The 55,786-nt window shown below is 68.3% G+C and carries 55 protein-coding genes and 2 tRNA genes (2 of these 57 only partly in view); 32 read left to right on the forward strand and 25 right to left on the reverse strand.

Features of this window, described 5'->3' with window-relative positions:
- The 3 genes from ACZZZN_RS02730 to groL all read left to right on the forward strand — a co-directional run.
- Positions 1 to 11 carry the 3' portion of a DUF3263 domain-containing protein gene (locus tag ACZZZN_RS02730; protein ID WP_463503697.1) on the forward strand. 247 nt of this gene lie to the left of the window's left edge, so only the last 11 of its 258 coding nucleotides appear in the window; the start codon falls outside the window, past its left edge; the stop codon is at positions 9 to 11.
- 78 nt (positions 12 to 89) lie between these two features.
- A complete protein-coding gene (locus ACZZZN_RS02735; protein ID WP_463503698.1) occupies positions 90 to 668 on the forward strand; it encodes a LytR C-terminal domain-containing protein in 579 nt (192 codons plus the stop codon).
- Positions 669 to 777: 109 nt separating this feature from the next.
- Complete coding sequence (gene groL, locus ACZZZN_RS02740) at positions 778 to 2,397, forward strand: chaperonin GroEL (RefSeq protein ID WP_201471430.1); 1,620 nt, start codon at positions 778 to 780, stop codon at positions 2,395 to 2,397.
- Between the two features lie 74 nt (positions 2,398 to 2,471).
- Here the strand turns inward: groL and ACZZZN_RS02745 are convergent, their stop codons facing one another.
- The 6 genes from ACZZZN_RS02745 to ACZZZN_RS02770 form a co-directional block, all read right to left on the reverse strand.
- Positions 2,472 to 2,759: a WXG100 family type VII secretion target gene (locus tag ACZZZN_RS02745; RefSeq protein ID WP_463503699.1), complete on the reverse strand. Its 288-nt coding sequence runs from the start codon at positions 2,757 to 2,759 to the stop codon at positions 2,472 to 2,474.
- 124 nt (positions 2,760 to 2,883) lie between these two features.
- On the reverse strand, positions 2,884 to 4,581 hold the full coding sequence (locus ACZZZN_RS02750; protein ID WP_463503700.1) for a sensor histidine kinase: 1,698 nt from the start codon (positions 4,579 to 4,581) through the stop codon (positions 2,884 to 2,886).
- 55 nt (positions 4,582 to 4,636) lie between these two features.
- Positions 4,637 to 5,323, reverse strand: coding sequence for a response regulator transcription factor (locus ACZZZN_RS02755; RefSeq protein WP_463503701.1), 687 nt, complete (start codon positions 5,321 to 5,323; stop codon positions 4,637 to 4,639).
- A gap of 101 nt (positions 5,324 to 5,424) precedes the next feature.
- Positions 5,425 to 7,065 (reverse strand): DNA repair helicase XPB, encoded by a 1,641-nt coding sequence (locus tag ACZZZN_RS02760; RefSeq protein WP_463503702.1) that lies wholly within the window; start codon positions 7,063 to 7,065, stop codon positions 5,425 to 5,427.
- Positions 7,066 to 7,087: 22 nt separating this feature from the next.
- Positions 7,088 to 8,806 carry a helicase-associated domain-containing protein gene (locus ACZZZN_RS02765; protein ID WP_463503703.1) on the reverse strand — a complete coding sequence of 573 codons (1,719 nt, stop codon included), beginning with the start codon at positions 8,804 to 8,806 and terminating at the stop codon, positions 7,088 to 7,090.
- 10 nt (positions 8,807 to 8,816) lie between these two features.
- Positions 8,817 to 9,089, reverse strand: a complete 273-nt coding sequence (locus ACZZZN_RS02770) for a multidrug ABC transporter ATPase (protein WP_463503704.1) — start codon at positions 9,087 to 9,089, stop codon at positions 8,817 to 8,819.
- Positions 9,090 to 9,222: 133 nt separating this feature from the next.
- Here ACZZZN_RS02770 and ACZZZN_RS02775 point away from each other — a divergent pair, with 133 nt between their 5' ends.
- Complete coding sequence (locus ACZZZN_RS02775) at positions 9,223 to 9,603, forward strand: cold-shock protein (protein WP_463503705.1); 381 nt, start codon at positions 9,223 to 9,225, stop codon at positions 9,601 to 9,603.
- Entirely contained in the window at positions 9,587 to 10,294 is a 708-nt protein-coding gene (locus tag ACZZZN_RS02780; protein ID WP_463503706.1) for a DUF3027 domain-containing protein, read from the forward strand. The genes ACZZZN_RS02775 and ACZZZN_RS02780 overlap by 17 nt, the downstream gene beginning before the upstream one ends.
- A gap of 81 nt (positions 10,295 to 10,375) precedes the next feature.
- Here ACZZZN_RS02780 and serC read toward each other — a convergent pair whose 3' ends face one another.
- Positions 10,376 to 11,488, reverse strand: coding sequence for a phosphoserine transaminase (gene serC / locus ACZZZN_RS02785; protein WP_463503707.1), 1,113 nt, complete (start codon positions 11,486 to 11,488; stop codon positions 10,376 to 10,378).
- A 99-nt stretch (positions 11,489 to 11,587) separates the two neighbouring features.
- On the opposite strand from serC, the gene ACZZZN_RS02790 reads away from it, so the two are divergent.
- The 4 genes from ACZZZN_RS02790 to ACZZZN_RS02805 all read left to right on the forward strand — a co-directional run bounded on the left by ACZZZN_RS02790 (position 11,588) and on the right by ACZZZN_RS02805 (position 14,313).
- Positions 11,588 to 12,289, forward strand: a complete 702-nt coding sequence (locus tag ACZZZN_RS02790; RefSeq protein WP_463503708.1) for a metal-dependent transcriptional regulator — start codon at positions 11,588 to 11,590, stop codon at positions 12,287 to 12,289.
- Positions 12,290 to 12,690: 401 nt separating this feature from the next.
- Complete coding sequence (locus tag ACZZZN_RS02795) at positions 12,691 to 13,374, forward strand: M23 family metallopeptidase (RefSeq protein ID WP_463503709.1); 684 nt, start codon at positions 12,691 to 12,693, stop codon at positions 13,372 to 13,374.
- A gap of 332 nt (positions 13,375 to 13,706) precedes the next feature.
- Complete coding sequence (locus ACZZZN_RS02800; RefSeq protein WP_463506534.1) at positions 13,707 to 14,204, forward strand: HNH endonuclease; 498 nt, start codon at positions 13,707 to 13,709, stop codon at positions 14,202 to 14,204.
- Positions 14,205 to 14,239: 35 nt separating this feature from the next.
- A tRNA-Arg gene (locus ACZZZN_RS02805) sits at positions 14,240 to 14,313 on the forward strand.
- Between the two features lie 5 nt (positions 14,314 to 14,318).
- Here the strand turns inward: ACZZZN_RS02805 and ACZZZN_RS02810 are convergent.
- Genes ACZZZN_RS02810 through idi form a run of 8 tightly spaced genes read right to left on the reverse strand, consistent with a single transcriptional unit; the run spans position 14,319 to position 22,241 of the window.
- A complete protein-coding gene (locus tag ACZZZN_RS02810) occupies positions 14,319 to 16,523 on the reverse strand; it encodes an MMPL family transporter (protein ID WP_463503710.1) in 2,205 nt (734 codons plus the stop codon).
- A gap of 58 nt (positions 16,524 to 16,581) precedes the next feature.
- Positions 16,582 to 17,466, reverse strand: a complete 885-nt coding sequence (locus ACZZZN_RS02815; RefSeq protein WP_463503711.1) for a prenyltransferase — start codon at positions 17,464 to 17,466, stop codon at positions 16,582 to 16,584.
- A complete protein-coding gene (locus tag ACZZZN_RS02820; RefSeq protein ID WP_463503712.1) occupies positions 17,463 to 17,801 on the reverse strand; it encodes a lycopene cyclase domain-containing protein in 339 nt (112 codons plus the stop codon). The genes ACZZZN_RS02815 and ACZZZN_RS02820 overlap by 4 nt, the downstream gene beginning before the upstream one ends.
- Positions 17,798 to 18,142 carry a lycopene cyclase domain-containing protein gene (locus ACZZZN_RS02825; protein ID WP_463506535.1) on the reverse strand — a complete coding sequence of 115 codons (345 nt, stop codon included), beginning with the start codon at positions 18,140 to 18,142 and terminating at the stop codon, positions 17,798 to 17,800. Before ACZZZN_RS02825 ends, ACZZZN_RS02820 begins: the two co-directional genes overlap by 4 nt.
- Entirely contained in the window at positions 18,142 to 19,740 is a 1,599-nt protein-coding gene (gene crtI, locus ACZZZN_RS02830) for a phytoene desaturase family protein (protein WP_463503713.1), read from the reverse strand. The genes ACZZZN_RS02825 and crtI overlap by 1 nt, the downstream gene beginning before the upstream one ends.
- Positions 19,737 to 20,642: a phytoene/squalene synthase family protein gene (locus ACZZZN_RS02835; protein WP_463503714.1), complete on the reverse strand. Its 906-nt coding sequence runs from the start codon at positions 20,640 to 20,642 to the stop codon at positions 19,737 to 19,739. Before ACZZZN_RS02835 ends, crtI begins: the two co-directional genes overlap by 4 nt.
- Positions 20,639 to 21,718: a polyprenyl synthetase family protein gene (locus ACZZZN_RS02840; RefSeq protein ID WP_463503715.1), complete on the reverse strand. Its 1,080-nt coding sequence runs from the start codon at positions 21,716 to 21,718 to the stop codon at positions 20,639 to 20,641. The genes ACZZZN_RS02835 and ACZZZN_RS02840 overlap by 4 nt, the downstream gene beginning before the upstream one ends.
- A gap of 1 nt (position 21,719) precedes the next feature.
- A complete protein-coding gene (gene idi / locus ACZZZN_RS02845; protein WP_463503716.1) occupies positions 21,720 to 22,241 on the reverse strand; it encodes an isopentenyl-diphosphate Delta-isomerase in 522 nt (173 codons plus the stop codon).
- Positions 22,242 to 22,386: 145 nt separating this feature from the next.
- On the opposite strand from idi, the gene ACZZZN_RS02850 reads away from it, so the two are divergent.
- A complete protein-coding gene (locus ACZZZN_RS02850) occupies positions 22,387 to 22,962 on the forward strand; it encodes a MarR family winged helix-turn-helix transcriptional regulator (protein ID WP_463506536.1) in 576 nt (191 codons plus the stop codon).
- A gap of 80 nt (positions 22,963 to 23,042) precedes the next feature.
- Here ACZZZN_RS02850 and ACZZZN_RS02855 read toward each other — a convergent pair whose 3' ends face one another.
- Together ACZZZN_RS02855 and ACZZZN_RS02860 are read right to left on the reverse strand one after the other, a co-directional pair.
- The gene (locus ACZZZN_RS02855; RefSeq protein ID WP_463503717.1) at positions 23,043 to 23,390 is read right to left on the reverse strand and encodes a histone-like nucleoid-structuring protein Lsr2; all 348 of its coding nucleotides are present in this window, start codon (positions 23,388 to 23,390) and stop codon (positions 23,043 to 23,045) included.
- Positions 23,391 to 23,485: 95 nt separating this feature from the next.
- Positions 23,486 to 24,346, reverse strand: a complete 861-nt coding sequence (locus ACZZZN_RS02860) for a LuxR C-terminal-related transcriptional regulator (RefSeq protein ID WP_463503718.1) — start codon at positions 24,344 to 24,346, stop codon at positions 23,486 to 23,488.
- A gap of 111 nt (positions 24,347 to 24,457) precedes the next feature.
- Here ACZZZN_RS02860 and ACZZZN_RS02865 point away from each other — a divergent pair, with 111 nt between their 5' ends.
- Together ACZZZN_RS02865 and ACZZZN_RS02870 are read left to right on the forward strand one after the other, a co-directional pair.
- Positions 24,458 to 24,805, forward strand: a complete 348-nt coding sequence (locus ACZZZN_RS02865; protein WP_463503719.1) for a DUF485 domain-containing protein — start codon at positions 24,458 to 24,460, stop codon at positions 24,803 to 24,805.
- On the forward strand, positions 24,802 to 26,439 hold the full coding sequence (locus ACZZZN_RS02870; protein WP_463503720.1) for a solute symporter family protein: 1,638 nt from the start codon (positions 24,802 to 24,804) through the stop codon (positions 26,437 to 26,439). The genes ACZZZN_RS02865 and ACZZZN_RS02870 overlap by 4 nt, the downstream gene beginning before the upstream one ends.
- A gap of 108 nt (positions 26,440 to 26,547) precedes the next feature.
- On the opposite strand, the gene ACZZZN_RS02875 is transcribed toward ACZZZN_RS02870, so the two are convergent.
- Positions 26,548 to 27,063 (reverse strand): methylated-DNA--[protein]-cysteine S-methyltransferase, encoded by a 516-nt coding sequence (locus ACZZZN_RS02875; protein ID WP_463503721.1) that lies wholly within the window; start codon positions 27,061 to 27,063, stop codon positions 26,548 to 26,550.
- A gap of 187 nt (positions 27,064 to 27,250) precedes the next feature.
- On the opposite strand from ACZZZN_RS02875, the gene ACZZZN_RS02880 reads away from it, so the two are divergent.
- Entirely contained in the window at positions 27,251 to 30,967 is a 3,717-nt protein-coding gene (locus ACZZZN_RS02880) for an AAA family ATPase (RefSeq protein ID WP_463503722.1), read from the forward strand.
- Complete coding sequence (locus tag ACZZZN_RS02885; protein ID WP_463503723.1) at positions 30,960 to 31,163, forward strand: hypothetical protein; 204 nt, start codon at positions 30,960 to 30,962, stop codon at positions 31,161 to 31,163. Before ACZZZN_RS02880 ends, ACZZZN_RS02885 begins: the two co-directional genes overlap by 8 nt.
- Before the next feature lie 118 nt (positions 31,164 to 31,281).
- Here the strand turns inward: ACZZZN_RS02885 and mscL are convergent, their stop codons facing one another.
- Genes mscL through ACZZZN_RS02900 form a run of 3 tightly spaced genes read right to left on the reverse strand, consistent with a single transcriptional unit; the run spans position 31,282 to position 32,622 of the window.
- On the reverse strand, positions 31,282 to 31,710 hold the full coding sequence (gene mscL, locus ACZZZN_RS02890; RefSeq protein ID WP_463503724.1) for a large conductance mechanosensitive channel protein MscL: 429 nt from the start codon (positions 31,708 to 31,710) through the stop codon (positions 31,282 to 31,284).
- Positions 31,711 to 31,736: 26 nt separating this feature from the next.
- A complete protein-coding gene (locus tag ACZZZN_RS02895; protein ID WP_463503725.1) occupies positions 31,737 to 32,009 on the reverse strand; it encodes an FmdB family zinc ribbon protein in 273 nt (90 codons plus the stop codon).
- A gap of 16 nt (positions 32,010 to 32,025) precedes the next feature.
- Positions 32,026 to 32,622, reverse strand: coding sequence for a 5-formyltetrahydrofolate cyclo-ligase (locus ACZZZN_RS02900; protein ID WP_463503726.1), 597 nt, complete (start codon positions 32,620 to 32,622; stop codon positions 32,026 to 32,028).
- Positions 32,623 to 32,662: 40 nt separating this feature from the next.
- Here ACZZZN_RS02900 and galU point away from each other — a divergent pair, with 40 nt between their 5' ends.
- The 4 genes from galU (at position 32,663) to ACZZZN_RS02920 (ending at position 35,258) form a co-directional block, all read left to right on the forward strand.
- Entirely contained in the window at positions 32,663 to 33,550 is an 888-nt protein-coding gene (galU, locus tag ACZZZN_RS02905) for a UTP--glucose-1-phosphate uridylyltransferase GalU (protein WP_463503727.1), read from the forward strand.
- 45 nt (positions 33,551 to 33,595) lie between these two features.
- The gene (locus ACZZZN_RS02910; RefSeq protein ID WP_463503728.1) at positions 33,596 to 34,207 is read left to right on the forward strand and encodes a GNAT family N-acetyltransferase; all 612 of its coding nucleotides are present in this window, start codon (positions 33,596 to 33,598) and stop codon (positions 34,205 to 34,207) included.
- Between the two features lie 80 nt (positions 34,208 to 34,287).
- On the forward strand, positions 34,288 to 35,133 hold the full coding sequence (locus tag ACZZZN_RS02915) for a hypothetical protein (RefSeq protein WP_463503729.1): 846 nt from the start codon (positions 34,288 to 34,290) through the stop codon (positions 35,131 to 35,133).
- A 52-nt stretch (positions 35,134 to 35,185) separates the two neighbouring features.
- A tRNA-Ala gene (locus ACZZZN_RS02920) sits at positions 35,186 to 35,258 on the forward strand.
- A 58-nt stretch (positions 35,259 to 35,316) separates the two neighbouring features.
- On the opposite strand, the gene ACZZZN_RS02925 is transcribed toward ACZZZN_RS02920, so the two are convergent.
- Together ACZZZN_RS02925 and ACZZZN_RS02930 are read right to left on the reverse strand one after the other, a co-directional pair.
- On the reverse strand, positions 35,317 to 36,540 hold the full coding sequence (locus ACZZZN_RS02925; RefSeq protein WP_463503730.1) for an OmpA family protein: 1,224 nt from the start codon (positions 36,538 to 36,540) through the stop codon (positions 35,317 to 35,319).
- 21 nt (positions 36,541 to 36,561) lie between these two features.
- Positions 36,562 to 37,356 carry an IclR family transcriptional regulator gene (locus ACZZZN_RS02930; protein WP_463503731.1) on the reverse strand — a complete coding sequence of 265 codons (795 nt, stop codon included), beginning with the start codon at positions 37,354 to 37,356 and terminating at the stop codon, positions 36,562 to 36,564.
- 58 nt (positions 37,357 to 37,414) lie between these two features.
- Between ACZZZN_RS02930 and hutH the strand changes: the two genes are divergently transcribed.
- From hutH to ACZZZN_RS02970, 8 genes are all read left to right on the forward strand, one after another.
- Positions 37,415 to 38,956, forward strand: a complete 1,542-nt coding sequence (hutH, locus tag ACZZZN_RS02935) for a histidine ammonia-lyase (protein WP_463503732.1) — start codon at positions 37,415 to 37,417, stop codon at positions 38,954 to 38,956.
- Entirely contained in the window at positions 38,949 to 40,649 is a 1,701-nt protein-coding gene (gene hutU, locus ACZZZN_RS02940; protein WP_463503733.1) for a urocanate hydratase, read from the forward strand. Before hutH ends, hutU begins: the two co-directional genes overlap by 8 nt.
- On the forward strand, positions 40,646 to 41,866 hold the full coding sequence (hutI, locus tag ACZZZN_RS02945; RefSeq protein WP_463503734.1) for an imidazolonepropionase: 1,221 nt from the start codon (positions 40,646 to 40,648) through the stop codon (positions 41,864 to 41,866). Before hutU ends, hutI begins: the two co-directional genes overlap by 4 nt.
- Complete coding sequence (locus ACZZZN_RS02950) at positions 41,847 to 42,779, forward strand: arginase family protein (RefSeq protein ID WP_463503735.1); 933 nt, start codon at positions 41,847 to 41,849, stop codon at positions 42,777 to 42,779. The genes hutI and ACZZZN_RS02950 overlap by 20 nt, the downstream gene beginning before the upstream one ends.
- Positions 42,780 to 43,035: 256 nt before the next feature.
- Positions 43,036 to 44,955, forward strand: a complete 1,920-nt coding sequence (locus tag ACZZZN_RS02955; protein WP_463503736.1) for a heavy metal translocating P-type ATPase — start codon at positions 43,036 to 43,038, stop codon at positions 44,953 to 44,955.
- A 70-nt stretch (positions 44,956 to 45,025) separates the two neighbouring features.
- A complete protein-coding gene (locus tag ACZZZN_RS02960; protein WP_463503737.1) occupies positions 45,026 to 46,081 on the forward strand; it encodes a Gfo/Idh/MocA family protein in 1,056 nt (351 codons plus the stop codon).
- Between the two features lie 7 nt (positions 46,082 to 46,088).
- Positions 46,089 to 47,144, forward strand: a complete 1,056-nt coding sequence (locus tag ACZZZN_RS02965; protein WP_463503738.1) for a hypothetical protein — start codon at positions 46,089 to 46,091, stop codon at positions 47,142 to 47,144.
- Positions 47,145 to 47,190: 46 nt separating this feature from the next.
- Positions 47,191 to 47,580, forward strand: coding sequence for a hypothetical protein (locus ACZZZN_RS02970; protein WP_463503739.1), 390 nt, complete (start codon positions 47,191 to 47,193; stop codon positions 47,578 to 47,580).
- Positions 47,581 to 47,633: 53 nt separating this feature from the next.
- On the opposite strand, the gene ACZZZN_RS02975 is transcribed toward ACZZZN_RS02970, so the two are convergent.
- The gene (locus ACZZZN_RS02975; protein ID WP_463503740.1) at positions 47,634 to 48,911 is read right to left on the reverse strand and encodes a DUF445 domain-containing protein; all 1,278 of its coding nucleotides are present in this window, start codon (positions 48,909 to 48,911) and stop codon (positions 47,634 to 47,636) included.
- Between the two features lie 76 nt (positions 48,912 to 48,987).
- On the opposite strand from ACZZZN_RS02975, the gene ACZZZN_RS02980 reads away from it, so the two are divergent.
- Positions 48,988 to 49,260 (forward strand): metal-sensitive transcriptional regulator, encoded by a 273-nt coding sequence (locus ACZZZN_RS02980; protein WP_194763659.1) that lies wholly within the window; start codon positions 48,988 to 48,990, stop codon positions 49,258 to 49,260.
- Positions 49,261 to 49,281: 21 nt separating this feature from the next.
- On the opposite strand, the gene ACZZZN_RS02985 is transcribed toward ACZZZN_RS02980, so the two are convergent.
- Positions 49,282 to 50,829 carry an amino acid permease gene (locus tag ACZZZN_RS02985; RefSeq protein WP_463503741.1) on the reverse strand — a complete coding sequence of 516 codons (1,548 nt, stop codon included), beginning with the start codon at positions 50,827 to 50,829 and terminating at the stop codon, positions 49,282 to 49,284.
- Positions 50,830 to 50,985: 156 nt separating this feature from the next.
- Between ACZZZN_RS02985 and ACZZZN_RS02990 the strand changes: the two genes are divergently transcribed.
- The 5 genes in view from ACZZZN_RS02990 to ACZZZN_RS03010 are tightly spaced (at most 40 nt apart) and all read left to right on the forward strand, a layout consistent with a single transcriptional unit that may run on beyond the window.
- Positions 50,986 to 52,341, forward strand: coding sequence for a glutamine synthetase family protein (locus ACZZZN_RS02990; protein WP_463503742.1), 1,356 nt, complete (start codon positions 50,986 to 50,988; stop codon positions 52,339 to 52,341).
- Positions 52,322 to 53,074: a gamma-glutamyl-gamma-aminobutyrate hydrolase family protein gene (locus ACZZZN_RS02995; RefSeq protein ID WP_463503743.1), complete on the forward strand. Its 753-nt coding sequence runs from the start codon at positions 52,322 to 52,324 to the stop codon at positions 53,072 to 53,074. The genes ACZZZN_RS02990 and ACZZZN_RS02995 overlap by 20 nt, the downstream gene beginning before the upstream one ends.
- Complete coding sequence (locus ACZZZN_RS03000; protein ID WP_463503744.1) at positions 53,071 to 54,432, forward strand: aldehyde dehydrogenase family protein; 1,362 nt, start codon at positions 53,071 to 53,073, stop codon at positions 54,430 to 54,432. The genes ACZZZN_RS02995 and ACZZZN_RS03000 overlap by 4 nt, the downstream gene beginning before the upstream one ends.
- A 40-nt stretch (positions 54,433 to 54,472) precedes the next feature.
- Positions 54,473 to 55,252, forward strand: a complete 780-nt coding sequence (locus ACZZZN_RS03005) for a 3-oxoacyl-ACP reductase (RefSeq protein ID WP_463503745.1) — start codon at positions 54,473 to 54,475, stop codon at positions 55,250 to 55,252.
- Positions 55,253 to 55,286: 34 nt separating this feature from the next.
- Positions 55,287 to 55,786: the 5' portion of a FadR/GntR family transcriptional regulator gene (locus ACZZZN_RS03010; RefSeq protein ID WP_463503746.1), read on the forward strand. The gene runs 229 nt beyond the window's last position; 500 of the gene's 729 nt are visible here — the first part of the coding sequence; the start codon lies at positions 55,287 to 55,289; the stop codon falls past the right edge of the window.

The raw sequence follows: 55,786 nt of genomic DNA on the forward strand, positions 1-55,786 counted from the left end.
TCGTGGGCTGACGCCACCGCGAGAGATCCATGGCGCCGCGCGGCCCGGCGTGGCGCGGATGTCCAGGCCCATGCCAGTAGCATCGAGGGGTGTCAAAGCCCATCCGAGACCGATTCGACGACGTGCCCCGCTCCTCCGGGCGGGTGGGCGCGCACCGCGCCGAGGCCCCCGGGATGAACGGGTGGGTCGTGCTGCTCTGGTCGTTCGTGGCCGCTCTGGTGCTCGTGATCGCCGGCATCTTCGGTTCCCTCATCGTGATGGGACGCATCACGCCGTTCCCCGAAGCCGCACCGACGCTGGCGCCGATCCCCGAGGAGACGGGGGTCGTCGACCCCTCTTACTCGGTGATGATCCTCAACGCCACCGCTGACGAGGGGCTCGACGAGGAGATGCGGACCGTGCTGATCAACAACGGTTGGCCGGCCGAGACGGTCTTCGCCAGCGACAGCACCAGCGAGGACTTCACGACGACCACCGTCTACTACGTCGCGGACGACGACGAGCTCGCGGCAATCGGACTCGCCGGGCTCATCGGCGGCGCCGACGTGCAGCAGAGTGATTTCTACCTCGGCGAGACCGAGGAGGGGCAGAAGCAACTGACCGTCGTGATCGGCCTCGACCGGGTTTCGGGTGCGGAGACCGACGTCGAGGAGACGCCCGCTCCGTAGTCCCTCCCGCAGCTTGCACTCGATGGGGTCGAGTGCCAGAATGGCGTTAGCACTCTCTCACTCTGAGTGCTAAACCCAACGTCTACGTCCAGGAGGGACGAAAAAACTCATGGCAAAGATCATTGCTTTCGATGAGGAGGCCCGCCGCGGCCTCGAGCGTGGCCTCAACATCCTCGCCGACGCCGTCAAGGTGACCCTCGGCCCGCGCGGTCGCAACGTCGTGCTCGAGAAGAAGTGGGGCGCTCCCACGATCACGAACGACGGTGTGTCCATCGCCAAGGAGATCGAGCTCGACGACCCGTACGAGAAGATCGGTGCGGAGCTCGTCAAGGAGGTCGCCAAGAAGACCGACGACGTCGCCGGTGACGGAACCACCACCGCCACGGTGCTCGCTCAGGCTCTGGTCCGCGAGGGTCTGCGCAACGTCGCAGCCGGCGCTGACCCGATCTCGCTCAAGCGCGGCATCGAGAAGGCCGTCGCAGCGATCACCGAGGAGCTCCTCGCCAGCGCGAAGGAGATCGACTCCAAGGAGCAGATCGCCGCGACCGCGTCGATCTCCGCTGCTGACCCCGCGATCGGCGAGCTGATCGCCGAGGCGATCGACAAGGTCGGCAAGGAAGGCGTCGTCACCGTCGAGGAGTCGCAGACCTTCGGCACCGAGCTCGAGCTCACCGAGGGCATGCGCTTCGACAAGGGCTACCTGAACCCGTACTTCGTGACGGACCCGGAGCGCCAGGAAGCGGTCTTCGAGGACCCCTACATCCTCATCGCGAACCAGAAGGTCTCGAACATCAAGGACCTCCTGCCCATCGTCGACAAGGTGATCCAGGACGGCAAGGAGCTCGTCATCATCGCCGAGGACGTCGAGGGCGAGGCTCTCGCGACTCTCGTGCTCAACAAGCTCAAGGGCATCTTCAAGTCGGTCGCCGTCAAGGCTCCCGGCTTCGGCGACCGTCGCAAGGCTCAGCTGCAGGACATCGCGATCCTCACCGGTGGTCAGGTCATCACCGAAGAGGTCGGCCTGAAGCTCGAGAACGCCACGCTCGACCTGCTGGGTCGTGCACGCAAGGTCATCGTCACCAAGGACGAGACCACCATCGTCGAGGGTGCCGGCGAGGCAGACCAGATCGAGGGGCGCGTCACGCAGATCCGTCGCGAGATCGAGAACACCGATAGCGACTACGACCGCGAGAAGCTGCAGGAGCGCCTCGCCAAGCTTGCAGGTGGCGTCGCCGTCATCAAGGCGGGCGCGGCAACCGAGGTCGAGCTCAAGGAGCGCAAGCACCGCATCGAAGACGCCGTTCGCAACGCGAAGGCGGCCGTCGAAGAGGGCATCGTCCCCGGTGGTGGCGTCGCGCTGATCCAGTCGGGCACCAAGGCTCTCGACGCTCTGTCGCTCTCGGGTGACGAGGCGACCGGTGCGAACATCGTTCGCGTCGCGATCGAGGCTCCGCTCAAGCAGATCGCGCTGAACGCCGGTCTCGAGCCCGGTGTCGTCGCGAACAAGGTCGCCGAGCTCCCCTCGGGCCAGGGCCTGAACGCAGCGACCGGTGAGTACGTCGACATGTTCGCCGCAGGCATCATCGACCCGGCGAAGGTGACTCGCTCGGCACTGCAGAACGCAGCGTCGATCGCGGCTCTCTTCCTCACCACCGAGGTCGTCGTGGCTGACAAGCCCGAGAAGGCTGCTGCTCCGATGGGTGACCCGTCGGGTGGCATGGACTTCTGATCCATCAGCACTGACAGAAACGCCCCGACCTCGGTCGGGGCGTTTCTGCGTTCAGCGGAGGCGTGTCAGGGCGCTCAGCGGAACAGGCTCGCCGAGTAGTGGTCGGCGTCGGCGTACTGCGATGCCGCGCTGCCCAGACCCGTGCCGATCGACTCGAGGGCCTGCTCGACGTGCATCTGCGCCCCACGCCACTGCTCTGCGCAGGATTGGAAGGCGTTCGATGCGCTGCCGACCCAGGTCGACTGCAGCTGCGTGAGCTGGGCCATGAGGGTCGCTGCCTCGGCGCGCAAGCGCTCCATGGTGGCCAGGGCTGAGCCGTGTGCTGCGCCGACGGCTTCGGTGTCTACGGTGAAGACGGACATGAGATCTCCTTGTCGATGGGCTTCCGACGGTACGAGAGCACCGCGGCGCGCATGGACCAGGCGGTGCCCGGCTCCCGCTCGGTGTGCAGAACCGGCGGCGGCGCGTGCCCGTGGAGGAGGGGTCTCAGAGGTCGAGCGGCTCGAGGGGCTGCGTGTCTTCGAGCAGGTGCGCAGGAGTTGCTCGTGACGGAGCGAGGGGGAGCGTGACCGTGAAGGTCGCTCCGCCACCAGGCGTCTCCGACACCGCGACGCTGCCGTGCAGCGCCTTGACGATCGACGCGACGATCGCGAGTCCGAGACCGGAACCGCCGGTCTCCCGGGCTCGGGAGGTGTCAGCCCGCCAGAACCGTTCGAAGATCTGCTCGCGGATCTGCGGGGGGATGCCCTCACCGTGATCGACGATCGAGATGCTTCCCGTGCCGCGTACCCGGTCGGCGTCGACGACGAGCTCGATGGGGCTCTCCTCGGGTGAGAAACGTCGCGCGTTGCCGAGCAGGTTGGTCACCACCTGACGGACCTTGTTCTCCTCGCCGAGGATGATCGGAGGCGTGCGCACGGGGATGTCGGTGGCCTCGGTGAAGTCGATGGCCGGCATCTTCTCCGTGCCCCCTCGAGGGCGGCGTCGGAGCCGCGACAGCGTGCCGCGAGACAGGCCTCGTGGCACCGGCTGGGGAGTGGTGTCCGTCGACACGGGGTTCGGCCGCGTCGTGACCTCGATCAGCGGCGCCTCGACGGTGCGGTCGACGACCGTGACGGTGCGTGCCGGTGCCGCCACCCGCAGGTCCAGTGCCGCGTCGCGGGCGATCGGGCGCAGATCGAGCGCTTCGATCTCGGGTTCGCGCTCTTCGTCGAGTCGTGCCAGAGCGAGAAGATCCTCGACGAGAACACCCATCCGGATCGCCTCCTTCTCGATGCGCTCCATGGCCCGGGCGGTGTCTTCCTCGCCCTTGATCGCGCCCATGCGATAGAGCTCCGCGTACCCGCGAACGCTGACGAGGGGGGTTCGCAGCTCATGGCTCGCATCGCCGATGAAGCGGCGCATGTGACGCACGGTGCGATCGCGCTGCGCGAGCGACCCGTCGACCCGGTCGAGCATCGTGTTGATCGCGTAGTTCAGACGACCCACCTCGGTCGTCGGCTCGAGGTCGGTGAGCCTCTGGCTGAAGTCACCGGCGGCGATCGACATGGCCGTCGATTCCACCTGCCCGAGGCGTCGGAAGGTGAGCGTCACCAGCCATCGGGTGAGAAGAGCTGCGAGGAGGATCGTGACGAGGGCGACGGTGATGTAGATGCCGAAGTACTGACTGATGATCCGATCGGCGGAATCCAAAGGCATCGCGACCACCTGGATCCGCAGATCGCCGCCGCCCTCACCGGGCAGACTCGCGACCGCGGCCCGGAAGCTCGCTCCTTTGGTGCCTTCGAGGGGGAAGGTCGTATCGCTGTTCGCCTGTGCCTCGAGCAGGGTGAAGGTCGAGGGGAAGAGCGGCGAGCCGTTCGCGGAGGTGCCGGTGGTGGTCTGCAGCACGCCTTCGCCGTCGTAGATCGCGACGAAGAAGTCGCGTGGAGACTCCTTGGGCGTGTACTTCGTCTCGCCGTCGACCATGGCCACATCGAAGTAGCGGTCGGCCAGATCCGCCGAGACCAGAGCGGGCAGCTGCGACTCGATGTTGCTGACGAGCGCGTTGCGCAGGATCGGCACTGTGCCGACTCCGGCGGCGAGCAGACCGAGGGCGAGCACCGCCACCGTGACTCCGGTGACCTTGGCCCGCAGGCTGATCGCTCGCCACCAGCGGGTGACCGCGTCGGGCTTTCGCGCCATGCGGTCCTCCTCGAGACGGATGCTGTGCGACGTGCGCTGTTCGGCGGGTGCGGTGTTACTTGCCGACCTTGAGCATGTAGCCGAACCCGCGCTTGGTCTGGATCACCGACTCCTCGGTGTGGGGGTCGATCTTGCGACGCAGGTACGAGATGTAGCTCTCGACGATGCCGGCGTCGCCGTTGAAGTCGTATTCCCACACGTGGTCGAGGATCTGGGCCTTCGACAGCACGCGGTTCGGGTTGAGCATGAGGTAGCGCAGCAGCTTGAACTCGGTCGGGCTGAGCTCGATCGACTCCTTGCCGACGTGGACGTCGTGCGTGTCCTGATCCATCGACAGCTCGCCGGCCCGGATGATCGACTCCTCGTCGGCCTGCATCGTGCGACGCAGGATCGCCTGGGCGCGTGCGACGATCTCGTCGAGACTGAACGGCTTGGTGACGTAATCGTCGCCTCCCGCATTCAGGCCCTCGATCTTGTCGTCGGTGCCGTCCTTGGCGGTGAGGAACAGGATCGGTGCGGTGAACCCGGCGCCTCGCAGGCGCTTGGTCACGCTGAACCCGTTCATGTCGGGGAGCATGACGTCGAGGATGATGAGGTCGGGCTCCTCCTCCAGGACGGCGGAGATCGTGGCGGCGCCGTTGGCGACCGTCTTCACCTGGAAGCCCGCGAAGGTCAAGCCCGTGGACAGCAGGTCGCGGATGTTCGGCTCGTCGTCGACGACCAGGATGCGCGCATCAGTCATGACCCCATTATGGTGACTCCGTCGATGGGATTGCTGGTGATCCGTCGGAGCGGCGAGTACGCCGAGGGCGAAGCGACGGGTGCGCGTGCGACGTGAGGCGGTCAGGCCGCGATCGCGTCTGCATCCATGATCGTGTAGCTGTACCCCTGTTCGGCGAGGAATCGCTGGCGATTCTGCGCGTAGTCCTGGTCGATCGTGTCGCGCGCGACGAGCGTGTAGAAGCTCGCCGTGTGCCCGGACTTCTTCGGCCTCAGCAGGCGCCCGAGGCGCTGCGCCTCTTCCTGTCGGGATCCGAACGAGCCCGACACCTGGATGGCGACGGATGCTTCGGGGAGGTCGATCGAGAAGTTCGCCACCTTCGAGACCACGAGCACCGGTATCTCGCCGTCGCGGAACGCCTGGTAGAGCTGCTCGCGCTCATCGACCGGCGTCGCGCCCGTGATCTGCGGTGCGTTCAACGACTGCGACAGCGACTCGAGCTGGTCGAGGTACTGACCGATCACGAGGATCCGCTCGTCCGCGTGTTTCGCGATGAGCTCTCGCACCACTTCGATCTTCGCGGGTGCGGATGCCGCGAGACGGTAGCGCTCGTCGTCGGTCGCCGCCGCGTATTCGAGGCGGTCACTCGGCGGCAGGTCGACACGCACTTCGTAGCAGACGGCGGGGGAGATGAATCCCTGTGCCTCGATCTGCTTCCACGGCGCATCGAACCGCTTGGGGCCGATCAGGCTGAACACGTCGCCCTCCCGACCGTCCTCGCGCACCAGCGTGGCGGTGAGTCCGATGCGACGACGGGCCTGCAGGTCGGCGGTCAGCTTGAAGACCGGCGCGGGGAGCAGGTGCACCTCGTCGTAGACGATGAGGCCCCAGTCGAGGGCATCCAGCAATGCGAGGTGAGCGTACTCGCCCTTCCGCTTGGCCGTGAGGATCTGGTAGGTCGCGATCGTCACCGGCTTGACCTCTTTGGCCTGACCGGAGTACTCGCCGATCTCCTCCGGCGTCAGGCTCGTGCGCTTGAGCAGTTCGTCGCGCCACTGCCTGGCCGACACGGTGTTGGTCACCAGGATCAGCGTGGTCGTCTTCGTCGCGGCCATCGCGCCCGCGCCGACGATCGTCTTGCCGGCGCCGCAGGGCAGTACCACCACACCCGAGCCGTCCTTCGAGAACGCGTCGACGGCATCCTGCTGGTAGGGCCGGATCTGCCAGCCGTCCTCGGCCAGCTCGATCTCGTGCGGAGTGCCGGGGGTGTATCCCGCGAGGTCTTCGGCCGGCCAGCCGATCTTGAGCAACTCCTGCTTGATCTGGCCGCGTGCCCAGGCGTCGACGACGAACGACTCGGGCGTCGGGTGCCCGAGGAGAAGCGGCTGGATGCGCTTGTTGCTCGCCACCTGCGTGAGCACCGCGGGGTCGCTCGACCGCAGGATCAGGGTGCCCTCGTCGTCGCGCTCGATCACGAGCCGCCCGTAGCGGTTCACGGTCTCGCGCAGGTCGACCGACACGGACGGCGGCACGGGGAAGCGCGACCAGCGGTCGAGCGTCTCGAGCATGTCCTCAGCGGTGTGCCCCGCCGCGCGGGCGTTCCAGAGCCCCAGGCGGGTGATCCGGTACGTGTGGATGTGCTCGGGGGCGCGCTCGAGCTCTGCGAAGATCGCGAGCTCGTGACGGGCGCTCTCGGCGTCAACATGGGCCACTTCGAGCAGCACGGTGCGATCGCTCTGGACGATCAGGGGGCCATCAGACATAGCTGTCCAGTTTACCGCGCGATCAGGACGAGGGCTCGATCACGGTGGCGGCGCGGATGCTCGACACCGGCAACGTGCGTTCGACGTCGGCCGCGCGGTCTCTGCCGCGGAGCCTCCCGCCCCCGAGGCCGGTCGCCTCGAGAAGCAGATCGCGCGTCGAACCGTCTGGCATCCCGATGGTCACCCGAAGCGTCGCACGGGAGCGGACGGCCGCCTCGAGCTCGCGATCGAGCCACGCAGCGTCGGCATCCGGGCCCTGATGCGATCGCAGCGCGGCGATCAGGGCGGTGTGGTCGACCGGCCTCGTGGGCACGGCGGCTGCAGCCGGGTTGCGCTCGCCGGTCAGAGCTTCACCGGCCTCGTCCACGAGCGTGGCCGGGTACCGGGCATCCACCAGAGCCCAGTAGACGGTGTCGCGCGCGACGCGGGTGGTGAGCGAGCCGACGTGCGCGGTGAGGCCGAGCGGCCGCAACGACTGATCGACCGACATCGCATCGAGCAGGGTGCTGTCGGAGCTCTCGATGCGCGTGCGCCCGGTCTCGGGGTCGCTCGACACCCGCACCAGTCCGTGGCGCTGAGCTGTCTGCGCCACCAGGTAGCGGAGCGGCTGCGGGATGCCGGTGAGGGAGACGCTCTCGAGGAACGCGATGATCGACTGCTCGGTCTCGCCGGCGACGAGTGCCCTGGCCACCGACTCGGGTGTGAACCGGTACGACGATGCCTGGGCGGCCGATTCACGGCGTGCGATCGTGCGCAGCCGCACGTCGAGCGCGGGGGCGAGCGGACCGGGGGCGATCGCAGTCAGGTCGTTCTGCAGGAAGATGCGATCGACCTCGCTCGGCAGGAGGTGCGTGAGAGGGGCGGGGTCGATCTGCTCGCCGTGACGGATGCGCACCGCCCACGACGGCTCGCCGCCGTCATCGGACACGAGCCCGAGCAGGCGGGACCGTTCGAGCAGCGCGGCGCTGCGCTCCGGCCACGACGGGTCCCAGGGATGCGCGTCGTTCCACTCGCCGGTGGGGATCCACCCTCTGTCGTGCGCGCGCACCCCACGGGGCAACGCATCGCGGTGACCCGCGACAAGGGCGCTCCACCTGTCGGCGACCGAGGACCGCAGCCACTCGTCCGATCGAGTGGTCGTGCGCAGGCGACGATCGTCGACCGCCACCAGCCCGGCGCTCGCGGCGATGGCGACCAGGGCGTCGATGGTGTCGACGTCGAGTCCGGCCTCGGCGAGTTGTCGCTTCTCTCCGGCGCTGAGATTGCCGCCGGTGAGCAGTGTGAAAGGTCGGTCGCGCGCCAGCAGCAGCAGGTCGGCGAGGGCCGACACCGTGGTGAAGGCGCGTTCGGCCGCGTGCGCTTCCGCAGCCTCGTCGGCGTCGGCCGGTGTCGACGACGCCGCAGGGGAGGGCGCAGGGCGATCGTCGACGGCCGCGGCGACGGCAGGCCACGGAGTGCCATCCGGCCGCACCAGAGCCAGCGCTTCGAGAGTCGCACGTTCGACGGATTCGGGCACGGCGGATGCCGAGGTGGCGGCGTCGCGCAGGGCGGTCGCCTCGGCGCGCGTCAGGGCCGGGAGCACACGAGCGAGGGAGCCTGCATCGAGCAGTGCCTCGGCGGCATCGAAGAAGTCCTGCCATCCGGCGTCTGGGCGGACGCTGCGCGCTGCGAACAGCGAGGCCAGGTCGTCATCGCTCGCCGCGGCCAGCCGTTCGGCGAGGGGGCGGGCGTGCGTCGTCATGCCGATGACCTCAGGATCGCGACGCGCGACCCTTGCGCACGAAGCTCATGGAGAGGAGCACGATGATCATCGCGAACGCCAGAGGGAGCCCCCAGTACGGCACCGCGGCGACGAGGGGCCACACGCCGGAGCCGAAGTCCTGCTGCTGCATTCCGACGGCGGTGCCGATGATGATCGCGAAGAAGCAGAGGATCGAGGCCGCAGCGAGGCCCAGTGCCGTGAACGCCAGAATGCGATCCACCCGGCGAACGGGCACATCCGGTTCGGGACTCTTCATGCTCATCCGTCTCAGCCTAGTCGGTGCGGGCCATCGTGGTTCCGCTCGGCGCCTCGGCTTCCATGTGCGCCGACCGGTAGGCTGAGAGAGGCGCATCCATGCGCCGTTCAGCTCCACACCGACTCAGCGAGGTTCTCCCATGCCCACCGGCAAGGTCAGGTTCTACGACGAAGACAAGGGTTTCGGCTTCATCGCCGCCGATGACGGCCAGGATGTCTTCCTGCACGCGTCGGCGATGCCCGCCGGGACGGCCGTGAAGGCCGGTGCGCGGGTCGAGTTCGGCGTCGCCGACGGAAAGCGCGGACTCCAGGCGCTCTCGGTGCGCGTTCTCGAGGCTCCGCCGAGCCTCGCCAAGGCCAAGCGCAAGCCGGCCGACGACATGGCGATCATCATCGAGGACCTGGTGAAGCTGCTCGACGGCATCGGCGGCGATCTGCGCCGCGGTCGCTACCCCTCGTCCGCTCACGGCCGCAAGATCGCAGCCGTTCTGCGCAAGGTCGCTGATGACCTCGAAGCCTGACGTCGACCAGCGTCTCGTCGACGCTCACGATCTCGCGCTGGCGGCGCTGCACGAGATCACACCGGCATCTTCGGTCGGCCCGGCGGCGGGCTTCCTCCCCGAGGATGACGGGTCGGTCTCTCTGCGATTCGAGAACCGTCTCCCCGGGTACCCCGGCTGGTACTGGACAGTGACGGTCGCGCGCGTCGAGGAGGATGACCCGACAGTTCTCGAGGTCGAGCTGCTTCCCGGTGACGGTGCTCTGCTGGCTCCCGAATGGGTGCCGTGGGCCGAGCGCCTCGCCGAGTACCGCGCGCACCAGGCGGAGCTGGCCGAGCAGGCCGCCGCCGCGGCCGAGGCAGACCCCGATGCGGATGACGCGGATGTGCTCGAAGACGACGAGCTCGACGACATCGACGAGGACGAGGACGATCTCGACGACGACGACGATTCGGACGACGACGATTCGGACGACGACGACGATGATGACCTCGACGAGGACGATCTGACGGCGGAACCTCGCGTGCTGCACGCGGGGGATCTCGACGGGGTCGACATCGATGAGCTCGATGACTCGGTCACTGCCGACGACGAATCTGACGAGGACGATTCCGACGAGGATTCCGAGGACGCGGACTCTGACGAGGATGATTCTGACGAGGACTCCGACGACGAGGACTCCGACGACGAGGACTCCGACGACGAGGAATGACCTCGCGCTCTCACGAGAGCGCGAGCATGAAGAGGGGGCCGCGTGATCACGCGGCCCCCTCTTCATGCTCCTGACCGCTGGTCAGTCGCCCTGGTGCTCGAGCACGTGGTCGATGGCCCGCGTCAGCTGGCGCACGTCGTCGGGTTCGATCGAGACGAACGTCGCGACGCGCAGCTGGTTGCGCCCGAGCTTGCGGTACGGCTCGGTGTCGACGATGCCGTTGGCGCGCAGCGTCTTGGCGATCGCGGCGGCGTCGACCGTGTCGTCGAAGTCGATCGTGACGACGACCGGAGAGCGGTGTGCGGCATCCGCGACGAACGGTGTCGCGACGGCTGATGCCGCGGCCCAGTCGTACAGCACGCCCGACGATTCGGCGGTTCGCGCGCCCGCCCATGCCAGGCCGCCGTTGTCGTTGATCCAGCGGAGCTGGCTGTCGAGCAGGTGCAGGGTGGTGAGCGCGGGAGTGTTCAGCGTCTGGTTGAGCCGGGAGTTGTCGACGGCGTTCTTCAGGCTGAGGAACTCGGGGATGTATCGGTCAGACGCGGCGATCCGCTCGATGCGGTCGATCGCGGCCGGGGAGACGGCTGCGAACCACAGGCCTCCATCGGAGCCGAGGTTCTTCTGCGGCGCGAAGTAGTAGACGTCGGCCTGGGTGGCATCGAAATCGATGCCACCGGCGGCGCTGGTCGCGTCGATCACGGTCAGTGCGCCCTCAGCGGTCACGCGCTCGACAGGCGCAGCGACACCGGTCGAGGTCTCGTTGTGCGGCCAGGCGTAGACGTCGACGCCGTCGACGATCTCCGCGGCGACGCGCGAGCCGGGCTCCGCCTTGCGGACATCGGGGGCCTCGAGCCACGGGGCCGCCGCTGCGGCGGCGAACTTGCCGCCGAACTCGCCGAAGACGAGGTTCTGGCTGCGGCGCTCGATGAGGCCGAAGGCCGCGGCATCCCAGAAGGCCGTCGATCCGCCGTTGCCGACGATGATCTCGTAGCCTTCGGGGAGTCGCAACAGTGCCGCGAGCTGCTCACGGACGCTGCCGACGAGGTTCTTCACCGGCGCCTGACGGTGCGAGGTGCCCAGCAGAGTGGGCCCGGCGGCGAGCAGCGCCTCGAGCTGCTCGGGGCGCACCTTCGAGGGTCCGCAGCCGAAGCGGCCGTCAGCGGGCAGGAGGTCACGGGGAATCTCGATCGCCATGCGTCGATTCTAGGCCGTGCCGATCCTGCTGCCGCACCGCGTGACACCCCGATGTCCCCGCGGGAATGTAGGCTTGCCTAAGAAGACTCGGAGGGCCGCATGACGGACTTGATCGACACCACGGAGATGTACCTCCGCACCATCCTCGAACTCGAGGAGGAGAACATCGTGCCGCTGCGCGCACGCATCTCCGAGCGCCTCGGTCACTCCGGCCCCACGGTCTCGCAGACGGTCGGGCGCATGGAGCGCGACGGCCTCGTGGTCGTGTCCGAGGACCGCACGCTCGAGCTGACCGATGCAGGGCGCCGCAAGGCGGTCGACGTGATGCGCAAGCACCGCCTCGCCGAGCGACTGCTCTCCGACGTGATCGGTCTCGACTGGGCCTATGTGCATGAAGAGGCGTGCCGGTGGGAGCACGTCATGAGCGAGCAGGTCGAGCGTCGACTCGTCGAGCTTCTCGGACATCCGACCGAGTCGCCGTACGGCAACCCGATCCCCGGTCTCGACCAGCTGGGCGACATGCCTGCACGCACCTTCGACGAGGGCGTTATCGGTCTCGTGCAGAAGCTGAACGCCGCAGGCGCTCCCATCGAGGGCACCGTGCGACGCCTCGCGGAGCCTGCGCAGGTCGATCCCGAGCTGCTCGAACAGCTTCGCGATGCCGGCGTGGTTCCGGGCGCGAAGGGGGACTACCGCTTCAACGAGGGCTACGTGCTCATCCAGATGGAGGGCAAGGAAGACGGACTCGAGCTTCCGGTCGAGCTCGCATCTCACATCTTCCTGGTCGGGGAGCCTGCCTGATCGCGGCGGAGAACCCCCGTGATTCCGCCTCTGCGAGGATTACCAGTTTCACAGGGTGACACTTTCGTTATCTTCCGGTAACCTCGGACAGGTCGCCGCGAAAGCCCGCTGGCGATACCCGAGAGGATCGCCTTCCAGGCTCGTCGTCTTCCCGGTCAGAACGCACAAAGTACCCGAAGCTACATTCGTGCCACGAGAGCAGAGTGCCGACGAGCCAGCGCAACCCGAGCGTGCAGGCCCAGGAGGATTACGTTTTGGTCAGAGACATCGAATCGCCCGCGAAGACATCTGAAGATCGAGCAGTCGCCCGAAGCACCCGCTCAGTAACGAGTGCACGACGGGTCGCGAAGCCTCTCCGCTCGGTCGCCATCTTCGGGGCAGTCGGTGCTCTCGTCGCCGCAGTGGCTCTGCCGGCATACGCGACGTCCAAGCCCAGCGAGGCCGCCGCCACGACGGTGCAGCAGCTTGCGGCCGATGACTCGCAGTCGCTCGTCGTCGCGTCCGCTGCGACGGCAGCATCTCTCAATCGCGGAACCTTCACTGCCACGACCCCCGACGAGATCGCCAAGAAGAAGGCCGAAGAAGCAGCAGCGGCACGTGCGGCAGCTGCAGCCTCGGCGGCGGCGGCATCGCTCGCATCGTCCGGTGGCAACTTCAACACCGGCAACTATGCGCTCGTCTCGCCCGGCTCGGGCGAGGTCCGTTACCCGCTTCCCCAGGGCTCCTACAACGTCAGCCGTACTGTCGGCGGAGCCCACCAGGGCGCAGACATGCTCGCTCCGGCGGGCACGCCCATCTACGCGGCGGCAGCCGGTGTGGTGCGCGCCTCGGCAGAGAGCATCGGCGGATACGGCGTCGCCGTCATGCTCGACAGCGTCGTGGGTGGACAGCGGGTGCAGACCACGTACGGTCACATGATCTACGGTTCGCGTCAGGTGCAGGCGGGCGAGACCGTCGCCGCCGGACAGCTGATCGGCTTCGTCGGAAGCACCGGTCGCTCCACTGCCAACCACCTCCACTTCGAGGTCTGGGTGAACGGCGGGCTCATGGAGCCGATCGCCTGGCTCGGCGCCAACGCCGGCTGATTCTCGTCGACTTCTCTCGAAGCTCCTCTCGGACACGCCTCCGACTGTTCATCGGGAGTTCGGCCCTCCTGCCCAGGGGATGGGTTAGCCTGAACCCGTTGTCGTAACAGGCGGGAGAAGCTGATGGTGCGAATACCGAGCATCCGAACCATGGATGCCCTCGGTCGTCACGTCCTTCAGCATCGTCCGCAGGGACACCACGGTTCTGCCGTGCGTATGAGGCGCTGTCTGTAGACAGCGCCTTTTTTCGTCCCTGCGTGCGCTCACGTTCTGCGCGGCGCGTGTGAGTCGAGAGTGCCGGGAAGCCGTCCCGGCGGATCGAGAGGATGACGATGCGCACACTGGTACTGAACGCGGGATACGAGCCTCTGGCGATCGTGTCGTTCAAGAGAGCCCTGGTCCTGGTCATGAATGACAAGGCCACGGTGATCGAACGCGTGGAGGATGATCCTGTCTGGGGCAGTCACGGTGTCTACGACAGACCTGCCGTCATCATTCTGTCGCGCTATGTGCGCATCCCCGTGAGCAGACGGGTTCCCGTGACGCGGCGGGGCGTGCTGCGACGGGATGATCATCGGTGCGGCTACTGCGGCAAGGCCGCGTCGACCATCGACCACGTGCTGCCTCGATCGCGTGGGGGTGCGGATTCGTGGGAGAACCTCGTCGCCTGCTGCCTCCGCTGCAACAACGTCAAGAGCGACCGCACGCCGCAGGAGATGCGGTGGGCACTGCGGTTCACGCCGCGCCCCCCGCACGGCACCGCGTGGACGGTTCGTGGGACTGAGCGCAGCGACCCCAGGTGGGAGCCCTACCTGGCGCTCGCCGCGTGAGCGGAGAGCGAGGGGTCCTCTAGAATGGAACCCTCGCCCCCGTAGCTCAGCAGGATAGAGCAGCCCTCTCCTAAAGGGCAGGTCGCTGGTTCGAATCCAGTCGAGGGCACTCCATCAGTCGAGACCTCGACGCCACAGCTTCGACGGCCACCAGATCACACGGCCCAGATCGTAGGCGAGCGCCGGCACGAGCAGCGAGCGCACCACGAACGTGTCGAGGAGCACACCGAACGCGACGATGAACGCGAGCTGCACGAGGAACAGGATCGGGATCACCGACAGCGCGGCGAAGGTCGCTGCGAGCACCAGACCGGCAGAGGTGATCACACCGCCGGTGATCGAGAGCCCGCGCAGCACGCCTTCGCGCGTTCCGTGCTCGAGCGACTCCTCGCGTACCCGGGTCATCAGGAAGATGTTGTAATCGATGCCGAGTGCGACGAGGAACACGAATCCGTAGAGCGGAACGGCGGGGTCGGCCCCGGGGAAGTCGAAGACTCCGTTGAAGACCAGCGCCGAGACCCCCATCGCCGTGCCGAACGACAGCACGGTCGTGGCGATCAGCAGCACCGGCGCGAGGATCGACCGCAGCAGGAGCATCAGGATCAGCATGATGACGACGAGGATCACCGGGATGATCAGGTTGCGGTCGTGGATCGACGCGTCGTTCGTGTCGATCGCCGTCGCCGTCACACCACCGACGACCGCGTCGATCTCATCGAGGTCGGTGCGCAGATCGCGCACGGTCTGGGCCGCCGCGTCGGAGTCGGCCGCATCCGTGAGGGTGCCCTGGAGCAGGACCTCGCCGTCGACGACCGTGGGCTCGGGAGCGGGCGTACCTGGAGGCCCGAACGCCGAGATGCCGTCGGCCGTCACGGGCGCCGAGCCGCTCGGCGAGTCCGATGCGGTGACCGCGACACCGTCGATGCCGTCGTTCGCGAGCAGGACGTCGGCAGCATCCTGCAGCCGGTCCTCCTCGACGATGACATACACCGGGCTGCCGGATCCGCCGGGGAAGTGCTCTCCGAGCGCGACCTGGCCGTCGCGTGCCTCCGACTCGCCGAGCACGAGGTCGGACTGCGGCACGCCCACGGCGTTCAGCTGCAGCACCCCGGATGCTCCGGCGACCAGCACGAGCGTCGTGACGATCCAGATGACACGGGGGCGCTTCGTGATGATGCGCGCGAGGCGAGCCCAGAGACCGGTCGTGCGCATGCCGTGCTCCTCGGCCACGACCTCCGGCTCGAACTTCGGGCGTCGCGGCCAGAAGACGGCTCGTCCGAAGAGCAGCAGCAGCGCGGGGAGCAGGGTGAGTGCCGCGAGCATGGCGAAGACGATGCCGATCGCGGCGACCGGACCGAGCGTGCTGTTGGACTTCAGGTCGCTGAGCAGCAGGCAGAGGAGGCCCGCGATCACGGTGCCGCCCGAGGCGACGATGGGCTCGAACGAGCCCTTCCACGCCGCGAGCACTGCGGCGCCCTTGTCGCGCGAGACCCGGAGCTCTTCACGGAATCGTGCGACGAACAGCAGTGCGTAGTCGGTGGCCGCGCCGATGACCAGGATGAACAGGATGCCCTGGGTCTGTCCGCTGAGCAGGAGCACCTCGAACTTCGCGAGCCACCAGACCACGAGGAGCGCGACGCAGAGCGCGAAGAGACTCGTGGACAGCACCACGACGGGCAGCAGGAACGAGCGGTACACGAGCACCAGGATGATCAGCACGGCGAGGAGGGCGACGCCGAGGAGGAGCCCGTCGATGCCCGCGAACCCGGCCACGAGGTCTGCGCTGAACCCTGCGGGCCCGGTGATGTAGACGGTGACTCCGTCGGGCGCGGCGGCACGCAGGTCGTCGCCGAGCGCGGCGACGGCATCGGCCAGCTCCGCGTCACCGTCGATGGGGATGAACGCCTGCACGGCACGACCGTCGTCGGAGGTGAGGGCGGGGGAGACGTCGGCGCTCACGCCCTCGACGGACGGCGCGTCGGCGACGGCATCCGTGATGGCCTGGATGTCGCTCTCCGACAGCTCGCCGTCTGCGACGAACACCGCGATCGCCGGGATGGTGTCGCTGTCGCGGAACTCGCCGAGCAGCTCCTGCACCTGGGTCGCGTCGGCGGATTCGGGGAGATAACTGGTCTGATCGTTCGACGAGACCTCGTCGATCTTGCCGAACAGCGGGCCGCCGAGTCCGGCGCCCACCAGCCACACGAGGATCAGTGCGACCGGGAGGAAGACTCGCACCCACGAGTGTCGACGGGTGCGCTCACGGGTCGGCGGGATCGACGGGGTCGTCGGGGTCGTCGAGCGGTCAGGGCGGGACATCGGGTTCCTCTCGGGAAGGGGGCGGGGAAGGGGGAAGCGGGCGCTCAGGCCGGAGGAGTCAGGAGACCCAGGCGAAGATCAGGATCATCGTGGCGAGGAAGCCCGCGAAGTAGTTGAGCGCGATGAAGCGGCGCCACGCACGGTTCGTTCCCGCCGACGTCTCATCGGTGACGTTCCACCACGGCGCGGCATTCACGATGTACGGCAGGGCGAGCACAGCGCCGAGGGGAGCCGGCCACGACGTGAAGAGCATGGCGACGCCTGCCGCTGCCCACAGCACGATCGACAGGCGCACCGTCGCGCGAGCACCGATCACCGTGGCGATCGAGCCGATGCCGCCCTCACGGTCGGGGCCGATGTCCTGCACCGCGCCGAAGGCGTGCGCGGCCATGCCCCAGAGGAAGAACGCGACCAGCACGATCACCGCGGTGGGGGTGACCGCTCCGCCCGCGAGGGTGAGGCCCACGATCGCCGGCGTCACGAAATGCAGGCTCGAGGTGGTCGAGTCGAGGAACGGGCGCTCCTTGAAACGGAGTCCCGGAGCCGAATAGGCGATCACCGCGAACACGCTGATCGCGAGCCAGAGCCAGGACGCGGGGTTGCCGACGACGACGAGGTACACGAGGAACGGGACGTTCGTCACGACCGCCGCCCACAGCGTCGCTCGGTGGATGCGGGGTGAGAGCAGTGCGCCCTCGATGCCGCCCTTTCGAGGGTTGGCGAGGTCGGAGGCGTAGTCGAAGACGTCGTTGATGCCGTACATCGCGAGGTTGTAGGGCACGAGGAAGTAGAGGGTTCCGAGGATCAGCGTGAGGTCGATCTCTCGTGTCGCGAGCAGATAGGCGGCCGCGAACGGGAACGCGGTGTTGATCCAGCTGATGGGGCGCGAGGAGAGCACGATCTGCGCGACATCGCTGCGGACGGAGGTGTGCGATGCGCTCATGAGCGGTCCTCCTCGACGGTCGTCACGCGCGCGCCGCGGCGCGCTCGCAGCGCAGCCCACAGCGCCGGCAGCAGTACGGCGCCCGCGATCGGATACGCGAAGTCTTCGAGGGGGGCGAGTCCGATGTGGAACCCGAGCAGATGGCCGGGTGAGTAGTGGAAGAGCCCGGTCGCGATCATCAGCGTGTCGAACACCGCGGTGAGGACGAACAGCACGGCGATTGTCATGCCGATGCCGGCCAGGCTCGCGCGGCGTCTTCCGGCGATCAGCGAGGCGATGACCGCGACGACGACGGCGACGCCGAGGAACCAGGCGGAGAGCTCGATGTAGGTCATGCCGGATTCTCCGCGCCGCTCCGCACCCGCAGTCGAGCGAGGATGCGCATCGCCCCGGTGTAGACGACCATGGTGCAGACGACGAGGAACAGCAGGAAGATCGGTTCCTCGATCGGCAGTTCGGGCGCCAGAACGATGCCTGTCGCGACGACGGCCTCGCCACGGAAGAAGATGCCCCCCGCGATTCCGGCGATGTCCCACAGCAGGAAGAAGGCCAGGCCCACGATCGTGACGATGGATGCCGAGACGGCGTCGCGCCAGAAGAACAGTCGGAAGCGCCAGTCGAGCAGCAGCATGCAGCCGAGGGTCGCGAGGAGGATCGCCAGATACACCGCGCCCATCATGAGACCTGCGTGGGCGTCGTGGTCGTCGTCTCGGCCAGAGGTCCGCTCGAGTGGTCGCCGCGGATGCGCTTCAGCACGATCTCCGCGCTGATGAGGCACATCGGCACCCCGACTCCGGGCGCGGTGGTGCCGCCTGCGTAGTAGAGTCCCGCGACGCGCTTCGACGCATTCTGCGCACGGAACATCGCGCTCTGCGACAGGATGTGCGCGGGTCCGAGCATTCCGCCCCGCCAGGAGTTGTAGTCGTCGCGGAAATCGGCGGGCCCCTTGGTCTCGCGCACCACGATCCGCTCGCGCAGATCGGAGATGCCCGCCCACTGGGATATGAGGTCGATCGCGGCATCCGCGGCCGCTTCGATGGGGGCGGCGCCCGATCCGTCCGACCCTCCGCCGCCGAGCTCGGTGTCGGCCGGGATCGGCACGAGCACGAAGAGGTTCTCGTGGTCGGGCGGGGCGACGGTCGCATCGGTCGCGCTGGGGCGGCACACGTAGGTCGACGCGGGGGAGGGGATCACCGGATGCGTGCCGAAGATCGCGTCGAAGTTGGCGTCCCAGTCGTCAGTGAAGAACAGCGAATGGTGCGGCAGCTCGGGCAACGCCCCGCGCACTCCGAGCATCACCAGCACGGCGCCCGGACCGCTCGTGCGGCGCTCCCACCAGCTCTCCGGATACGTCCTCAACTCCGGAGGCAGCAGGCGGGTCTCGGTGTGGTGGAGGTCGGCGCCCGAGACCACGATGTCGGCGTCCTCACGATGCAGGATGCCGTCGGCGTCGCGCCACTCGATGCCGGCGGCGACGCGCTCGCCCCCGGCGTCGCGAGTGCGGATGGCGGTGACATCGGCATCGGTGACGATCGTCACCCCGGCGCTGCGGGCGAGGTCGGCGATGCGTTCGACGACCCGCCAGAAGCCGCCCTGCGGATAGCTCACTCCCTCGTCGAGGTCGAGGGCGCTCATCAGGTGGTACATGGCTGGAGCGCTGCGCGGATCCGTGCCGAGGAACACTGCCGGGTAGCCCAGGATCTGTCTGAGCACCGGGTCGCGGAAGCGCCGGGCGGCGAAGGACTGCAGGCGGGTGCCGAGCAGCGACAGGAGGCGGGGGAGCGCGCGCAGAACCTCCGGGCTCATGAGCGTGCGCAGACGGGTGAACGGGTTGTAGAGGAAGTACTTCTCGGCCATCGTGCGGGCCTCGTGCGCCGAGTCGAGATAGGCGTCGAGCGCGGCGGTCGATCCCGGTTCGCGGGACTCGAACAGCTCGGTCACCGCTGCCCGGCCACTGGGAACCGTGACCGACGCCATCGCAGTGCCGTCGGGCCGGGGTTGGCGGAAGACGCGATAGCCCGGGTCGAGGACGGTGAGGTCGAGCTGCTCCTCGGTCGTCGTCCCCATCATCGTGAAGAAGTGGTCGAAGACCTCCGGCATCAGATACCACGACGGCCCCGAATCGAAGCGGAAGCCGTCGCGTTCGATCGTTCCGGCTCGTCCGCCGACGCGGGAGTTCTTCTCGTAGACGGTCACCTCATGTCCGTCGCGCGCCAGCAGACCGGCCACGGCGAGGCCCGCGACACCGGCCCCGATCACGGTCACGCGGCTCATCGGTCGCGCTCCACAGCAGTGACGGCCACCGCGCGCGCGGCGAGGAGCGCCTTGAGCGGGTCGGGCACACGTACGCGACGGCGATAGAGCTCGCTCGCGGGAGTCCGCGCGACCCTCCGGTTCAGCGCCTCGAAGAGTGCGAGGGCACTGCGCACCGCCGCACGTGCGTCTTTGGGGAGCAGCGGGATCGATCGCCGAGCATCGTCGAGCTGTTCGTCGATCCTGCGCACCCACTCGTCTCGATCCGCGTCGGTGAGACGCCCGGACTCCGCGAGATAGCCACGCTGCAGACGGTCGGTGTCATCGGCGAGGTCGCGCAGGAAGTTCACGTTCTGAAAGGCCGCACCCAGCTGCCTGGCGCCGTGCACGAGGGTGGCGCGCTCGTCTTCCGTGCGCGCGGTTCCGCGAAGGAACACCTGCAGGCACATGAGCCCGACGACCTCTGCCGATCCGTAGACATAACGTTCGTGCGCCTCTGCGTCGTAGCCGGCGAAGTCGGCGGCATTCGTGAGGTCTGCATTCATGGAGTCGAAGAAGGGCTGCGTGAGGTCCTCGCCGATGGCGCACTCGCGCGCCGTGCGGGCGAATGCGTGCAGCACGAGGTCGGTGCTGTACCCGGTGCGCATGGAACGATGGGTCTCCGCGACGTAGGAGGCCAGAGCCTCCGTCTGCGCGGAGGTGTCGAGGCCCGCCTGCGCGGCGACGCCGTCGACGATCTCATCGGCGATCCGCACCATCGCATAGATGTTGCGCACGTGCTGGCGATGACGCTCGCCGAGCAGACGGGTGGCCAGACCGAACGACGTCGAATAGGTGCGGATGACGTCGGTCGAGGCCGTGTCGGCGGCGCGGCTGAAACGACCCAGGCTGTCGCCGCCGCTCTGCGCCGCGGCGGCGCTCACGACTGCCGCCCATCGAGCCGAGCGGCGACCGCGGCGATCGTGTGCGCGGCGGCCGCGCTGATCTCTCCGCTGTTCTCGGCCCCGGCGAGCAGCGCGTCCACCGCCTCGCGCTGGTCGGCGATGAGCCCTGTGACGAAGCTCTCGGCTCCGCACTCACGAAGCCGGTCGCGAATCTCCGTCGCCTCGTGCGTCGTGAGGTCATCGGAGCCGAAGGTGCGTTCGATGTGCGGCCAGGCGGACGTCGAGCGGGCATACGCGATGATCGCGGTCTCCTTGCCTTCGCGGAGATCGGAGAAGGCATCCTTGCCATGCATCCGGTGGTCTCCGAACACGCACAGCAGGTCGTCCTGCAACTGATAGGCCAGCCCGAGGTGTCGCCCGACGAGATGCAGGGCGTCTTGCGCCGCGAGCGAGGATCCGGCGAGCATGGCGCCGGCGCGCAACGGCAGAGAGAACGAATAGGTCGCCGTCTTGTACACGCTCATGTTCAGCACGGTGTGAAGATCGGGCGCCACGATGCCGTGGCTGAGCGCGACATCGGTGTGCTCGCCGGCCACGGTCTCGAGGATCGTCTGCTCCACCAGGTCGAGGAGTCGGGTGCGCGTCTCGTGGGGAATGTCGACCCGGGCGAAACCCATCACGGCCGCGGACAGCAGAAGGTCTCCCATGAGGATCGCGCTCGAGCGTGCCCAGTGCAGCGATGCCTCCTCCGTGGATCCCGGGCTTCCGGCAGCGAGCGCGCCGATCAGGTTCGGGCGCTTGCGACGGGTCAGGTCTCCGTCGATCACGTCGTCGTGCAGGAGGAAGGCGTAGTGCAGCAGTTCGATGTGCGTCGCGACGTCGACGGCTGCCGTCGCCGCCTCGGCGGGTGCGTGCGGTGCCAGTGCACGGTGGATGTCGAGCAGGAGGCGCGGGCGCACGAGCTTGCCGCCGAGTGCGTGGTCTGCGGCGGCTCGCCACAGCGAGGCGAACTCGCTGCCGTATGCCTGCGCGTTCTCGCTGTGGGCGGTGAACCGGCGACGCAGGACCTCCTCGACCTGCGTGCCCATGTCTTCGTGGATCGCCGTCGAGGTCATGTCAGACCGCCCCGAGCGCACGCAGCTGCGGAAGCTGCTCGACGAGCCAGGGGCTGAAGGCGAAGGGAGCGGCTGCGACCGCCTCGGCGAACTCGGCGGGGTCGACCCATGCCCACTCCGAGACCTCATCGGGGTCGGGTGATACGGTGCCGTCGATCCGGGCGATGTGCACGGGGCAGATCTCGTTCTCGACGATCCCGCTCGCGTCGACAGCGCGGTAGCGGAAGTCGGCGAGCACCATCGTGACGTCGGTCACCGTGAGGCCGAGTTCGTCCTGCGCGCGGCGATGCACGGCGGCGGTCATGTCTTCGCCCGGTCGCGGATGCCCGCAGAAACTGTTCGTCCACACTCCCGGCCAGGTGCGCTTGCCCAGAGCCCGTCGAGTGACGAGCAATCTGCCCTCGTCGTCGAGGACATGGCACGAGAAGGCCAGGTGCAGGGGCGTGTGCGTCGTGTGCACCTCGTCCTTCGGGAACACGCCGATCGCGTCTCCGTCTGCGGAAAGGAGGGTGACCTCATCCAACGGGGAACCTCCAAGATTTCGCTAGCCTAGCTAATTATCAACATAACATGAATCCAATCGTGTGTAGCATGATCCCATGAACAACGGATCTGACGCCAGCCCTCGGGGGAGCGGCTCGTCGGATGCGGGCTCGGGGCGGGGGTCGATGTCGCCCGACGGGCTCGCACACTCGGCGATCTACGACGTCGAGTCGAGCGACCCACGAAGCGTGCTCATCGACCGTGCGGGTGTGGGGCCCGAGGATCTTCAGCAGATCGCGGCCCTGATGGGGGCGCTCGGTGATCTGCGGGATGCGGAACAGAAGCTCTCGCTGGCTTCGCGGCGATACATGCGTCTGAACGACACCGACATGCGGGCGCTCCACTACCTGATCGTGTCCGACAACCGGGGAGTCACCGCGACGCCCGGCGGCATCGCCACGCACCTGGGCATCTCGACCGCATCGACCACGAAGCTGCTGGACCGGCTGGAGAAGGGCGGACACATTCGTCGTGCGCCGCATCCGACCGATCGGCGCGCGCTCGCGATCACGATCACGTCCGAAACCCGGCAGGCAGCCATGGAGACCGTCGGCCGGCAGCAGGCGAAGAGGTTCTATTCGGCCGCGCGACTCAGCCCGCAGGAGCGCGACGTCGTCATCCGGTTCCTGTCCGACATGGCAGATGAGATCGCACTGAAAGATGAAGCGTGGGCGCAGGCCGGGGCGGGTCCTTCGGACTGAGCGGAAGTTCTGGCCACACATGTGATCGGCCCCGCTGGTGGAATCTCCGCCAGCGGGGCCGAATCACTGCGCAGCGTGAATCAGTGGGCGGCGTTGTAGGCGTCGACCACGGATGCAGGAATGCGGCCGCGCTCAGACAGCGAGTGGCCGTTGTCGTTCGCCCATGCGCGAATGGCGGCGACCTCGGGATTGCGAGCCGGACGCTTGCGCGAAGAGCCGGCCGAGCGCACTGCGCCGGCGGAGCCCGCGCGGCGGCCCGCCGCGATGTACGGCTCGAACGCCTTTCGCAGCTCTTCGGCGTGAGCGGCCTTGAGATCGATCTCGTAGGCTGCCCCATTCAGCGAGAAATGCACGGTCTCGCCTTCACCCACCTCCAGAATACTGCCGTCGATGTCATCAACCAGCTGGTGCACAATTCTTCTTGCCATGAAGATGACAATACATCGGATGCACGAATTCGGAAGCTGATTCGGCGGGCGATCTCTGTGCCGACGACACCCCTGACGGTGCCTCATTATCCCGGTCAGGGAAGGAGCCCTGCTCGGCGCGCTTTCGTCACCGCCGCGTGGCGCGTGGACGCATCGAGTTTGGACATCGCGGTTCCGAGATAGGCCTTCACCGTTCCTTCGCGGAGCCCGAGTTGGGCGGCGATCTCGGCGTTGGTCGCGCCGAGCGCCGCGCATGCCAGAACATCGGTCTCGCGCCGCGAGAGGTGAACGGTCGAGACGGCGCCTGTGGCCGTCGACGCGACAGCGTCACCGGCGAGCGTCACCAGTCGCTGCTCGACCTGTGCGATGCGAGCACGCAGGTCGATGTCGTCGACCGAGGCGGCGATGCTGCGCAACTCGGCGAAGCTCTCCCGCAGCTCCTCCCGCTGGCGCGGAGCGACCGCGTCCGGCGCCGGTGCCGCGGAGCGCAGTCGACGATCGACCTCATCGCGGATCCGCAGCTCATCGGCCACCGACTGGGCGACCTGCATCGCAGGCGCCGTGGTGACCCCGCCGACCGGAGTCCGGTCCCACCCTCCGGCATACAGAACGCCGCGCGGACGACCCGCCACGACGATCGGCAACGCCAACAGGGTGCGCAGTCCTTCGCCGAGCACGAAGACGTCATAGTCGTGTGTGATCTGCCGGGACGAGCCGTAGTCGTTGGTCATGCGAGGACGCAGTTCCATCATCGCGCGCCCGCCGAGACCGCGCTCAGGGCGCACACGCAGGCCGTCGAGGCTTCGCGTGCGATTTCCGACGATGCTCGTGACGCTGACGACGCCCTCGTCGATCAGGCCGCCGAAGGCCACGGGAAAGCGGGTTCGCTGAGAGAGCTCGCGCACGGCTCTGGCGACGAGCTCGGTCTCGGATTCGGATCCGGTCGCTGTGCTCACGACGACTACCTACTTTCGGGGGTGACGGCACCGTTCCCCGTTTCGTAGCGTCGACCCTACCACTCGCGCGGTACGACCACGCGAGCCGTAGACATGTGGCAAGGAGGCCCCATGACCGACCATTCACCTGCCGATTCGGCGGACGGAATCGACTACATCGCCGTCGAGGAATCCGAACGTTTCCGCACTCTCAAGCGCACGCAACGATCATTCATCTTCCCGCTCGCCGCCTTTTTCCTGATCTGGTATTTCGTCTACGTGTTGCTCGGAGCCTTCGCGACGGATTTCATGGCGCAACGGGTGTGGGGTGATATCACCGTCGGGCTGTTGCTCGGCCTCGGACAATTCGTCACGACATTCGCGATCACGATGGGATATGTCGCGTTCGCGAATCGCAAGCTCGATCCGATAGCCACCGAGATCCGCGAAGAACTCGAGAAGGCGCAGGGCCAGGCATGAACGCTCACTTCGCCACCGGCGAGAGCCTCACGGCCGAGAGCAATCCCGTGCTCAACATCTCGATCTTCGTCGCATTCGTCGCGGTGACGCTGTTCATCGTCATCCGCGCGAGTCGGAACAACAAGACCGCAGCCGACTATTACGCGGCGGGTCGATCGTTCACCGGTCCGCAGAACGGATTCGCGATCGCCGGTGACTACCTGTCTGCGGCATCGTTCCTCGGCATCTGCGGAGCCATCGCGATCAACGGCTACGACGGATTCCTCTACTCGATCGGGTTCCTCGTCGCCTGGTTGGTGGCGCTCCTGCTCGTCGCCGAGCTGATGCGCAACACCGGCAAGTTCACGATGGCCGACGTGCTCTCGTTCCGTCTGAAGCAGCGTCCGGTGCGCATGGCGGCGGCGATCACCACGCTCGCGGTGTGCTTCTTCTATCTGCTCGCGCAGATGGCGGGAGCGGGCGGGCTGGTCTCGCTGCTGCTCGGTATCGACGGGCGCGTGGGGCAGTCGATCGTGATCGCCGTCGTCGGTGTGCTCATGATCGTCTACGTGCTGATCGGCGGTATGAAGGGCACCACCTGGGTGCAGATCGTCAAGGCGTTCCTGCTCATCGGCGGTGCCATCGCGATGACCGTGTGGGTGCTCGCGATCCACGGCTTCAACCTCAACACGCTGCTCGAAGCGGCCGTGGCGAACTCCGACGAGGGCGATGCGATCCTCGCGCCCGGACTGCAGTACGGCGCGAACCCGTGGGACTTCCTGTCGCTCGGCATGGCGCTGGTGCTCGGTACCGCCGGCCTGCCGCACGTGCTGATGCGGTTCTACACCGTGCCGACCGCCAAAGAGGCGCGTCGCTCGGTGGTGTGGGCGATCTGGCTGATCGGCGGGTTCTACCTGTTGACGCTCGTGCTCGGCTACGGTGCCGGCGCGCTCGTGGGGGCCGATGTGATCGCAGCCGCACCCGGTGGGCCGAACTCGGCAGCACCGCTTCTCGCCCTGTATCTCGGCGGCCCGGTTCTTCTCGGGTTCATCTCGGCCGTCGCGTTCGCGACGATCCTGGCTGTCGTGGCGGGGCTGACGATCACGGCGGCGGCGTCGTTCGCGCACGACATCTACGCGAACGTGATCCAGAAGGGCAAGAAGGATGCCGCCGGCAACCCGGTCGAGCCGGACCCGAACGGTGAGGTGCGCGTCGCCCGCCGCACGGTGATCGTGATCGGCATCCTCGCGATCGTCGGCGGAATCGGGGCGCAGGGGCAGAACATCGCGTTCCTCGTGGCCCTCGCGTTCGCCGTCGCGGCGTCGGCGAACCTGCCGACGATCCTGTACTCGCTGTTCTGGCGTCGCTTCACCACGCGAGGCGCGGTGTGGAGCATGTACGGGGGCCTCGGTGCCGCGATCATCCTGATCGTGCTCTCGCCGGTGTTCTCCGGCTCGCCGACCTCGATGATCCCCGGGATCGACATCGTGCTCTGGCCGATGAACAATCCGGGCATCGTGTCGATACCGATCGGGTTCTTCCTCGGGTGGCTCGGCACGATCACGAGCCGGCAGAAGGAGTCGCCGACGCTGGCCGCAGAGATGGAGGTGCGCTCGCTCACCGGGTTCGGTGCGGAGAAGGCCACCGAGCACTGACCGATCTCGGTGCGGCGGCGCCCCGCAGACGCCACCGCGCACACGTGGACCCCGGCGGCCTACTCGCCGGGGTCCACGCTGGTTCGGGGGCAGTGCTGTGCTTCGCGATCAGCGCTGTGCTTCGAGATCGAGGAGGAACGTCTTGCGCTCGGGGTGGGCGCCGTACTGGCCTACCGAGCCGTCCGAGCGCACGACGCGATGCACGGGGACGATGATCGAGAACGGAGTCAGTCGGCAGGCGGTGCCCACGGCGCGAGCGGCTCCGGGATGACCGGCGAGGATCGCCACTTCGCCGTAGCTGAGGGTCTGCCCCCACTCGATCGAGCAGATGGTCTGGAGTGCTCTGCGGGAGAAGCCCTCGGCCAGCCGCCAGTCGAGTTCGAGATGCTCGTGGAACACGACCGGCACCCCGTCGAAGTAGTCGTCGAGGAGCCCTGTCAGCTCTGCCGCGGCACCGGGGTCGGGCTCGGGAACCGCGCCGAGGCGGCGCGAGATGTTCTCGAGCAGCCAGGGCACCGACGGATCGGCGGATTCGGACAGGTCGAAGCGCACGATCCCCGACTCCGAGAACACCGCGAGAGCGTCTCCGAACGGAGTGGGGGCGAAGTCGTAGCGGAACGTCATGCGTCCATCCTGACCTGCCGCACCCCGCTGCTTCGGCCGAACGGGCGGTGGCGGGGGACAGGGCCTGGTCCGCATCCGACGGTGGAGGAGAGGTGGCGACAACCTCACAGCCTTCCGAACCGGCGGAAATCCGGTGAAACCCGCCCGGGATACAGACGACGCGACCCGACGCGCTTAGTGTGAGAGGGTGTGGCGACGTGATGGAAAGGCTGCGGAAGCAGCGAACGATGCCCCGGTGAACCTGGGCGGGCTGCACGTGACCCCGGGGCACATCGAGGTCGCGCACGCGGCCGAGGCGGAACGCACCCGCCTTCGTGCCGAGGCCGCAGATCTCGGCGGAGCGTCGCCGCTCGTCACGTTCCGCGACACGGTCGAGTCCGCCATCGACATCTCCAAGGCGCACCCCGGCAGCCTGCCGCAGTTCATCACGGGCAAGTCGACGCTCCTCTCCAATCTCTTCCGCGACGAGGTGGGTCTTCGCACGGCCCGGCTCGCGGCCGAGCGGATCACCGCCAAGAACACCGAGTTGCGCACCGTCCGCGGCATCGAGGCCGTGCACCTCGCGGTCGGGCTCGCCGGATGGCGCATCGGCGGAGCCGACTTCTCGGCTCCCGTGCTGCTGCGCCCACTCGCCATCCGCCGTCACCACACCGACTTCGAACTCAAGCTGCAGGGCGGGTTCGAGGTGAACCCCGAGCTCGTGCGCATCGCTCGCGAGCACTTCGGCATCACGATCGACGCCACAGCACTCGCCTCGCTCGCCTACGACGGCGGGGTGTTCAAGCCGCAGCCTGTGATCGACAGCCTGCGCGCGACGACGCGTTCGATCGACACCTTCACCGTGCTGCCACGCCTGGTCGTCTCGACTTTCGCCGACGTCGCCGGAGCCATGTCGCGCGACGGCGGCAACCTCGATCACATCGTGCTGAACGCGCTCGCCGGGCACGTCGGCGACCGCGAGCAGGTCTCGACGCGTCGTCCGGCGCCGCACCACGTCGGTCCGGACGATCGTGCGCCGGCATCCGACAACCTTCTGCTCGATGCGGATGCCGAGCAGGAAGCCGTGCTCGCCCGGATCGCCGCCGGGCAGTCGCTCACCGTCGCGACGCTGCCGGGCACCGGTGGCACCCAGACCGTCATCAACGCCGTGGGCGAGCTGGTGCGCGCGGGCAAGCGGGTGCTCGTCGTGTCTGCCCGCCGCTCGACGCTCGACGGCGTGCGTCATCGCCTCGCCGGCATCGGACTCGACGGTCTGGCGATATCGAGCCAGAGCGTGCGACGCGACCTGGTGCGCGCGATCGGCCGCAACGAGAAGGCATCCGCGCCGAAGGTGAGCGATGTCGACGACGCGCTGGTGCGCCTGCGCAGCGTGCTCATCGACTATCGAGGTGCGCTGACCGCGCCCGTCGCCGGGACCGGGTCATCGGTGCTCGACGCGACCCGCCAGCTCACCAGGCTCGCGTCGCTTCCCAAGCCGCCGTCGACCACCGCTCGACTCAGCACGGAGACTCTTCGGCGTCTGGCCGACGATCGCGCGGCGGCCGCCGATGCGCTCTCGCACGCCGCTCGCCTCGGTGAGTTCCGATTCGGTCCCGATGACTCGCCCTGGTACGGCGTCACGTTCTCGACCACCGATGCCGCACGATCGGCGCATCAGCTCGCCGGGCGACTGCACTCCGACAGCGTGCCCGCTCTGCTCGAACGCGGCTACGCCCTGATCGCACAGACGCACATGCGGCCGTTCGCGACGATCGACGAGCTGGGCGAGTACCTGCGTCTGCTGCAGGGCATCCGCGACTCGCTCGATCGCTTCAGCCCGACCGTCTTCGAGCGCCCGCTGGGTGAGCTCATCCAGGCCCACGGCTCGCGGCGTGACTCTCCCGGCATGTCGAGTGCCAACCGCCGTCGCCTGCGTCGCCTGGCGAAGGAGTACGTGCGACCCGGCGTGCACGTGACCGAGATGCACGAGTCGCTGCTGCGCATCCAGGCGCAGCGCACACAGTGGCAGCGCTGCGTCGACGCGGGTGTCGCGCCGGAGATCCCGCTGGGCCTCGCCGACGTCTACAACGCGTGGCAGCGCGTCGTGGCCGAGCTGTCCGAGCTCGACACCGCTCTCGGCAGACGCGAGCCTCTCGCATCCCTTCCCGTAGCCAGGCTCGTGCGGATACTGGCGGGTCTTGCCGCCAAGTCCGATGTCTTCGACAATCTCGTCGAGCGTGCGGAACTGCGTGACCGCCTGGCCGATCTCGGACTCGAGCCCCTGCTCACCGAGCTGTCTGTGCGTCATGTCTCCGAGGCGCAGGTGGGCGAAGAACTCGAGTACGCCTGGTGGCAGTCGCTCCTGGAACGCGCACTGCAGGACGACCGGGCTCTGCTCGGTGCGAACACCGCGGTCGTGGATCGACTCGAGCGCGACTTCCGCCTCGTCGATGAGGCGCACGCTGCGATGGCGGGCCCGCTGCTCGCGTGGCAGCTCGCGAACCAGTGGAAGATCGCCATCGTCGACGAGCCGCAGGAATCGCAGCATCTGCGCAAGGCGCTCACGCAGAAGACCACGACGACGGCTGAGATCGTGAGTGCCGCCCCGACGCTGGTCGGCGTGCTGGCACCGGTGTGGATCTCATCGCCGTATCTCGTGCCCGAGATCCCCGATTCAGTCGAGTTCGACACTGTTCTGCTCGTGGATGCCGCCGCGATCAACCTGGCCGAGGCGACTCCGGCGATCCGCCGCGCTCGACAGGTCGTGGCATTCGGCGACCCCGTGACGCAGCGACCCACGGCTTTCGATCTCGCCGTGGGCGCCGACCCGGAGTGGGAGCCGGAGGTGCCGTTCGACGAGGTCTCGGTCTTCGAGCGCCTCTCCGAGCTGCTGCCGGTGATGACTCTGACCCGCAGCTATCGCGCCGGTGGCGAAGACCTCGCCGAGCTGATCAACGACGCGTTCTACGGGGGAGAGATCGTTTCGCTGCCATGGGCCGGTTCGTATCTCGGTCGAGGCAGCCTGACCGTCGACTACGTCGAAGGCGGCACAGGTGCGCCCGATCCGATCTCGGGGGCCGTCGAGAGCCCGGATGCCGAGGTGGCGCGCGTCGTGACCCTCGTCGTCGAGCACGCGGTGCACAGGCCCAGCGAGTCGCTCATGGTCGTCACAGCCAGTCGCCGTCACGCCGAGCGCGTACGCGCCGCCGTGACCTCCGCCTTCGCCGGCCGCTCGGACGTCGCCGATTTCGTCGGCCGTGACACGGTCGAGCCGCTCGCGGTGCTCACCCTCGAGGAATCGGTCGCCGAGAGTCGTGACCGCGTGATCTTCTCGCTCGGATACGGCCTCACCAAGCACGGCCGTGTGCTCAGCGACTTCGGAGACCTCTCGTCGACCGACGGAGAGCGACTGCTGACGGTGGGCATGACCCGTGCACGTCGCTCGATGGTGATGGTCTCGTCGATCAGGCCCTCGGCCTTCGACGACGGTCGGCTCGAATACGGGGCCGCGACCCTGATGTCGATCCTCGGCGGACTGGCCGCTCGGGGCCGTGACGCGCGGCTCGAAGACCTGGCCGATCCGCTGACCCTCGCCCTCGCGCGGGAATTGCGTCGCCTCGGTGCCGCAGTCGACGTCGACTACCGCGGGCTGCTGCCGCTCGTCGCGCAGCATGCGGGCAAGGCGGTGGTGATCGAGTCCGATCCCGAGTCCCGGGGAGAATCTCTGCGCGAGACGCTCCGCCTGCGACCGAACGTGCTCCGCCGTCTCGGCTGGCACTACGTGCGGGTGCACGCCTTCGACCTGTACAGCGACCCGGCGACAGTCGCGTCGCGCATCGCCGAGGTGCTCGGCATCTCGGCATCCACCGTGCGCGCCGACAACGACACGGAGCCGCTCGACCTCTCCGATCCGCAGGATGACTGACGACGGAACGCCTCCGGCTCCGCGTCAGACGGTGGTGCGGGTGGCCGGCTCTCGGCGCGCTCGGCTGACTCCCGTGCAGGGCTCAGACCCCTCGCCCGAACATGCTGCGGGGGAGAAGCCCGCGGCATCCGTACCTCGTGGTGCCAGGGGACCGAACGACGATCGACTGATGCAGGACGTTCCGCCGCACTACTGACGTCGCCGCTCTGAGAAACGGCAAACCGCCCGAGATCCGCAGAATCTGTGCGATTCTGTGCGGATCTCGGGCGGTTGACCGGATCTCGGCGAGAGCCGGCAGCCGCTCCGACCTCGCGTCAGTCGCGCGGCGCCTGCTGCTTGGCGAGCAGGTCGCGGATCTCGATGAGCAGCTCGGTCTCGGTCGCGGCGGCCGGCTCTTCGGCCGGCTCTTCGGCCGAGGTGCCCTTGCGGGCCTCGACGTGCGCCTTGAACGTGTTCATCGGCAGGACGAACACGAAGTACACGACGGCGGCCACGGCGAGGAAGCTGATGATCGCCGAGATCAGGTCGCCGATCGGGAAGGTGACCATCTCGCCGTAGATGTTGGGGACCTGGGGGCCGAAGCTGCCCGTGGCGTCTGCGTTGAAGAACAACGAGACCAGCGGGGTGATGAGGCTGTTCACGACGGCGGTGACGATGGCAGTGAACGCGGTACCGATGACGACCGCGACGGCCAGGTCGATGACGTTGCCGCGGAGGAGGAAGTCCTTGAAACCTTTGAGCATGGTGTGTCTCCGAGTTGTTCGGTGTGTCAGGAGGAAGCAGGCGTAGCAGCGGGCGCGGGCTTCGCGCTCGACGACGATTCTGACTTCGATGATGCCGGGGCCGCGGATGATCCCGCGGAGCCCGCCCGCGAGTCGGTGCGATAGAAGCCGGAGCCGTTGAAGGTGACTCCGATCGAGCCGTACTGCTTGCGCAGCTCGCCGCCGCACTCGGGGCAGACGGTCAGCGCGTCGTCGGCGAAACTCTGCACGGCGTCGAACGCGTGGCCGCAGGAACGGCAGGCATAGGCATAGGTGGGCATAGCGGTCCTCGTGGGGTCAGTGCCTGGTCGGCGACAGGAGAAGGGTCTGCGTGGGGGTCACGACACCGGTGACCGGCTGATCGTGCACGTCCCTCGGCAGGAAGTCGAGTACCTCGGAATCATAGATGACCGCATAGACCGGAGGGCACTTCTGCATGGATCCGATGGTCTTGTCGAAGTAGCCGCGGCCCCATCCCATGCGCATTCCGCCGCGGTCGACCGCGGCGGCGGGGATGATCATGAGGTCGACGTCGTTCACGGCGATCGGCCCGAGGACCTCACCGGTCGGCTCCGGCAGCCCGAAGAGTCCCTCGCCGACCTCGTCGTCGTCGGTCGCGACCGCCCAGTCGAGCAGACCGTCGGCGCGCGTGACGGGAAGGAGCACGCGGATGCCTCGGCGCACCGCCTCGCGCACGAACTCCCTCGTGCCGGGCTCGGTGGTCGTCGACAGGAAGCACGAGATCGACCGCGCCCCGACCGAATCCACCAGCTCATCCAGACGTTCGGTGAGGGCCGCGGCCAGAGCATCGCGCTGCGATTCGCTCAGCAACTGCCGTCGTTCGCGGAGTTCGGCGCGCAGGGCGCGCTTCTCGTGCTCGACGTCGTTCGCCATGCCTCCGAGTCTACGGCGGGTCCACCGCTAGGCTGTGGGGATGGGTCATCAGAACATCAAAGCTGTCATTCCCGCTGCAGGACTGGGGACGCGTTTCCTGCCCGCGACGAAGGCTATGCCGAAGGAGATGCTGCCTGTCGTAGACAAGCCGGCCATCCAGTACGTCGTCGAAGAAGCTGCGGACGCGGGGATCGACGACATCCTCGTCATCATCGGGCGCAACAAGAACGCCATCTCGAATCACTTCGACTCGGTGCCCGAGCTCGAGGTGAAGCTCACCGAGAAGGGCGACATGGGTCGCCTCGAGCACGTCATGAAGTCGAGCGACCTCGCCGACATCCATTTCGTCCGCCAGGGCGAGCCGAAGGGACTGGGCCACGCGGTGCTGCGTGCTCGCACCCACGTCGGCGACAGCTCGTTCGCCGTGCTGCTCGGTGACGACCTCATCGACGCGCGGGATCCGCTGCTCACCGAGATGATCGCCGAGCACGAGCGCACCGGTGCCGCAGTGATCGCGCTCATGGAGGTCGATCCGTCGAGCATCCACATGTACGGCGCCGCCGCCGTCGAAGAGCTCGAGGGCACGGATGCCGTGAAGGTCACCGGTCTCGTCGAGAAGCCCCCGGTCGAAGACGCTCCCTCGAACCTCGCGGTCATCGGGCGCTACGTGCTGCCCGCATCGATCTTCGAGGTGCTCGAGCGCACCGAGCCCGGCAAGGGCGGCGAGATCCAGCTGACCGACGCGCTGCAGGTGCTGGCCACCGACCCCGACGGCCCCGGAGTGGTCGGCGTCGTGTTCCGCGGACGCCGCTACGACACCGGCGACCGCGTCGACTACATCAAGGCGATCGTGCAGCTGGCCTCGGACCGCGAAGACCTCGGACCCGAGCTGCGACCGTGGCTCAAGGAGTTCGCAGAACGCCTGTAGGCGTCATTGCTGCGGGGAGTGCGCAGAATGGAATTGGCGGCGGGGATGCGACACGGTCCGATCGAGTTGCGTCTCGTGCGTCCGCGCGACGCGAGGGCGTTGCAGCACGAGCTCCTGTCGAACCGACAGTGGCTGCAGCCGTGGGAGGCGACCGTTCCGTACGGGGCGGTCTCCTTCGACATGCGTCTCAGCATCCGCCGTCTGCTGCAGCAGCATCGTGAGGGTGCCGGCTATCCGTTCGTCATGGAGTACGAGGGCGAGATCGCGGGACAGCTCAACGTCTGGGGAGTGGCCCGGGGCTCGCTCTGCTCGGCGACGATCGGCTACTGGGTGAGCGAGCGTTTCGCGGGCAAGGGGATCACTCCGACCGCCGTCGCCCTCGCCACGGACGCGTGCTTCACCGAATATGCACTGCACCGCATGGAGATCTGCATCCGTCCCGAGAATGCTGCCAGCCTGCGCATCGTGCAGAAGCTCGGCTTCCGTTATGAGGGGCTGCGGCGGCGTTACATCCACATCGACGGCGACTGGCGCGATCACTACGCGTTCGCGCTGACTCGCGAAGATGTGCCGCAGGGGGTGCTGGCGCGATGGCTCAACGGACAGGTGCCGCCGGATGCCGCGACGATCCCGCCCGCAGACCGCATGATCATCTGAGGCATCTCGCGGTGTAACTCGTCGCGACACGCGCTCGCGCAGAGCATCGTGGCCGCCGCTGTTCCCGTACCGTGGGGAGCATGGACGGGCCGGTGCTGAGTGGGGGAGTGATCGTGCTCGTCGCTGCGCTCCTGTGGATGCTCTATCTGCTGCCCTCGTGGCGCGGCCGCTTTCAATACGATGCCGCCGAGCGCAATGCCGTTCGACTCAATCAGGCCCTCCGGGTGCTCGCCGAGACGAGCGAGACCCCCGATGAGGTGCGTCTCGAACTCAACGCCCGCACCGCTCTCGCACAGCAGAAGCTGGCGAAGCGGGTGCAGTCCGAGCGTGAGGTCGCAGAGCTCGAGAAGCTCCGACAGGAGCTCGCGGCGACACGTGCCGACCCGGTGATCCGCCAGGCGCGTGCGCGTCGACAGGTGCGCGTCACCGCGACTGTCGTCGCGATCATCGGACTCGCCGTCGCCGGTCTCGGTGTGTGGCAGCTCGTCGTCGCGCAGACGCAGCTGCTGATCTGGGTCGGCGGCGCCATGACCATCTGCTCGGCACTCGTGCTGCAGCGGATGGCGTCCGTCGCCTCGCGCGTGGCTCGCAGGCCCGCCCAGGCCGCCGAAGCGCCGGCTCCGCGCGTGGCACCTGCTCTGCACGATCAGGGACCCGCGACGTGGACTCCGCGTGCGCTTCCCGAGCCGCTCATGTCGGTCGCAGGGTCGCGGGCACAGGCAGCTCGCGCCGAGATCGAGGCGCAGGAGGAGCGACGCAAGGCCGCTCGTCTCGCAGCGCTCCGCGAGCGTGCCGAACAGATGGCACCCGCTGCGCCCGTTCAACTGCCCGCCGCCTCATCGCCCTACGCGCGGATGGGCTTCGTCGACGACGCCGAGATCGAAGCGCACGTGCGCGACCTGCTCGCCAAGCGGGCCGCAGGGTGACTCCCGGCGACGCAGACACCTCATCGAGCGTGATAACGTAGACGAGGTTCACGGGCCTATGGCGCAGTTGGTAGCGCGCCTCGTTCGCATCGAGGAGGTCAGGGGTTCGAATCCCCTTAGGTCCACACCGTGAAGAAGGCCCCGGGCTCACGCCCGGGGCCTTCTTCGTCCCCTCAGCGCGTCCTAGAGCGCGGCGGGGATGAAGATCTCGACGCGGCGGTTCAGCTGTCTTCCGGCGGGGTTGTCGACGCCGTCGATCTCGTTCGCGGCCACCGGACGGCTCTCGCCGAAGCCTTCGGCGGTGAGAGCGGTCGTCACGCCGCGATCCTCGAGTCCCTCGACGACCGAGGCGGCACGCTCTTCGGACAGCACCTGATTCTCGGCATCCGAGCCGATCGCGTCGGTGTGACCGCTCACCTGCGCCTCGGCGATGGCGAGCGTGGTGAACACCGCGGCCACCGCGTCGAGCGTGGCGGCGGCATCGGGCCGGATGTCACTGCGGTCGAAGTCGAACAGCACACCGTCTTCGAAGGTCAGCGTCGTACCGCACGAAGCCGCCGGAGCGAGGGCGCCGAGCGGTGGGAAGACCCCGAGCTCGGGCACCGGCGGGAGCGGTTCGGCGTCGATCATCTCGTCGTTCACGAGCGCCGTGCCGTCGCCGAAGTTCTGGATGGTGATGTCGCCGTCGGTGTAGTTGCCGGACCCGTCTCCGAAGTTCTGGATGGTGACGTCCGCCGCGGTGTAGTTGCCCGACCCGTCCCCGAAGTTCTGGATGGTCACCTCGCCTGCGGTGTAGTTGCCGGACCCATCTCCGAAGATCTGCACGGTGCGCGAGGCATCGGTGTAGTTCCCCGATCCGTCGCCGAAGTTCTGGATCGTGACCGCTCCATCGGCGTAGTTCCCCGATCCGTCGCCGAAGTTCTGAATCGTCACCCCGTTGATCGTGGAGGTGCCCGACCCGTCTCCGAAGTTCTGCACAGACCCGTCGGGCCCGGTGAACGTGCCTGATCCGTCGCCGTACAGATACGCGGTGCCGTTGCCCGAGATCACGCCGCCGTCGGCATCGCAGTGCGCGGGAGATGCCGTCACCCCGGGGATGCCAGCGAGGGCCTCGTTCACCTCGATCGTGAAGGCGGATGCCGAGCTGTCGAGCAGCGCGAGATCGGGGAGGACGAAAAGAGGGACGGGTGGGAACTGCCCGGGTTCGTACCCCGCCACCGTGGCCGATGAGGGGGCAGAGGTGGGAGTCGACGTCGGGGTCGCAGAGGGGGACGGCGTCTCTGCCGCGGGCGCGGCCGGTTCGGGAGCGCACGCGGCGAGGGTGGCGGTGAGAAGGATGCCGAGCGCTGATCCGGCGGCAAGGGAGCGGCGACGGCCGCGCGATGTCACGATCTGTGGCGAATGCATGCTCACAGAGTAGCGATCACCTCAGCGCGCCAATCGCGCCTCGAGGACGGCAGCGGACTCGCGCACGGCATCCGCGAGCACCTGCTCGTCGAGCTCGGAGCCTGCCCAGGTCACTGCCACGGCTGCGACCGGCCAGCCGGTGTGGTCGTGCACCGCGGCGCCGACCGACCGAAGACCGTCGGCGACCTCGCTGTCTTCGGTCGCGTAGCCGCGGGCGCGCACCTCGCGCAGCACTTCTCGGAGAGCGCTCGGCGTGCGCGGGCCGAGGCCGGTGCGGTCGGGGAACGACGACGCGCTGGGGTAGAGGGCGCGCACCTGCTCCCGGGGGAGCGCAGCGAGCATCGCTCTGCCGGATGCGGTCAGGTGCGCGGGCAGCCGCACGCCGACATCCGTGACCAATGCCTGGCGCCGCGGCGCGCGCTCCTCGACGATGTAGAGCACGTCACCGCCGCTCATGACCGCGAGATGCGCGCTCTCGCCGAGTCGGTCGGACAGCGCGGCGATCAGCGGCCTTCCCAGTCTGGCGAGAGGCTGCTGGCGCGAATAGCCGCCGGCGAGCTCGAACGCCGAAGTACCGAGTCCCCACCGTCGCTCCTCTCGCAGGTGCATCACGAAACCGTGCGCGGCGAGGGTCGTGAGCAGGTGGTAGACGGTCGAGCGGGGGAGGGTGAGCTCGCGTGCGATCGCCGAAGCGGCGACGGGTGCAGGGCGGCCGGCGAGATAGCGAAGGATGCGCAGCGTCTGATCGGCCGCCGGCACCTGGACCTCCGCCGGAGCCGGCACGTCGACGGACGGTGGTCGGTTGTCTGAGATCACAGACACAGCATCTCACGACCCCCTGCCGGGAACGACCTTCGAGGTGTGGAATCGAGACATGAGTCATCCGTCCTCCGTTCTCGTCGGCGCCGCACCCCTGAGCCCAGCCGATGTCGTCGCCGTCGCCCGGCACGGCGCTCCCGTCGTCATCAGTCCCGAGGCTCTCGTGCGGGTCGCCGACACGCGCAGCGTCATCGACGCACTCGCCGCCGACCCGCATCCGCACTACGGCGTCTCCACCGGGTTCGGGGCTCTCGCCACGACCTTCATCGCGCCCGATCGTCGCCTGCAGCTGCAGGCGAGCCTGATCCGCTCGCACGCCGCGGGAACCGGCGCCGAGGTCGAAGCGGAGGTCGTTCGCGGCCTGCAGCTGCTGCGCCTGCAGACTCTCGCGTCGGGGCGTACCGGTGTGCGTCCCGTCGTCGTCGAGACCTACGCCGCACTGCTCAACGCGGGCATCGTGCCGGTCGTGCGCGAATACGGATCGCTCGGATGCTCGGGCGACCTGGCGCCGCTCGCCCACATCGCTCTCGCGGCGATGGGCGAAGGCGACGTCCGTGATGCCGAGGGAGCCCTCATCCCGGCATCCGATGCTCTGGCCGCCGCCGGCATCGAGCCGCTCACGCTCGTCGAGAAGGAGGGGCTCGCCCTCATCAACGGCACCGACGGCATGCTCGGGATGCTCGTGCTCGCTCTGCACGATCTCGACACGCTGCTGCTCACGGCCGATGTCGCTGCGGCGATGTCGGTGGAATCGCAGCTCGGCACGGATGCCGTCTTCGCGGCCGACCTCATGGCGCTTCGCGCACAGACAGGTCAGGCCGAGTCCGCCGCGAACCTGCGGGCGTTCCTGCACGACTCACCCATCGTGCACAGTCACAAGGGTCCGGAAGACGGCCGGGTGCAGGATGCGTACTCGCTGCGGTGCTCTCCGCAGGTGCACGGCGCTGCTCGCGACACGATGGGGTATGCGGCGACGATCGCCGGTCGAGAGCTCGCGAGTGTGATCGACAATCCCATCATCACGCTCGATGGACGCATCGAGTCGAACGGCAACTTCCACGGCGCCCCGGTCGCCGCGGTGCTCGATTTCCTCGCGATCTCGGTCGCCGATGTCGCGTCGATCTCGGAGCGTCGTACCGACCGCGCCCTCGACCCCGCGCGCAGCCACGGCCTGCCACCGTTCCTCGCGGACGAGGTCGGTGTCGACTCCGGCCTCATGATCGCGCAGTACGCGGCGGCGGGGATCGTATCCGAGCTCAAGCGCCTCGCCGTTCCGGCATCCGTCGACTCCATCCCGTCGTCGGCCATGCAGGAGGACCACGTGTCGATGGGGTGGGCGGCTGCCCGCAAACTTCGCCGTGCGATCGACGGCCTCGGCCGTGTGCTCGCGATCGAGATCCTCACCGGCGCTCGCGCCCTCGACCTGCGGGCGCCACTCGCTGCAGGTTCTGCCACCGGCGCCGTGCGCGACCTCGTCCGCACCGTCGCCGCGGGCCCAGGGCCCGACCGCTTCCTCTCACCCGACATGGAGGCCGTGACCGCACTCGTGCAGTCCGGCGCCGTCGCCCGCATCGCAAAGGAGCACGCGAATGACTGACACCACGACCCCCGAATCGACCGCAACGCCGGAATCCGCGACGCCTGCCGGACCCCGCAGGGTTCGTGCCGCCCGCGGCAACCAGCGCACCGCCAAGAGCTGGGGTGCGGAAGCGGCCAAGCGGATGCTCATGAACAACCTCGATCCCGAGGTCGCCGAGCATCCCGAAGACCTCGTCGTCTACGGCGGCACAGGAAAGGCGGCTCGCAGCTGGGAGGCGTACGACGCGATCGTCCGCACGCTCGACGAACTGGAACCCGACGAGACACTGCTCGTGCAGTCGGGCAAGCCGGTCGGTGTCTTCCGCACGCACGAGTGGGCGCCGCGCGTGCTGATCGCCAACTCGAACCTGGTGGGCGATTGGGCCACCTGGCCCGAGTTCCGCAAGCTCGAAGAGCTCGGTCTGATCATGTACGGCCAGATGACCGCCGGGTCGTGGATCTACATCGGAACCCAGGGGATCCTGCAGGGGACCTACGAGACGTTCGCGGCCGTCGCCCGGTCGCTCGGGCGAGAGTCGCTCAGGGGCACGCTGACCCTCACCGGCGGCGCCGGAGGCATGGGCGGTGCGCAGCCGCTCGCCGTCACGCTCAACGACGGGGTCGTGCTGATCGTCGATGTCGACGAGTCGCGCCTCGCACGCCGGGTGCAGCACGGATACCTCGACGAGTACACGACCGACCTCGATGCGGCCGTCGCCCGGGTCGTCGCGGCGAAGCGTGCCGGCGAGGCGCTCTCGGTCGGCGTCGTCGGCAACGCGGCGGAGGTCTTCCCCGAGCTGCTGCGTCGGGGCGTGCCGATCGACATCGTCACCGACCAGACCAGCGCTCACGATCCGCTCGCCTACCTGCCGGTGGGCATCTCGGTCGCCGACTGGAAAGCCGAGGCCGAGCGGGATGCCGAGGCTTTCACCCACCGCTCGCGCGAGTCGATGGCTCAGCACGTCGCGGCGATGGTGGCATTCCAGGATGCAGGGGCCGCGGTCTTCGACTACGGAAACTCGATCCGGGCCGAGGCGCAGCTGGGCGGCTTCGACCGCGCATTCGAGTTCCCCGGCTTCGTGCCGGCCTACATCCGGCCGCAGTTCGAAGAGGGCCGCGGGCCCTTCCGCTGGGCGGCTCTCTCGGGTGACCCCGAAGACATCTACAAGACCGACCGCGCGATCGCCGAGCTCTTCCCCGACGACAAAGCTCTGCACCGCTGGCTCGAGAAGGCAGGCTCGACCGTGCACTTCGAGGGCCTTCCCGCCCGCATCTGCTGGCTCGGCTATAAGGAACGGCACCTCGCCGGCCTCAAGTTCAACGAGATGGTCGCCTCCGGTGAGCTGTCGGCGCCGATCGTGATCGGCCGGGACCACCTCGACTCCGGATCCGTCGCATCGCCGTACCGCGAGACCGAGGCCATGAAGGACGGCTCCGACGCGATCGCCGACTGGCCGCTGCTGAACGCGCTGCTCAACACTGCATCCGGTGCCTCGTGGGTGTCTCTGCACCACGGCGGCGGCGTCGGCATCGGCCGCTCGATCCATGCCGGTCAGGTCAGCGTCGCCGACGGCTCGGCGCTCGCCGCCGAGAAGCTCGAACGCGTGCTGACCAACGACCCGGGCACCGGCGTCATGCGCCACGTCGACGCCGGATACGAGCACGCGCGTGACATCGCCCGTGAACGCGGCCTGAAGGTGCCGATGCTGTGAGCACCTCGCTGATCACGAACATCGGGGAGCTGACCACCAACGTCGGCTCTCCTGAGGGAGATCGCTGCGGCACGCTGCGCGATGCGGCCGTGCTGATCGACGGCGAGCGGATCGCCTGGGTCGGATCATCGGATGCCGCACCCGATGCCGACGAGATCATCGACGCCGGTGGTCGCGCGGTGATCCCCGGTTTCGTCGACAGTCACAGCCATCTGGCGTTCGGCGGAGACCGCGCGGCCGAGTTCGAGGCGCGGATGGCGGGACAGAAGTATGCCGCCGGCGGCATCCGTTCGACCGTCGCAGCGACCCGAGCCGCGAGCGACGACGAGCTGCGGGCACGACTGCGCGGATTCATCGACGAGATGCTGGCGCAGGGCACCACGACCGTCGAGATCAAGAGCGGCTACGGGCTGAGCGTCGAGGACGAGGAGCGCCTCGTACGACTCGCGGCCGAAGTCACACCGGAGGTCACATTCCTCGGTGCACACGTGGTTCCGGCGGAGTACGCCGACCGCACCGACGAGTACGTCGACCTGGTGACCGGGGCGATGCTCGACGCCTGCGCTTCGCACGCGAAGTGGATCGACGTGTTCTGCGAGACCGGTGCCTTCTCCGTCGCGCAGTCGCGGCGGGTGCTCGAGGCCGGAATCGCGAAGGGGCTGACGCCGCGCGTGCACGCGAGCCAGCTGGGCCCCGGCGACGGTGTGCGTCTCGCCGTCGAGCTCGGCGCGGCATCCGTCGACCACGGCACCTACCTGACCGATGCCGACGTCGCGGCGCTCGCCGCCTCAGACACCGTGCTGACCCTGTTGCCGGGTGTGGAGTTCTCGACGCGGCAGCCGTACCTCGATGCGCGTCGTCTGATCGACGCCGGTGTCACGGTGGCGATCGCCTGCGACACGAACCCCGGCTCGAGCTTCACGTCGTCCATGCCGTTCTGCATCGCGATCGCGGTGCGCGACATGGGCATGACCCCCGCCGAGGCGGTGTGGGCGGCGACCGCCGGAGGAGCGCGGGCGCTGCGTCGCGACGATGTCGGCGTGATCACGGCAGGGGCTCGGGCAGACCTCGTGCTGGTGAAGGCTCCCACGCGCGTGCACCTCGCCTATCGCCCGGGGGTTCCCCTGGTCGAGAAGGTCTGGAAGGACGGAGTCGCGGTGTTCGCGGCGTCGGCACCTGAGAGGGGAGAGGAAGATCATGGCTCTCTCGCAGGATGATCTGTGGACGCGGGCGGGATCGTGGCCGATGTTCGGCAGCAGTGACGACGCGGATGCCGTGCTGCTCGGTGTTCCGACCTGGCGCACCTCGCTGTCGCCGACCGGCGCCCATGCGACGCCCGCGGCGATCCGTGAGGCGCTCACCCGCTACAGCGCCACCCTCATGGGGCCTCCCGTCATCGACCTCGGTGAGGCGCTGCGCGTTCTCGACGCGGGTGACGTGCCCGAGCCCGATGGTGAGTCCGGCACGGCTGAGACGGTCGCCCGGGTGCGCGAGATCTCCGACGCATGCCGCCTGGTGATCGCGCTCGGCGGCGACAACGCGCTGACCTATCCGGTGGCCAGGGGAGTCGGCGCCACCGGACTCATCACGATCGACGCCCACTTCGATCTGCGTGACGGCGTCTCGAACGGGTCGCCGGTGCGGCGGCTGATCGAAGACGCGCCGGAGGGGGAGCGCATCGAGCCGACGAAGATCGTGCAGATCGGCATCGCCGACTTCGCGAACTCGGCGGCCTATGCCGCGAGGGCCAGTGAGTGGGGCATCCGCGTGATCACCCTCGACGAGGTGCGGCGCCGGGGCATCGACGACGTCGTCGCCGAAGCCACGCGCATCGCAGGAGCGGGCGCTGCCGCCCGCATCCACCTCGACGTCGACGTGGATGCCGCCGACCGCGCTGCTGCCCCCGGATGCCCGGCGAGCGTGCCCGGTGGCCTGGCGGCCTGGGAGCTGCGTGCACTCGTCCGCTCGATCGTCGCGGATCCGCGCGTGGTCGGTGCGGACATCGCGGAGGTCGATGCGACGGCCGACACCGATGACCTGCGCACGGTGCGGCTCGCGGCGCTGTGCGTGCTGGAGATGCTCGCGGCGCTCGCGATGCGTTCGGGAATAGATCGCTCTGTGTCGGGTTAATACCCCCAGGGGGTATCCCGGACGAGGAGAAGTCATGAACCAGCACGACGAACACGCAGGCCACGATTCATCCCACGACCGCGCTGGTCAGGGCGGGCACGCAGAGCGCACAGAGCATGTCGAGCATGTCGAGCATGTCGAGCATGTCGAGCATGGCGGGCATGGCGGGCATGGCGGGCATGGCGGGCATGCAGGGCATAGCGGGCACGCCGGTCATGGCGACCACGCGGGCCAGTTCCGCCGGCTGTTCTGGATCATGCTCGCCCTCGCGGTCCCGGTCGTCGGGTTCTCGGGCATGTTCTCGATGCTTCTCGGCTACCCGCTGCCGGAGGCCGACTGGGCCGGATGGGTGTCTCCGCTGCTCGGCACCGTGATGTACGTGTGGGGTGGTGCTCCTTTCCTCACCGGCGCCGTGAGCGAGCTCCGCGCGCGGAAGCCCGGGATGATGCTGCTGATCGCCCTCGCGATCACCGTCGCGTTCCTGGCCTCGTGGGCTGCGAGCCTCGGTCTGCTGCACCACGAACTCGACTTCTGGTGGGAGTTGGCGCTGCTGATCGTGATCATGCTGCTCGGTCACTGGATCGAGATGCGCTCTCTCGCCCAGACGACCTCGGCGCTGGACTCTCTGGCGGCGCTGCTGCCCGACGAGGCAGAGAGGATCGAGGGTGATGTGACGGTGACGGTCGCCCCCGCCGACCTTCGGGTCGATGACGTCGTGGTGGTGCGCCCCGGCGGGCGGGTGCCGGCCGACGGGCGCATCGTGCAGGGGTCGGCGAGCATGGACGAGTCGATGATCACAGGCGAATCCCGGCCGGTGCGTCGCGGTGTCGGCGATCAGGTCATCGCGGGCACCGTCGCCACCGACTCCGGCGTGCGGCTGGTGGTCACCGCCATCGGGTCTGACACGGCACTCGCCGGCATCCAGAAGCTGGTGACCGAGGCGCAGAACTCGACGTCGCGGGCGCAGCGGCTCGCGGACAAGGCGGCGGGGTGGCTGTTCTGGTACGCGCTCGGTGCCGCGGCGATCACCGCGATCGTCTGGACGGCGGTCGGCATGCCAGACGCCGCGGTGATCCGCACGATCACCGTGCTGGTGATCGCCTGCCCGCACGCCCTCGGCCTGGCGATCCCGCTCGTGGTGTCGATCGCGACGGAACGGGCCGCGCGCGGAGGTGTTCTCATCAAGGATCGACTGGCGCTGGAGAGCATGCGCACCGTCGACACGGTCCTGTTCGACAAGACCGGCACGCTGACCAAGGGCGCCCCCGCGGTGACCGCGATCGAACCGGTCTCCGGGACCCCTGCTGACCGGTTGCTGGCGTGGGCGGCATCCGCAGAGGCCGACTCCGAGCATCCGCTCGCTCGCGCGATCGTGAACGCGGCCGCGGAGCGGAATCTCACCGTCCCGACGTCTTCCGACTTCGAGTCGTCTCCCGCTGTCGGGGTTCGCGCGCGCGTCGACGGACGCACGGTGCAGGTCGGCGGCCCCTCCCTGCTCGAGCAGGAGCACGCATCCGAGCTCCCCATCGCCGACGACTGGCGCGACGAGGGCGCGATCATCCTGCACGTGCTCGTCGACGGCCAGGTCGCGGGTGCGCTGCGCCTGGCAGACGAGATCCGCACCGAGTCGCGTCGTGCCGTCGATGCTCTCCACGACCGAGGTGTGCAGGTGGTGATGATCACCGGTGATGCTGATGCCGTGGCCGCCTCGGTCGCAGGCGAGCTCGGTATCGACCGGTACTTCGCCGGGGTGCGCCCGGAAGACAAGTCGTCGAAGGTGAAGGAGCTGCAGGGCGAAGGACGCCGGGTCGCGATGGTCGGAGACGGCGTCAACGACGCGCCCGCGCTCGCGCAGGCCGACGTCGGCATCGCCATCGGTGCGGGAACGGATGTCGCCATCGCCTCGGCGGGTGTCATCCTCGCCAGCGACGACCCCCGATCGGTGCTGTCGGTGATCGACCTGTCGCGGGCGAGCTACCGCAAGATGACGCAGAACCTCTGGTGGGCAGCCGGGTACAACCTGCTCTCCGTTCCGCTCGCGGCCGGTGTGCTCGCCCCGATCGGGTTCGTGCTGCCGATGTCGGTGGGGGCGGTCCTGATGTCGGTATCGACGATCGTGGTCGCGCTCAATGCGCAGCTGCTGCGCAGGCTCGACCTGAGACCGGATACCGTCTGAGCGCGACCACGAACCGATCGCCACTGATGTCTACGCTGGGGGTAGCCCCCGAGACTCGAAAGGCTCACCGATGTCGCTGACGCTCCCCGCCCCTTCGCTGCCCGACCCGACCGCTGTCCCGCCCCTCCGCTGGGGTGTGATCGGCACGGGCATCGCCGGCAAGTTCGTCCACGCGATGCATGCGCACACGGCGCAGCGCGCAGTCGCCGTCACGGCGCGCGACCGGGCCAAGACGGAGGCGTTCGCTGCGGAGCACGGCATCGCACGAGTGCTGCCCAGCATCGAGGCGCTCGTCTCCGACCCCGAGGTCGACGTCGTCTATGTCGCCACGCCGCATCCGCTGCACCGCGAACAGGCGCTCGCCGCGATCGCCGCAGGCAAGCACGTGCTCATCGAGAAGCCGATGGCGATGTCGGCCGATGAGGCGCGCGAGATCACCGACGCCGGCCGTGCTGCGGGGGTGCTCGTCATGGAGGCGATGTGGACCAGGTATCTGCCGCAGTCCGACGTGATGCGCACGGTGCTCGCCGATGGTGCGATCGGTGACATCCGCCTGGTCACGGCCGACTTCGGGTTCACCATGCCGTACATCCCGGAGCACCGGCTCTGGGATCCGGCGCTCGGTGGCGGCGCGCTGCTCGATGCCGGTGTCTATCCGATCTCCTTCGCATCGTCGATCCTCGGCGCTCCGACCGAGATCGTGGCCAGGGGTGACAGTGGCCCCGGGGGAGTGGATGTCAGCGCCGACGTGCTGATGTCATACGTCTCCGGCGCGCGGGCGTTCGCCAGCACGTCACTGCAGACCGCCATGCCCGTGCAGGCCGCGGTGCTCGGTTCGCGAGGCCGCATAGAGATCGGCAGCCCGTTCTTCGGCCCCTCGTCGATCAGCGTGACCATCGGCGGCTTCGGCTCGTCCGAGACGGCGTCGTTCACGGACAACCGGTTCGAGGCCGTGCACGACGGTCTCGGGTACCAGGCGACGGCGTTGGCCTCGTATGCCGCCGAGGGGCGCCTGGAGTCACCGGTCCATACCCACGAGGATGTCGTCGGGGTGATGCACGTCATCGACGTCGCTCGCGCCGCCATCAGCGCGACCGTGACGCCGGACGACGGACCGGCCCGCTGAGGCGACCATGACCATCGCCGACGAACTCCTGCACGGACCACGGGGACGCCGCCTCTGCCTCGCCGTCATGATCGACGCCGACGACGCGGTGAGGTCTGCCGTGTTCTGGCTCGGTCATGAGATCGATCCGAATCCGGGGACGCTGTTCGGCAACCGCGATGTCGAGATCGTCGTCCCTCCGGCCGCCACCGAGTCGGGAGTCGCGGAGCTCATCCGCGCGGCTGCGCCCGGTCCGATCTCGGAGGGTGCGATTCGCGAGGCCATGGGCGAGTCGGTCGACCATGCCCGGTACTGGCAGGAGCCGGACGGCACGGATGCGGTGGCCGCATTGCCCGCCGTGAGAGAGGCTCTGCGTCCGGTCGCCGACCGCGTGGTCGCCGCGATGCCGGCCCTGACCGCACCGTTCGCGCCGAGACAGTGGGCGGTCGACTGGCGCGGGGAGTCGGACAGCGCCCCGGTCGGACGCGCCCCGGCCGCCGTTCTCGCGGCCTGGTCCGTCGAACAACGAGAGGAGGAGAAGCGCGCGGCGCACGATCGCCCGTCGGATCCGACCGCGCACTTCTCGGGATCGTGGTGGTCGGTGCCGTGGCAGCTGCTGACGACGCGAGCAGAGGTGATGGACGCGCTCCAGTACGTCGAGGATTCTCTCGGGTGGGATATCGCCACCGCCATCCCGATGCGAGGTGCGGGGCGGATTCTCGAGGTGGGCTCGGCGGATGACTGGGCCGAGCTGTGCCGCGAGTACCCGATGGATGTGACCGCTTCTCGTCGCCACGATTGGTTCCGGGTCACGGGTCGTGTCGGTAGCTGGATCATTCCTGATTGGGAACGGGTCGCAGAGCGGTGGGACGCGGTGCATCTCACGACCCTCGGATACCTCTCGGCCGCCACCCGGCTGATCGACGTCGACGACGAGTACGCGACGGTCATCGCGGGATGGGCACCGGATTCGACCGTGTGGCTCACCGACTCCGTGCGCGAATGGGAGGAGCCGCGCGAGTACTGGCGCCGAGTCGACGGTGGTCGCGGATGGGAGTCGGAGGCCGCCGCCATCTCACCGTGACGATGGGAGCCCCACCAGGCACCCTCGCTGTCTCTACGATGATGACATGCAGCCTCTCGACACTCTCGCCCTCGTCGGCGAGGTGCTGTCGTGGATCGGTCTGGGGATCGGCGTGCCGCTGCTCTTCCTGGGCCTGCTGATCGGGTCGATCGAGGGCCCGTGGCGGGGTATCGAGATCGCCGTCATCGAACGGGACGGCTCGGTGTTCGTGCGCTGGTTCGCCGGGGGTGATTTCCACGAGCGGCCGCTGCGACGCAGCGAGTCCGTGCCCGCGGATGCAGGCTGGGCCATGGGCGTCGTCAGCGCGAATGACCCTGCTCGTGCCCGTGTGGGAGAGCCGCCGCACCTGCGTCGAGTTCTGCTCACTCTGGGAAGCGTGTTCGCGAGCGTCGGCGTGATCGGCCTCGTCGTCTCGCTTCTGCCACTGTTCATCTGACCTTCGGCGAAGACGACGAGCGCGGTGGGCAGCGCGGCCTCCTGCCGCCGCGATCAGACCCCGGGGATCAGCAGATGCGCGATCGTGAAGATGGCGAGCCCCGCAAGGGCGCCGACGAAGGTGCCGTTCAGGCGGATGTACTGCAGGTCGCGACCGACCATGAGCTCGATCTTCTCGGTGGTCTCGACCGGGTCCCAGCGCTCGACGGTGTCGGTGATGATCGACGCGATGTCGTGGCGGTACCGGTCGACGAGGAACACGGCGGCATCCGACACCCAGGTGTCGACGCGGTGCTGCAGCGCGGCATCCGTCGTCAGCCTGTCGCCGACCTCCTGCAGAGCCTGGGCTGCACGCACGCGCAGGCCGCTCTCGGGGTCGGCGAGGGCGGTGAGCAGTCCGTTCTTGGCCGTGTTCCACGCCTCCGCGGCGAGGGCCCCCACTCGGGGGCTGTCGAAGAGCGACGACTTGGCGTTCTCGAGCTTCGCGCGGGTCGCCGGGTCGTTCTGCAGGCTGTCGGCGAGACGGGCGAGGTATCCGTCGACGGCGATGCGGGCCGGATGCCGCGGGTCCGCCTGCACGGCCCGCACGAACTTGACCGCCTCGTTGTAGGCGGTGTCGTCGACGAAGCGGTGCGCGAGCTTGGGCACCCACCCCGGCAGTCTCCGCGAGATGAGACCCGAGAACGACTCGGCGTTCGCGTCCAGCCAGCGGGCGATGCTGTCGGCGGCGAGGTCGACGGCTCCGTGGTGCGCGTCGGCCTCGACGATCTTGTCGAGCCAGGCGCCGGCCGGCGGACCCCACTCGGGGGAGACGAGGTGCTCGCGGGCGAGGTCGGTGATGAGGTCGCGCACGTCGTCGTCGCTGAGGGCGTTGAGCACGGCGGTCGCGATCGTCGCTCCCTCGGCGCCCACCCGCTCGGCGTGTGCCGGCTCTCGCAACCACTCGCCCGCGCGCTTCGCAATCGCGGTGCTGGCGAGCTTGGTGCGTACGACGCTCGCCTCGAGGAAGTTCGTCTCGACGAACTCGCCGAGCGTGCGGCCGATCTCGTCTTTGCGGTTGGGGATGATCGCCGTGTGCGGAATCGGCAGCCCGAGCGGCCGACGGAACAGCGCGGTCACGGCGAACCAGTCGGCGAGGGCGCCGACCATGCCGCCTTCGGCCGCGGCGCGCACATAGGCCAGCCACGGCTGCCGTTCCTGGAACGCGAACGCGATCACGAACACGACGGCCATGAAGATCAGTGCGCCGAGAGCGACCGCCTTCATGCGGCGGAGGGCGCGCAGTCGCACCTGGTCTGCGGGCGACAGGAGCGCCATCGGGGTTCGCGGCATGACGTCATCCTTTCACGGTGAGTTCCCCCGGAGGTCGGCGAGCACCACCGTCGCAGGACAGGAGTACCCTCGAAGCGTGATCGAAGACATCAAGAAGCGCGCCCTGCATCGCACCAGCATCCTCGAGGGTCAGATGCGTGGGGTCGCGCGGATGATCGAGAACGAGGAGTACTGCATGGACATCATCACGCAGTCCCGCGCGATCCAGCGTTCACTGGAGTCGCTGAACCGCCTGTTGCTCGAGAATCATCTGCGCACGCACGTGACTCACATGTTCGAAGAGGGCGGGGAGGAGCGTGACAAGGCCGTCGACGAACTCCTCAAAGCTTTCGACTTCGACCGCAAGTAGAGCCGCGCTCCTCCGCCCCGGTCAGCGTCCGCCGCCGAAGACCTCGCCCTCCATGGCGTCGTATCCCTCGGCCTGCGGGTCGCCGTGCGATCCGCCCGACAGCGCGTACTCCTCCTCGGGGGAGAGCACGAGACGGTGCCGGAAGAAGAGGCCGAAGCCGAGCAGGATGATCGCGTAGACGATCGCGATCGCGATGATGGCCGGACCGAACGTCGGGTTCAGCAGGAAGCCCACGAAGATCAGAGCGGCGATCACCAGCGCGATGACGGCACCGGGGATGCCCCATGGGCTGACGTACGGGCGGTCGACGTTTGGGAACTTCTTGCGCAGGATGATGAACGACACGAGCTGCAGGCCGTATGCGACGACTGCGCCCCAGACCGCGATGTTCAGCACGATCGCGCCGGCGACCGTACCCGCGCCCTCGGAGTCGACAGCGGTGAGCACGTCGAGGACGATGAGGGCGATGAAGCCGATGGCTGCACCCACCGTGAGGGCGACCCAGGGCGTCTGGCGCTTGCCGGTGAGCGAGAGGAAGCGCGGGTAGTACCCGGCGCGGGAGAGCGAGTACATGTTGCGTCCGTAGGCGAACATGATGCCCTGGAGCGACGCGAGCAGGCCGATGAGCGCGAACAGCGCGAGCACGGCGGCGAGCTGGTCACCGACGATCGCGCGGAAGCCGTCGAGCAGGGGCTCGCCCGCCTCACCTGTCGCATCGGCGCCGAGCACGCCGGTGTTGAGAAACAGCACCAGGAGTCCGGTGACGATCAAGGTGCCGCGAGCCCAGAAGCCCGCCTTGGGGATGTCACGGGTCGGGTTGTGCGACTCCTCGGCGGCGAGCGGCAGCTCTTCGATGCCGAGGAAGAACCACATCGCGAACGGCAGCGCGAACAGGATCGGCAGGACGCCGTGGGGGAGGAAGGTCGACTGGCCCTCGTCGGGGACGATGTCCCACAGGGCATCCCAGGAGAACGCGCCCGAGAACAGCGCCATGGCGGAGAACACCAGGATGATGCCGATCGAGATCACCGAGACGACGATCGCGAAGCGGAACGAGATCGCAGCTCCCGCGGAGTTCAGGGCGATGAAGACGACGTAGAGGATGAGATACCAGACCCATCCGGGCAGCTCGAGGCCCAGCAGCTCACTCGTGATGCCGTTGGCATACGACGCCGAGAAGTAGACGATCACCGCCGTGGTCGCGACGTACTCGATGGTCTCGGCGGCTCCGGTGACGAGGCCGCCCCACGGGCCCATGGCCGAGCGGGCGAACGAGTACGCGCCTCCGGTGTGCGGCATCGCGGCCGCCATCTCCCCGATCGCGAAGATCATGCCGTAGTACATGGCGACGAGGATCGCGAAGGCGATGAGCATCCCACCGAAGCCCGCGAACTCGATGCCGAAGTTCCAGCCCGAGAAGTCGCCCGAGATCACCGCGGCGACCGCGAGTCCCCACAGGCCCCAGACTCCGGCCGATCTCTTCAGCGTGCGTTTCTCGAAATAGTCACTCCCGGCGCGTGTATAGGTCGCTCCGGCGACCTTGCGGGATTCATTGCTCTGCTGGGACATCCGCTCTCCGTTCGCATGCGTGCAGGCGCCGGGTGCACCTTGCGGATGATTGTGACAGTCAATGGTGGTTTCGTCTACCTTTAAACGCGAAGGTGATCTACTCTGAGGGCGAAGCCGGTCGGCCGATCGCTTCACCGCACGAGAACGGAGCGTCAGATGTCGGGCAACCTGAGCATCGAACAGCTGGATGCCGGCATCGCCGCCGGCGAGATCGACACGGTGATCGTGGCCTTCGCGGATGCGCAGGGGCGACTGGTCGGCAAACGCGTGTCGGCACGGCTGTTCCAGGAGGACATCCTGGCTCACGGCGCCGAGGCCTGCGACTACCTGCTCTCGGTCGACGTCGACATGAACACGGTCGACGGCTACGCGATGTCGGGGTGGGACCGAGGCTACGGCGACATGGTGCTCAAGCCTGACGTCGAGACGCTGCGCAACATCCCCTGGATCGACGGCACGGTGCTGGTCATGTCGGATCTCGTCTGGCAGAACGGCGAGCCCGTCGGCCCGTCGCCCCGTGCGATCCTCGACCGGCAGCGCGACCGTCTCGCCGAACGCGGCTGGACCGCGTATTCGGGCACCGAGCTCGAGTTCATCGTCTTCGACAACACCTACCGCGACGCCTGGGCGCGCAAGTACGAGGGGCTGACGCCCGCGACGGACTACAACGTCGACTACAACCTGCTCGCCTCCACGCGCATGGAGCCGCTGCTGCGAGACATCCGCAACAGCATGGACGGCGCAGGGCTCTACTGCGAGGGGGTCAAGGGCGAGTGCAACTTCGGCCAGCAGGAGATCGCGTTCCGCTATGCCGAGGTGCGCGAGACCGCCGACCAGCACGCGATCTACAAGAACGGTGCGAAGGAGATCGCCGAGCAGCACGGCCAGGCGCTCACCTTCATGGCCAAGTTCAATGAGCGCGAGGGCAACAGCTGCCACATCCACCTCTCGCTGCGCGACGACTCGGGCGCTCCCGTCATGGCGGGCGACGGCGAGCACGGCTTCAGCCCGGTGATGGGGCACTGGATCGCCGGCATCCTCGCCACGCTCCGCGATTTCACCCTGCTGCTCGCGCCCAACATCAACTCCTACAAGCGCTTCGCGAAGGGCAGCTTCGCCCCGACGGGTGTCGCCTGGGGCATCGACAACCGCACGTGCGCGCTGCGCGTGGTCGGGTCGGGATCGGGACTGCGCGTCGAGAACCGTGTACCCGGGGGAGACGTGAACCCGTACCTGGCGATCTCGGCGATCATCGCCGGTGGCCTGTACGGCATCGAGAACGAGCTGCCGCTGCCCGAGCGCTTCACCGGCAACGCCTATGAGGCGGGTGTCGACCACCTGCCCACGACTCTTCGCGAAGCAGCGAAGCTGTTCAGCGAATCGACCATCGCGCGGGCGGCGTTCGGCGACGACGTGGTCGAGCACTACCTGAACCAGGCCCGCATCGAGGTCGAAGCCTACGACGCGGCCGTCACCGACTGGGAGCGCATCCGTGGCTTCGAGCGCCTCTGACCCCGCGCCGCTGATCGGCGTCACGACCTACCTCGAGCGGGCTCAGCAGGGAGTGTGGGATGTCCGCGCGGCGTTCCTGCCCGAGCAGTACCTCACGAGCGTGACCTCCTCCGGCGGCGTCGCGCTTCTGCTTCCGCCCCAGGATCCGGATGCCGCGGACGCAGCGATCTCGGGCATGCACGGTCTCGTGCTCTCCGGCGGCGCCGACGTCGCGCCCGAGCTGTACGGCGAGGACCGGCATCCGCTCACCGACCCCGCCCGCGTCGACCGGGATGAGTGGGAGCTCGCCCTGTTCCAGGCTGCGGAGCGCCGAGGCATCCCGGTGCTCGCGATCTGCCGTGGTCTGCAGCTCGTGAACGTCGCACGCGGCGGCACCCTGCAGCAGCATCTGCCCGAATCGCTCGGCACGGAGAAGTACCGCATCGGCGGGGGAGTCTTCGCCGAGAACGACGTCGAGGTGTCGACCGACACCCCACTCGCCGAGATCATCGGCGAGACCGGGATGCGCGTGCACAGCTATCACCACCAGGGTGTCGACCGTCTCGGCGACGGACTCGTGGCCGCGGCGCACTCCGCCGACGGTCTCGTGCAGGCCTTCGTCGACACGTCGGCCGGTCACATCGTCGGCGTCCAATGGCACCCGGAGGAGAACGCCGAGGATCGGCGGCTCTTCGCAGATCTCGTCTCACAGGCCCGTGCGTTCGCCGCGCGGCGGAAGGAGGACGCCCGATGAGCGCGTTCACAGTCATCAACCCGTCGACCGGTGCGGCGATCCGCGAGATCGCGCGCGCCGACATCGGAGAGACGGATGCCGCGATCGCCCGCGCCGTTGCGGCGCAGCGCCGGTGGGCGGCGCTCGCCCCGGTCGCTCGGGCCGATGCGCTGCGTGCGTTCGCGCGCACGGTCGAGGCCGCGGCGGAAGAGCTCGCGCAGCTCGAGGTGCTGAACTCGGGGCATCCGATCGGCTCCGCCCGATGGGAGGCCGGTCATGTCGCCCAGGTGCTCAACTACTACTCGGCCGATCCTGAGCGGCTGTCGGGTCGGCAGATCCCCGTGGCGGGCGGACTCGATGTCACCTTCCACGACCCGTACGGTGTGGTCGGGGTCATCGTGCCGTGGAACTTCCCCATGACGATCGCCGCGTGGGCGTTCGCGCCGGCGCTCGCCGCCGGCAACGCGGTGGTGTTGAAGCCGGCCGAGCTCACGCCTCTCACGGCGATCCGGCTCGGTGAGCTTGCCCTCGAGGCGGGCCTCCCCGAAGGACTCTTCGAGGTCGTCACCGGATCGGGTTCGGTCGTCGGGCAGCGGCTCGTCGAGCATCCGGATGTCCGCAAGGTGGTGTTCACCGGGTCGACCGAGGTCGGCATCGAGGTCGCCGCCGGATGCGCCCGCGCGCTCAAGCCGGTCACCCTCGAGCTCGGCGGCAAGAGCGCCAACATCGTCTTCGCGGACGCCGATCTCGAGAAGGCGGTCGCGGCGGTTCCGGGGTCGGTGTTCGACAATGCCGGGCAGGACTGCTGCGCTCGCAGCCGACTGCTCGTGCAGCGCTCGGTGTACGACCGGTTCCTCGAACTGCTCGAGCCGGCGGTCAAAGCATGGCGGGTGGGCGACCCATCGAGCGCCGACACCGACATGGGGCCGCTCATCTCGGCCGCGCACCGCGACACGGTGTCGGGGTTCCTCGACGACGCGAACATCGCGTTCCGGGGCAGCGCACCCGAGGGCGATGGATTCTGGTTCGCTCCCGCCGTGGTGCTCGCAGACCCCTCTGACCGGATCGCGCAGCAGGAGGTCTTCGGCCCGGTCGTCGCGGTCATGCCGTTCGATGACGAGGCCGATGCGATCCGGCTCGCGAACGACACCGCCTACGGGCTCGCCGGCTCGATCTGGACCGAGAACCTCGGCCGCGCCGTGCGCGTCTCGCGCGGCGTGCAGAGCGGGGTGCTCTCGGTGAACTCGCACTCGTCGGTGCGCTACGCGACGCCGTTCGGCGGAATGAAGGCCTCGGGCCTCGGGCGTGAACTCGGCCCCGACGCCGCCGAGCACTTCACCGAGACCAAGAACGTCTTCTTCGCGACCGACGACGCCTGATCGCGACCCGGCCCCACATCCACTGCAACGGAGAACACACATGAGCATCGATCTGACCCAGCGCCTCAAGGACCGCGTCGCCATCATCACCGGAGGAGCCAGCGGCATCGGCTTCGCCACCGCCCAGCGCTTCGCCGCCGAGGGCGCCTTCGTCGTCATCGCCGACGTCGACCCCGCCACGGGCGAGAAAGCCGCAGCCGAGATCGGCGGTGCGTTCCGCCCGGTCGACGTCGCCGACGAGACCAAGGTCAACGCGCTCTTCGACGGGGTCGCCGCGGAGTTCGGCCGTATCGACATCGCCTTCAACAACGCGGGCATCTCGCCCGCCGACGACGATTCGATCGAGACGACCGAGCTGCCGGCCTGGGATCGCGTGCAAGACGTCAACCTCAAGAGCGTGTACCTCTGCAGCCGAGCGGCGCTTCGCCACATGGTGCCGGCGGGTCGAGGGTCGATCATCAACACCGCATCCTTCGTCGCCCTGCTGGGGTCGGCGACCTCGCAGATCAGCTACACCGCGTCGAAGGGCGGGGTGCTCGCGATGTCGCGCGAGCTCGGTGTGCAGTTCGCGCGACAGGGAGTGCGCGTGAACGCGCTGTGCCCGGGGCCCGTCAACACCCCGCTGCTGCAGGAGCTGTTCGCCAAGGATCCCGAGCGCGCACAGCGCCGACTCGTGCACGTGCCGATGGGACGTTTCGCGGAGCCGTCGGAGCTCGCCGCCGCCGTGGCCTTCCTCGCCTCGGATGACTCGTCGTTCATCACCGCCAGTGCCTTCGTCGTCGACGGCGGCATCACCAACGCCTACGTCACCCCGCTGTGAAGCGGGATCATGTCGCTGTGACAGGCTGAGAAGCATGAGTGAGCACCCATCCGACGGCGATCTTGTCGCGGTGCGTCGGGCCGTCTACCGGCCTCTGCGCCGAGGCAACGCCCTCGAAGATGCGGTCGCTCGCCTCGTGCAGACCATCCGCCTCGGCGTCGTCGCGCCGGGGGAGTCGCTGCCCCCGGAGCGCGAGCTCGCAGCATCCTTCGGGGTCAGCCGCGACACCGTGCGCGAGGCGATCCGCGAGCTCGCCGACACCGGGTATCTCGTGCCCAAGCGCGGTCGGTACGGCGGCACCTTCGTCGCCGATCCGTTGCCGCAGCCCTCTGATGCCGGTCCCGTGACCGCGGCCGAGATCGACGATGTCCTGGGTCTGCGGCATGTTCTCGAGACCGGGGCGGTGCGCGCGGCGGCGAGCCGGACGCTGGATGCCGCGACCCGCGCCGACCTGTGGGCGCGGCACGAGGCCGCACTGCCCGCCGGGCCCGACGAGTACCGCCGACTCGACACCCTGCTGCACCTGGCGATCGC

This window comes from Microbacterium sp. AC145 (assembly GCF_979258505.1).

Bases quoted from the DNA above. Each gene is read 5' to 3' on its own strand.
- groL (WP_201471430.1), top strand. From the start codon at position 778: ATGGCAAAGATCATTGCTTTCGATGAGGAGGCCCGCCGCGGCCTCGAG.
- ACZZZN_RS02745 (WP_463503699.1), bottom strand. From the start codon at position 2,759: ATGTCCGTCTTCACCGTAGACACCGAAGCCGTCGGCGCAGCACACGGC.
- ACZZZN_RS02750 (WP_463503700.1), bottom strand. From the start codon at position 4,581: ATGGCGCGAAAGCCCGACGCGGTCACCCGCTGGTGGCGAGCGATCAGC.
- ACZZZN_RS02755 (WP_463503701.1), bottom strand. From the start codon at position 5,323: ATGACTGATGCGCGCATCCTGGTCGTCGACGACGAGCCGAACATCCGC.
- ACZZZN_RS02760 (WP_463503702.1), bottom strand. From the start codon at position 7,065: ATGTCTGATGGCCCCCTGATCGTCCAGAGCGATCGCACCGTGCTGCTC.
- ACZZZN_RS02765 (WP_463503703.1), bottom strand. From the start codon at position 8,806: ATGACGACGCACGCCCGCCCCCTCGCCGAACGGCTGGCCGCGGCGAGC.
- ACZZZN_RS02770 (WP_463503704.1), bottom strand. From the start codon at position 9,089: ATGAGCATGAAGAGTCCCGAACCGGATGTGCCCGTTCGCCGGGTGGAT.
- ACZZZN_RS02775 (WP_463503705.1), top strand. From the start codon at position 9,223: ATGCCCACCGGCAAGGTCAGGTTCTACGACGAAGACAAGGGTTTCGGC.
- ACZZZN_RS02780 (WP_463503706.1), top strand. From the start codon at position 9,587: ATGACCTCGAAGCCTGACGTCGACCAGCGTCTCGTCGACGCTCACGAT.
- serC (WP_463503707.1), bottom strand. From the start codon at position 11,488: ATGGCGATCGAGATTCCCCGTGACCTCCTGCCCGCTGACGGCCGCTTC.
- ACZZZN_RS02790 (WP_463503708.1), top strand. From the start codon at position 11,588: ATGACGGACTTGATCGACACCACGGAGATGTACCTCCGCACCATCCTC.
- ACZZZN_RS02800 (WP_463506534.1), top strand. From the start codon at position 13,707: ATGCGCACACTGGTACTGAACGCGGGATACGAGCCTCTGGCGATCGTG.
- ACZZZN_RS02810 (WP_463503710.1), bottom strand. From the start codon at position 16,523: ATGTCCCGCCCTGACCGCTCGACGACCCCGACGACCCCGTCGATCCCG.
- ACZZZN_RS02815 (WP_463503711.1), bottom strand. From the start codon at position 17,466: ATGAGCGCATCGCACACCTCCGTCCGCAGCGATGTCGCGCAGATCGTG.
- ACZZZN_RS02820 (WP_463503712.1), bottom strand. From the start codon at position 17,801: ATGACCTACATCGAGCTCTCCGCCTGGTTCCTCGGCGTCGCCGTCGTC.
- ACZZZN_RS02825 (WP_463506535.1), bottom strand. From the start codon at position 18,142: ATGGGCGCGGTGTATCTGGCGATCCTCCTCGCGACCCTCGGCTGCATG.
- crtI (WP_463503713.1), bottom strand. From the start codon at position 19,740: ATGAGCCGCGTGACCGTGATCGGGGCCGGTGTCGCGGGCCTCGCCGTG.
- ACZZZN_RS02840 (WP_463503715.1), bottom strand. From the start codon at position 21,718: ATGACCTCGACGGCGATCCACGAAGACATGGGCACGCAGGTCGAGGAG.
- ACZZZN_RS02850 (WP_463506536.1), top strand. From the start codon at position 22,387: ATGTCGCCCGACGGGCTCGCACACTCGGCGATCTACGACGTCGAGTCG.
- ACZZZN_RS02855 (WP_463503717.1), bottom strand. From the start codon at position 23,390: ATGGCAAGAAGAATTGTGCACCAGCTGGTTGATGACATCGACGGCAGT.
- ACZZZN_RS02865 (WP_463503719.1), top strand. From the start codon at position 24,458: ATGACCGACCATTCACCTGCCGATTCGGCGGACGGAATCGACTACATC.
- ACZZZN_RS02870 (WP_463503720.1), top strand. From the start codon at position 24,802: ATGAACGCTCACTTCGCCACCGGCGAGAGCCTCACGGCCGAGAGCAAT.
- ACZZZN_RS02875 (WP_463503721.1), bottom strand. From the start codon at position 27,063: ATGACGTTCCGCTACGACTTCGCCCCCACTCCGTTCGGAGACGCTCTC.
- ACZZZN_RS02885 (WP_463503723.1), top strand. From the start codon at position 30,960: ATGACTGACGACGGAACGCCTCCGGCTCCGCGTCAGACGGTGGTGCGG.
- mscL (WP_463503724.1), bottom strand. From the start codon at position 31,710: ATGCTCAAAGGTTTCAAGGACTTCCTCCTCCGCGGCAACGTCATCGAC.
- ACZZZN_RS02895 (WP_463503725.1), bottom strand. From the start codon at position 32,009: ATGCCCACCTATGCCTATGCCTGCCGTTCCTGCGGCCACGCGTTCGAC.
- ACZZZN_RS02900 (WP_463503726.1), bottom strand. From the start codon at position 32,622: ATGGCGAACGACGTCGAGCACGAGAAGCGCGCCCTGCGCGCCGAACTC.
- galU (WP_463503727.1), top strand. From the start codon at position 32,663: ATGGGTCATCAGAACATCAAAGCTGTCATTCCCGCTGCAGGACTGGGG.
- ACZZZN_RS02910 (WP_463503728.1), top strand. From the start codon at position 33,596: ATGCGACACGGTCCGATCGAGTTGCGTCTCGTGCGTCCGCGCGACGCG.
- ACZZZN_RS02915 (WP_463503729.1), top strand. From the start codon at position 34,288: ATGGACGGGCCGGTGCTGAGTGGGGGAGTGATCGTGCTCGTCGCTGCG.
- ACZZZN_RS02925 (WP_463503730.1), bottom strand. From the start codon at position 36,540: ATGCATTCGCCACAGATCGTGACATCGCGCGGCCGTCGCCGCTCCCTT.
- hutH (WP_463503732.1), top strand. From the start codon at position 37,415: ATGAGTCATCCGTCCTCCGTTCTCGTCGGCGCCGCACCCCTGAGCCCA.
- hutU (WP_463503733.1), top strand. From the start codon at position 38,949: ATGACTGACACCACGACCCCCGAATCGACCGCAACGCCGGAATCCGCG.
- ACZZZN_RS02950 (WP_463503735.1), top strand. From the start codon at position 41,847: ATGGCTCTCTCGCAGGATGATCTGTGGACGCGGGCGGGATCGTGGCCG.
- ACZZZN_RS02955 (WP_463503736.1), top strand. From the start codon at position 43,036: ATGCTCGCCCTCGCGGTCCCGGTCGTCGGGTTCTCGGGCATGTTCTCG.
- ACZZZN_RS02960 (WP_463503737.1), top strand. From the start codon at position 45,026: ATGTCGCTGACGCTCCCCGCCCCTTCGCTGCCCGACCCGACCGCTGTC.
- ACZZZN_RS02965 (WP_463503738.1), top strand. From the start codon at position 46,089: ATGACCATCGCCGACGAACTCCTGCACGGACCACGGGGACGCCGCCTC.
- ACZZZN_RS02970 (WP_463503739.1), top strand. From the start codon at position 47,191: ATGCAGCCTCTCGACACTCTCGCCCTCGTCGGCGAGGTGCTGTCGTGG.
- ACZZZN_RS02975 (WP_463503740.1), bottom strand. From the start codon at position 48,911: ATGCCGCGAACCCCGATGGCGCTCCTGTCGCCCGCAGACCAGGTGCGA.
- ACZZZN_RS02985 (WP_463503741.1), bottom strand. From the start codon at position 50,829: ATGTCCCAGCAGAGCAATGAATCCCGCAAGGTCGCCGGAGCGACCTAT.
- ACZZZN_RS02990 (WP_463503742.1), top strand. From the start codon at position 50,986: ATGTCGGGCAACCTGAGCATCGAACAGCTGGATGCCGGCATCGCCGCC.
- ACZZZN_RS03000 (WP_463503744.1), top strand. From the start codon at position 53,071: ATGAGCGCGTTCACAGTCATCAACCCGTCGACCGGTGCGGCGATCCGC.
- ACZZZN_RS03005 (WP_463503745.1), top strand. From the start codon at position 54,473: ATGAGCATCGATCTGACCCAGCGCCTCAAGGACCGCGTCGCCATCATC.